The sequence below is a fragment of the Actinoplanes auranticolor genome, assembly GCF_018332655.1.
GTDB classification, from domain to species: Bacteria; Actinomycetota; Actinomycetes; order Mycobacteriales; family Micromonosporaceae; genus Actinoplanes; species Actinoplanes auranticolor.
In genome coordinates this window covers 1-57,671 of record NZ_BOQL01000053.1, presented here as the reverse complement: position 1 = coordinate 57,671, position 57,671 = coordinate 1, and the positions used below count along the sequence as shown (strand labels likewise).

44 protein-coding genes (1 of these 44 running past the window's edge) are annotated in these 57,671 nt (G+C 68.3%); 19 read left to right on the top strand and 25 right to left on the bottom strand.

The features are described 5' to 3' along the window. Positions 1-1,221: the 5' portion of an Hsp70 family protein gene (locus Aau02nite_RS31505; protein ID WP_212992233.1), read on the bottom strand. 618 nt of this gene lie to the left of the window's left edge; the window shows 1,221 of its 1,839 coding nt (coding positions 1-1,221); it begins with the start codon at positions 1,219-1,221; its stop codon lies beyond the left edge, outside the window. 303 nt (positions 1,222-1,524) lie between these two features. Here Aau02nite_RS31505 and Aau02nite_RS31500 point away from each other — a divergent pair, with 303 nt between their 5' ends. The 3 genes from Aau02nite_RS31500 to Aau02nite_RS31490 all read left to right on the top strand — a co-directional run bounded on the left by Aau02nite_RS31500 (position 1,525) and on the right by Aau02nite_RS31490 (position 8,433). Continuing rightward, positions 1,525-4,707, top strand: a complete 3,183-nt coding sequence (locus Aau02nite_RS31500; protein ID WP_246595590.1) for a BTAD domain-containing putative transcriptional regulator — start codon at positions 1,525-1,527, stop codon at positions 4,705-4,707. A gap of 648 nt (positions 4,708-5,355) precedes the next feature. Then, on the top strand, positions 5,356-7,146 hold the full coding sequence (locus Aau02nite_RS31495; RefSeq protein ID WP_212992232.1) for an RICIN domain-containing protein: 1,791 nt from the start codon (positions 5,356-5,358) through the stop codon (positions 7,144-7,146). A 57-nt stretch (positions 7,147-7,203) separates the two neighbouring features. Beyond that, on the top strand, positions 7,204-8,433 hold the full coding sequence (locus Aau02nite_RS31490) for a NucA/NucB deoxyribonuclease domain-containing protein (RefSeq protein WP_212992231.1): 1,230 nt from the start codon (positions 7,204-7,206) through the stop codon (positions 8,431-8,433). 48 nt (positions 8,434-8,481) lie between these two features. Here Aau02nite_RS31490 and Aau02nite_RS31485 read toward each other — a convergent pair whose 3' ends face one another. Continuing rightward, positions 8,482-9,000 (bottom strand): hypothetical protein, encoded by a 519-nt coding sequence (locus tag Aau02nite_RS31485; protein WP_212992230.1) that lies wholly within the window; start codon positions 8,998-9,000, stop codon positions 8,482-8,484. Between the two features lie 507 nt (positions 9,001-9,507). On the opposite strand from Aau02nite_RS31485, the gene Aau02nite_RS31480 reads away from it, so the two are divergent. Next, on the top strand, positions 9,508-9,864 hold the full coding sequence (locus Aau02nite_RS31480; RefSeq protein ID WP_212992229.1) for a hypothetical protein: 357 nt from the start codon (positions 9,508-9,510) through the stop codon (positions 9,862-9,864). A 203-nt stretch (positions 9,865-10,067) separates the two neighbouring features. On the opposite strand, the gene Aau02nite_RS31475 is transcribed toward Aau02nite_RS31480, so the two are convergent. After that, positions 10,068-11,666: a VWA domain-containing protein gene (locus Aau02nite_RS31475; RefSeq protein WP_212992228.1), complete on the bottom strand. Its 1,599-nt coding sequence runs from the start codon at positions 11,664-11,666 to the stop codon at positions 10,068-10,070. Positions 11,667-11,690: 24 nt separating this feature from the next. Further along, positions 11,691-12,812, bottom strand: a complete 1,122-nt coding sequence (locus Aau02nite_RS31470) for an AAA family ATPase (protein ID WP_246595589.1) — start codon at positions 12,810-12,812, stop codon at positions 11,691-11,693. Positions 12,813-13,682: 870 nt separating this feature from the next. Here Aau02nite_RS31470 and Aau02nite_RS31465 point away from each other — a divergent pair. After that, the gene (locus Aau02nite_RS31465) at positions 13,683-14,438 is read left to right on the top strand and encodes a hypothetical protein (protein ID WP_212992226.1); all 756 of its coding nucleotides are present in this window, start codon (positions 13,683-13,685) and stop codon (positions 14,436-14,438) included. 166 nt (positions 14,439-14,604) lie between these two features. Continuing rightward, the gene (locus Aau02nite_RS31460) at positions 14,605-14,877 is read left to right on the top strand and encodes a hypothetical protein (protein ID WP_212992225.1); all 273 of its coding nucleotides are present in this window, start codon (positions 14,605-14,607) and stop codon (positions 14,875-14,877) included. A gap of 86 nt (positions 14,878-14,963) precedes the next feature. On the opposite strand, the gene Aau02nite_RS31455 is transcribed toward Aau02nite_RS31460, so the two are convergent. Both Aau02nite_RS31455 and Aau02nite_RS31450 read right to left on the bottom strand, forming a co-directional pair. Beyond that, positions 14,964-16,043 carry a M23 family metallopeptidase gene (locus Aau02nite_RS31455; RefSeq protein ID WP_212992224.1) on the bottom strand — a complete coding sequence of 360 codons (1,080 nt, stop codon included), beginning with the start codon at positions 16,041-16,043 and terminating at the stop codon, positions 14,964-14,966. A 120-nt stretch (positions 16,044-16,163) separates the two neighbouring features. Continuing rightward, a complete protein-coding gene (locus Aau02nite_RS31450) occupies positions 16,164-17,192 on the bottom strand; it encodes a hypothetical protein (protein ID WP_212992223.1) in 1,029 nt (342 codons plus the stop codon). 1,682 nt (positions 17,193-18,874) lie between these two features. On the opposite strand from Aau02nite_RS31450, the gene Aau02nite_RS31445 reads away from it, so the two are divergent. Beyond that, complete coding sequence (locus Aau02nite_RS31445; RefSeq protein WP_212992222.1) at positions 18,875-19,510, top strand: hypothetical protein; 636 nt, start codon at positions 18,875-18,877, stop codon at positions 19,508-19,510. A 120-nt stretch (positions 19,511-19,630) separates the two neighbouring features. Here Aau02nite_RS31445 and Aau02nite_RS31440 read toward each other — a convergent pair whose 3' ends face one another. From Aau02nite_RS31440 to Aau02nite_RS31395, 10 genes are all read right to left on the bottom strand, one after another. Beyond that, positions 19,631-19,813, bottom strand: coding sequence for a hypothetical protein (locus tag Aau02nite_RS31440; protein ID WP_212992221.1), 183 nt, complete (start codon positions 19,811-19,813; stop codon positions 19,631-19,633). Between the two features lie 242 nt (positions 19,814-20,055). After that, entirely contained in the window at positions 20,056-22,200 is a 2,145-nt protein-coding gene (locus Aau02nite_RS31435) for an ATP-binding protein (RefSeq protein WP_212992220.1), read from the bottom strand. Positions 22,201-22,446: 246 nt separating this feature from the next. After that, complete coding sequence (locus Aau02nite_RS31430; protein WP_212992219.1) at positions 22,447-23,151, bottom strand: GGDEF domain-containing protein; 705 nt, start codon at positions 23,149-23,151, stop codon at positions 22,447-22,449. A gap of 99 nt (positions 23,152-23,250) precedes the next feature. Beyond that, complete coding sequence (locus Aau02nite_RS31425; protein WP_212992218.1) at positions 23,251-24,156, bottom strand: hypothetical protein; 906 nt, start codon at positions 24,154-24,156, stop codon at positions 23,251-23,253. A 156-nt stretch (positions 24,157-24,312) separates the two neighbouring features. Then, positions 24,313-24,672, bottom strand: coding sequence for a histone-like nucleoid-structuring protein Lsr2 (locus Aau02nite_RS31420; protein WP_212992217.1), 360 nt, complete (start codon positions 24,670-24,672; stop codon positions 24,313-24,315). 292 nt (positions 24,673-24,964) lie between these two features. Beyond that, a complete protein-coding gene (locus tag Aau02nite_RS31415; protein WP_212992216.1) occupies positions 24,965-25,255 on the bottom strand; it encodes a hypothetical protein in 291 nt (96 codons plus the stop codon). Positions 25,256-25,412: 157 nt separating this feature from the next. Then, the gene (locus Aau02nite_RS31410; RefSeq protein ID WP_212992215.1) at positions 25,413-26,678 is read right to left on the bottom strand and encodes a hypothetical protein; all 1,266 of its coding nucleotides are present in this window, start codon (positions 26,676-26,678) and stop codon (positions 25,413-25,415) included. Positions 26,679-27,167: 489 nt separating this feature from the next. Next, entirely contained in the window at positions 27,168-27,977 is an 810-nt protein-coding gene (locus Aau02nite_RS31405) for a hypothetical protein (RefSeq protein ID WP_246595588.1), read from the bottom strand. 469 nt (positions 27,978-28,446) lie between these two features. Further along, positions 28,447-29,337, bottom strand: a complete 891-nt coding sequence (locus tag Aau02nite_RS31400; RefSeq protein ID WP_212992252.1) for a replication-relaxation family protein — start codon at positions 29,335-29,337, stop codon at positions 28,447-28,449. Between the two features lie 490 nt (positions 29,338-29,827). After that, a complete protein-coding gene (locus tag Aau02nite_RS31395; protein WP_212992214.1) occupies positions 29,828-33,070 on the bottom strand; it encodes a tetratricopeptide repeat protein in 3,243 nt (1,080 codons plus the stop codon). Between the two features lie 204 nt (positions 33,071-33,274). Here Aau02nite_RS31395 and Aau02nite_RS31390 point away from each other — a divergent pair, with 204 nt between their 5' ends. Further along, the gene (locus Aau02nite_RS31390; RefSeq protein WP_212992213.1) at positions 33,275-34,057 is read left to right on the top strand and encodes a transposase family protein; all 783 of its coding nucleotides are present in this window, start codon (positions 33,275-33,277) and stop codon (positions 34,055-34,057) included. A 986-nt stretch (positions 34,058-35,043) separates the two neighbouring features. Here the strand turns inward: Aau02nite_RS31390 and Aau02nite_RS31385 are convergent. Next, the gene (locus Aau02nite_RS31385) at positions 35,044-35,967 is read right to left on the bottom strand and encodes a pentapeptide repeat-containing protein (RefSeq protein ID WP_212992212.1); all 924 of its coding nucleotides are present in this window, start codon (positions 35,965-35,967) and stop codon (positions 35,044-35,046) included. A gap of 134 nt (positions 35,968-36,101) precedes the next feature. On the opposite strand from Aau02nite_RS31385, the gene Aau02nite_RS31380 reads away from it, so the two are divergent. Beyond that, positions 36,102-36,818, top strand: coding sequence for a hypothetical protein (locus Aau02nite_RS31380; RefSeq protein ID WP_212992211.1), 717 nt, complete (start codon positions 36,102-36,104; stop codon positions 36,816-36,818). 208 nt (positions 36,819-37,026) lie between these two features. Here Aau02nite_RS31380 and Aau02nite_RS31375 read toward each other — a convergent pair whose 3' ends face one another. The 6 genes from Aau02nite_RS31375 to Aau02nite_RS31350 all read right to left on the bottom strand — a co-directional run bounded on the left by Aau02nite_RS31375 (position 37,027) and on the right by Aau02nite_RS31350 (position 44,191). Continuing rightward, entirely contained in the window at positions 37,027-37,299 is a 273-nt protein-coding gene (locus Aau02nite_RS31375; RefSeq protein WP_246595587.1) for a hypothetical protein, read from the bottom strand. Between the two features lie 300 nt (positions 37,300-37,599). Beyond that, positions 37,600-40,101: a type IV secretory system conjugative DNA transfer family protein gene (locus tag Aau02nite_RS31370; protein ID WP_212992251.1), complete on the bottom strand. Its 2,502-nt coding sequence runs from the start codon at positions 40,099-40,101 to the stop codon at positions 37,600-37,602. A gap of 14 nt (positions 40,102-40,115) precedes the next feature. Further along, complete coding sequence (locus Aau02nite_RS31365; RefSeq protein WP_246595591.1) at positions 40,116-41,858, bottom strand: VirB4 family type IV secretion system protein; 1,743 nt, start codon at positions 41,856-41,858, stop codon at positions 40,116-40,118. Between the two features lie 22 nt (positions 41,859-41,880). Further along, on the bottom strand, positions 41,881-42,873 hold the full coding sequence (locus tag Aau02nite_RS31360) for a PrgI family protein (RefSeq protein WP_212992210.1): 993 nt from the start codon (positions 42,871-42,873) through the stop codon (positions 41,881-41,883). Further along, positions 42,870-43,775 carry a TrbL/VirB6 family protein gene (locus tag Aau02nite_RS31355; RefSeq protein ID WP_212992209.1) on the bottom strand — a complete coding sequence of 302 codons (906 nt, stop codon included), beginning with the start codon at positions 43,773-43,775 and terminating at the stop codon, positions 42,870-42,872. The genes Aau02nite_RS31360 and Aau02nite_RS31355 overlap by 4 nt, the downstream gene beginning before the upstream one ends. Positions 43,776-43,780: 5 nt before the next feature. Beyond that, on the bottom strand, positions 43,781-44,191 hold the full coding sequence (locus Aau02nite_RS31350) for a pilin (RefSeq protein ID WP_212992208.1): 411 nt from the start codon (positions 44,189-44,191) through the stop codon (positions 43,781-43,783). 1,105 nt (positions 44,192-45,296) lie between these two features. Between Aau02nite_RS31350 and Aau02nite_RS31345 the strand changes: the two genes are divergently transcribed. Continuing rightward, positions 45,297-46,178 (top strand): hypothetical protein, encoded by an 882-nt coding sequence (locus Aau02nite_RS31345; protein ID WP_212992207.1) that lies wholly within the window; start codon positions 45,297-45,299, stop codon positions 46,176-46,178. 297 nt (positions 46,179-46,475) lie between these two features. On the opposite strand, the gene Aau02nite_RS31340 is transcribed toward Aau02nite_RS31345, so the two are convergent. Both Aau02nite_RS31340 and Aau02nite_RS47910 read right to left on the bottom strand, forming a co-directional pair. Then, entirely contained in the window at positions 46,476-49,319 is a 2,844-nt protein-coding gene (locus Aau02nite_RS31340) for an AfsR/SARP family transcriptional regulator (protein ID WP_212992206.1), read from the bottom strand. A gap of 291 nt (positions 49,320-49,610) precedes the next feature. Beyond that, positions 49,611-50,066 (bottom strand): transposase, encoded by a 456-nt coding sequence (locus Aau02nite_RS47910; RefSeq protein ID WP_212992205.1) that lies wholly within the window; start codon positions 50,064-50,066, stop codon positions 49,611-49,613. A 416-nt stretch (positions 50,067-50,482) separates the two neighbouring features. Between Aau02nite_RS47910 and Aau02nite_RS31330 the strand changes: the two genes are divergently transcribed. The 9 genes from Aau02nite_RS31330 to Aau02nite_RS31290 form a co-directional block, all read left to right on the top strand. Then, complete coding sequence (locus tag Aau02nite_RS31330; protein ID WP_212992204.1) at positions 50,483-50,980, top strand: RICIN domain-containing protein; 498 nt, start codon at positions 50,483-50,485, stop codon at positions 50,978-50,980. A gap of 689 nt (positions 50,981-51,669) precedes the next feature. After that, on the top strand, positions 51,670-52,560 hold the full coding sequence (locus Aau02nite_RS31325; RefSeq protein ID WP_212992203.1) for a hypothetical protein: 891 nt from the start codon (positions 51,670-51,672) through the stop codon (positions 52,558-52,560). Then, complete coding sequence (locus Aau02nite_RS31320; RefSeq protein ID WP_438841189.1) at positions 52,544-53,464, top strand: TRM11 family SAM-dependent methyltransferase; 921 nt, start codon at positions 52,544-52,546, stop codon at positions 53,462-53,464. The genes Aau02nite_RS31325 and Aau02nite_RS31320 overlap by 17 nt, the downstream gene beginning before the upstream one ends. 219 nt (positions 53,465-53,683) lie before the next feature. Further along, positions 53,684-53,941 (top strand): helix-turn-helix domain-containing protein, encoded by a 258-nt coding sequence (locus Aau02nite_RS31315; protein WP_246595585.1) that lies wholly within the window; start codon positions 53,684-53,686, stop codon positions 53,939-53,941. A gap of 21 nt (positions 53,942-53,962) precedes the next feature. Then, a complete protein-coding gene (locus Aau02nite_RS31310) occupies positions 53,963-55,429 on the top strand; it encodes a site-specific integrase (RefSeq protein ID WP_212992201.1) in 1,467 nt (488 codons plus the stop codon). A 202-nt stretch (positions 55,430-55,631) separates the two neighbouring features. Then, on the top strand, positions 55,632-56,033 hold the full coding sequence (locus Aau02nite_RS31305; RefSeq protein WP_212992200.1) for a hypothetical protein: 402 nt from the start codon (positions 55,632-55,634) through the stop codon (positions 56,031-56,033). Positions 56,034-56,296: 263 nt separating this feature from the next. Continuing rightward, positions 56,297-56,764, top strand: a complete 468-nt coding sequence (locus Aau02nite_RS31300; protein ID WP_212992199.1) for a hypothetical protein — start codon at positions 56,297-56,299, stop codon at positions 56,762-56,764. Next, positions 56,761-57,078: a hypothetical protein gene (locus Aau02nite_RS46785; protein ID WP_246595584.1), complete on the top strand. Its 318-nt coding sequence runs from the start codon at positions 56,761-56,763 to the stop codon at positions 57,076-57,078. Before Aau02nite_RS31300 ends, Aau02nite_RS46785 begins: the two co-directional genes overlap by 4 nt. Before the next feature lie 13 nt (positions 57,079-57,091). Further along, on the top strand, positions 57,092-57,671 hold a 580-nt coding region (locus tag Aau02nite_RS31290), incomplete at its 3' end, for a hypothetical protein (protein ID WP_212992198.1).

Below are 57,671 nucleotides of genomic sequence, written 5' to 3'. Positions count from 1 at the left end.
GCAGATCATGGCGAGGGTGGCCGCGACGGCGGGTATGCCCCAGTTCGCCAGGGGCACGGTGGTGTTGTGAAAGCCGAGGCGGTAGTCGTCGGAGAAGAAGATGTAGGACGCGAACAGCGCCAGTGACGCCACCCCGGGCAGGGCGAGGGTGATCAGCCTGCGCACCGGTGGCAGCGGCAGCGACTCCTCCACCGGCGTCGTCGCGGTGGTGTCGGCGTCGGCGGCGCCCAGCACCGCCGCGGCGTCAGCAGGCTCCACCGGCACGGGGACGGTGCCGAGTTTCGCCGCGATCATGTCGCCGGCGCCGGGAGTGATAGCGGCGGCGCCGATCAGGTGCACGCCGCTGACCTGGTCGAGGGTGAGGTCGGCGTTGTCGAGGGCCTGCGCGGCCAGTTCACCGGCGCGTTCGAACACCGGCCGTGCGACCTCGGCCACCTGAGTCGCGTTGATAACCATGGGTGGCTGGCCGTCGGGCATCGGCATGGTCACCGCAACCTGCTCCGACAAGGCATGACGGGCGGTGCGGATGTTGGTCACAATCGCCCACCGCTGCTCGGCGGGCATGTCGTGCAGGTCGGTCGCGGTGAGCGTCGTGACCAGGGCGATGTCGAGGCGGTCGCCGCCGGCGTCGGGATCGGCGAGGGTGGACACCACCTCGCCGCCGGACTCGTCGCGCTGCACCACGGTGACCTCGCAACCGGCGCCGACGTCGATCACCAACGCCGGCCCCTCAGCAGCCGGCCGGCCCTCTGCTGCGGTGCGGGTATCGAGCCGGGCGATGGCGGCGACCGGGGCCTCGACCAGGCGGGACCCGGCCAGACCGGCGCCGCGGGCGGCGTGACGCATCCAGGTGCGGCGCCGTGGTCCCCAGCCGGCCGGGACGACCAGGCGCACATCGTCGACCGGCTCGCCGGCGACGCGGTGCGCTTCGGCCGCGACCTGTCGCAGGGTCGCGGCGACCAGGTCGACGACCTCGACCTGCTGTCCACCGGCGGTGACCTGACCGGTGCCGGCGCGTAGCGGCGAGATGACGAGGCCGTCCGGGTCGGTGGCGGCCTGCCGCCACGCCGCCGCACCGGTCACGATCCCGCTGTCGGTGATGTGGGCGGCGGTGGACATCTCACCGGTTCCGTCGAGGGTCAGCGTTGTCGTACCGCCCGGCGCGACCAGGACCGCTCGCACCGTGGCAGCGCCGTAATCGATCGCCAGCCGTGAATGCACGACAGCTAGTGAAGCAGAAGATCGACGATCAGTCACTCCACATTCACTCAACGTGTCCGCCAGAGGTCGTGGCGCTGCGGGGCTCTGACCTGCGGTTGTAAGTCTGTGTGAGTGGTTGTGAGTGGTTGTGAGTGCGCGAAAGCCGCTACCGGGGTGGCCGTCTGCTTAGCCTCACCGCACCGCTTCGCTGCCGAAAACGCGGTCGGCGATCACGCCGGGCGCGGATGCCGGAGGACCGACCTTCTCGGATCCGTAGAGCCGCGGAGCGACGGCCAGAAAGAGGGGGTAGAGATGATCCGACTGATGGCAGCCATCCGCACGACGGTCACCGTCGTGACCTTGCTCGCCGTGGTCCCGCTGCTGCTGGCCGCGATCGGCGGGAGCCCGCTGCCGGATCAGGTGCCGTCCTCGCTGGAGATCCAGAACTGGCTGAAGGACCCGATGCAGCCGCAGTACGTCGCGGCGAGCGTCAAGGCCGGCGCGTGGCTGATCTGGGCGCTGCTGGCCGCCACGGTCATGGCCGTAATCTGGGCCAGGGTGCGGCGCTGGCGGTGGGCTCGCCTGGCGATCTACCTACCCGGCCCGGTGCAGGGACTGGCCGCGACGCTGCTCGGCGCCGCCACCGTCACCACCGCCGTCGGCGTCCCGCAACCACACGCCGCCATCCCCGCCGCCGCGCAAGACAGCGTCCCACCCGGCCCGCAGAACCTGGTCAACGCCGCCACCGCCACGGCCACGACGGTCACCGGGCACCGGGATGAGCACCGGCCCGAGCAGTCGTCATCGACGGTCACGGTCCAGCGCGGCGACACCCTGTGGGGCATCGCCGCGGACCGACTCGGCAGCGCCCAGCGCTGGAAGCAGATCTACCGGCTCAACACCGACCGCTACCCGCGCATGCACGGCGGCGACCACATCGAACCCGGCTGGACCCTCACCCTGCCCACCCGCGCTCGCAAACCCGCACCCGAGCCGACCTCGCCCGCCACGCCGATCCCCGGACCGACTTCGCCATCGGCGCACCCAAGTCCGGCACCGTCAACGGACGGTGAACGCGACGGCGTCGTCGAACCCTCCGCCCCCACCAGGTCACCCACATCGGCGTCCCCGGGCGAGCTGGCGGCACCGCCGCCGCAGGCCGACCAGGACCGTAGCCCGCAGGCTGGGTTGTCGCTGACCAGCGGCAGCTGGCTGGACATCGGCCTCGCCACCGCCATCGCCGCCGCCGTCACGCTGGTCTGGGCACACCGGCGCCGCCGCTACACCAGCCGCCCCCCATCACCCGAGCTGGTGCTCGACGACCCGGACCTGGCGCCAATGCCGTCAGTGGTCACCGAGATCCGACGCCGGCTGCGCGGCAGCCCGAAACCCGTCGACGCCGATGCCGTGGTGTCGGCCGCGCCGGCCGCCACCACGGCCGTCTACAGCGTCCGTCCTGCGGACAGCAGTTCGGTGGACCGGACCCACGGCACGGAGCATCCGGTCGGCGCCGACGAGCCCGCCAGCCCGACGGCGACCGACGGCGAAGAAGTCGAGGACGACAAGCCGTCACGGATGGCCGGTGCCCTCGCGCAGGACCGTCCCGTGGTACCAGCGTTGACGAACCCGGCGCCGGTCGTGTGGCCGTCGTCCGGGCTCGGCCTGACCGGCCCCGGCGCCGAACCCGCCGCCCGCGGCTTCCTGACCGCCGCCCTCGCCGACCGCGACCCGCACGCCCCGCCCGGCCAAGTCGTGCTTGCCTCCACAACGGCGGCGACGCTGCTCGGCGCGGCAGCGGTCAATCTGCCCCGCACCCCGCGTCTGATCGTTACCGATGACCTCGACAATGCCCTCACCCTGCTCGAGCAGGAGGTCCTGCACCGCAGTCGGTTGGTCTACACCCACGAGGTCGACACCGTCGCCGCGATGCGCGCCGCCGACCCGCACGAAGAGCAGGCCCCACCGATCCTGCTCCTCGCGGACGCCGACAGCAGCCACGAACGCACCCGCATCGCCGCACTGCTCGCCCAAGGCCACCGCCTCGACATCCACGGCGTGCTGCTCGGCGCCTGGTCCGCCGGCGACACCGTCATCGTGGACACCGACGGCTCCACCACACCCGGCGACGACAGCCGCCACGGCCGGCATCCCGCCGACATCGACCGCCTCGCCGTCCTCAACCCCGCCGAGACCACCGCGATCATCACCACCCTGGCCGAAGCCCACACCGGGCAACCGCAAACCCCACCCCTGCTCGAACCCCCGCCTCACCAGCCCATCGAAGCAGCCGCGACCGCATCGCAGGACACCGCCGATGCCATCGCGAGCCGGGTCCTGACCGCGCTGGCAGATCTGGGCGAAGCCACCGCCGCCAAGATCGGCGCCCACCTCGACCTGCCCTTCCCGACCGCCACCGCGCACCTCGTGCAAGCGGAACACTCCGGCCACGCCGAGATCTTCCGCACCGACACCGGCCAAACCCAGTGGCGACTCACCGCCACCGGCCGCGCCGCCGCACACACCGGCGAGGCCACGCCACCCCCCGCAGACGCCGACACACCAGAGTCCGAATCCAGCCAGCCCCGAACATCGAACCCGACGAACGAGCCCGCCATGCCCGACGATCACCGCTACGCCGAGGTAGACGCGGCCCTTCAGTGGCCCGATCCCGACACCGCCTTTACCAGCGAGCCCCCGCCCCTGGCGCCGCAGAACCCGGACGGCACCGACGAGACGGGCCGTGTCGCGGTCAACGTGCTCGGCGAAGCCGGCATCGTCGCCACCAACCCCGACCGCCTACCCCGCAAAAAGGCCATCGAACTGCTCGTCTACCTCGCCGTCCACGACGGCAGCGCCACCACCGAAGCCATCCTCGACGACCTGCTACCCGACGCCCCGGCCAGCAAAGCCCCCGAACGGCTCTACACCTACGTCTCCGACCTGCGTACGGTCATGCGCCGCATCGGCGGGTCCGCCACCTACCTGACCCACCCCCACCGCCGCTACGCCCTCAACCCCGACACCATCGACATCGACCTGTGGCGCATGCGCGCCGCGATTCGCGAAGCCCATCACGCCACCGACCCCCAGCACCGCATCGACGCGCTCCGCCGCGCCGTCGACGCCTACCGCGGCCCCCTCGCCGACGGCACCGACTACGAATGGGCAGAGCCCTACCGCGAAGCCATCCGCCAACAAGCCCTCGACGCCCACCTCGCCCTGGCCGACGCCCTCACCGACAACCCCACAGCCCAGATCCGAGTACTCGAAGCCGCCATCAGCTACAGCCCCTACAACGAACAGCTGTACCAGCAAGCCATGCGCGCCCGGGCCGCCCTCGGACACATCGACGCGATCCGCACCCTGCACCGCAGGTTGAACCGGGCACTGGCCGACATCGACGCCGAGGCAACCGACGACACGATCAGCCTCGCAAACCAGCTCACCGCCGAACTGCAATCGTCCGACCGACCCGGCAACGTCATCACCGGTGGCACGGATCGCTGACCCTCTGACCTAACGATGCGGGTCACCGCCGCGCGGGTCACCGACGACACGTGCGCCAGGCACGTGTAACACGCGCCTCCGAGATCATCCCAACTGTGCAGTGCCAACCTCTCGGCATACGCCCACGATCCTTACATCGCGGGGTAGCCGTACACGGTCTGCCGGGGCTGGGAAGTCCACCGGCACCTATCGCCAGGAGCGTCCCGACCGGCCGGCCGATTTCAAGATCGCGTCCACGATGCCACGAATGTTTTGAACCGGCCGATTCTTGATCAGCGGACGCGTTGACTCGATGCTTCTTGCTGCTCATCGGTCATATAACTACGGGGGCTGGCGGATCGACCGCCCGAACGCCGTCCGAAATGGGAAAACGATACCTCGTCGAAGTATGGCGATCGGATTTGAAGGCGTCAGCTGCGGCGTGACCCACCTGAAGGCAACGTGGGAGTCATCGGAACATCAACCATTGGTCGACGCCTGTCTATGCCGAGGAGCCGCTCTAATATAGACTCACGTCAGCAGAAAGGTCGTCGAGCGCCAGGCGCCTACTACGTCGCGGGTACCGCACTGACGTCGGACGCCAGTACCAGCAGGCGGCAGCTCGGGCCGAGGTCAGGGCTGAGTTTTCTACGGGGAGGGTCACATCTCATGAAGCATCGGCATGCCCGGTGGTGGATGACCTTGACGTCGGCAATGGTATTGCTGGGATCGGGCCTGATCGTGTATGCGCAACCGGCCATGGCCGCCACGTCGGCTCCCGTTGCGATCGGCGCCGGAAGTCTTACCGATAATCGAGTAATCACGGCTGTCGGCACCACGGCCGGCTCTTTGATGCGAATGCGCGCATATACCACGGGGGTTTCCAGTTCGGTGGGCACCCAACGTTGGCGGTTGGAGCTGATGTCATCGAGCGCCACGCTGGGATTGACATACCGACTCCGCAATGGGGCGAGTGGCCTTTGCCTCGACAAGAATGCTACCAACGGTGTCTTGCTGTCGACTTGTGGCACGGCGACGACGCAGCGATGGCGGGCGCCCCTCAATGACCCATACGGCGGATGGGCGCTGATCAACGCCGCCAATTCTCAGTGTCTGCAATCAATCGACAGCAGTGCTGGCTCGTTGCTCCAAACTGGGGCATGTGCTGCTGGGCGCGCAACGCAACTGTTCCGTGTCCGTCGTACGCCGCAGGACTGTACCGTGCGAAGCGGCGACTGGACGATGACCGATGTCTGTGCGTCACAGTCAGCTGAACGCATGTCTGGCGTGACGGCGAACTGGCTGCTCAACCCTCTGACCATTGCGTGGCGGGATCCGGAAGATTACATTCTCAGTAATACGGTTAACACCTACCTGCAGGTGCAGCCGCTTAAGCCGGATCTGAGCCAAGGGACTACCGGAGTCGAGCTCGGTAATAGGGCTGATCGGAGTTCTCAGTCGACCGGTCCCGTGACCTACTCCGCCTACTGGCTCGAATGGAACGTCGGTTCGGAACGATTTCACGCCATCCCTGCCGCGCAAGCACCGTACTCCAATACACCAGACGGCCGTAACCATGTTGTGATGATGTTGGGTCGCGGTGACGCGGGGCAATGGGATTTGCTGTACGACTACAACACCGTGGCAACAACCGCGTTGCAGGCCGGCGGCAGCACTCGGTTTACGCGTGCTGGTATGGCGGTGCGTTATCCCGACGCTGTCACCACGGCTAAGCCCTATCAGATGCGTATGCAACTGATGACTCTCAACCAGGTGTGGCGCCGTCCCTACCTGGGAGAAACGGGTACGGGAGAGCCGAAGACCTGTGAAATGCCGCCTCGATATGAGGACTGGCAATACGACGCGGTCAACGTGCCCCCACGTTGCTTCTCAGTCGACGTGGCGACCGTCAATGGTGCCACGGAAACCGACCCGGTGCAGTCGGATGTTTTCACCGTCGGCAAGCCTGCCGTGGGTCAAACCGTGCTCGCGCCGCCAGTGTCCACGCCCGAGGTCACTGGTAGGTCAGCTCGGCACAACGGCGTGGACCAGGAAGCCCTGTCGGCATGCCTCGCTAAAGGTACGGAAAACTGCATGTCAGTCGTGCCCGGTCTAGCAGAATGCGTGACGAAGCGACTGGTGTGCCGCGTGCTGCCCCCACGCTCGGCTGGTCAGGCCATTCGCCCGTCGGTCATGTCCAGCGAACAGGCGATCCGAGCGGCACAGCGGGCGTTGCAACCGGTCGGCAGCGGGAAGACCCGGGTCCAGACCGTGGACTCGTCGAAAATCGCCCCGCTTGACGGCGCTTCCAGTGCGCGCCGAGTCCATGTTGTCACCTCGACCGACCGGGTGAGATCACTGTCGGCATCGGTCGAGCAGACATACGACGGATACACCGCCGTCTACGACGAGGCCACCTCTCAACTGGTCTATGCCTGCCTCGGCGCATGCCGTGACTGATGTCGATGACACGGCGTCGGCGCCCAGTCCGTTCCAATGCGCCTCTAAGGAGCTCCGTTGAAGAGTGCCGGCCTTCTGTCCATCGCCATCGTGACGGCGCTGGTTCTGCCGCTCAGCGCCCAGCGGGCGAACGCCGATGCCACTGCGGTTCCGCCGCCCGGCGCCTTCGTGCAGAGCGGAGTGCGTCTGGCTAGCGACACGCCGCCGCCAGCCTCGACTGGCCGCTCGCAACCTAAAGTCGCTCCAACTGCTCCGCGTCTCGCCCCACCCCCGGACGCCCCCACCGTCGACGAGTGTCTCGCGGAGCCTGACGCGCACGTAACACCGGGAGACACCGGCGGCTGGTACAAGAACCGGCTGGGTTGGTGTGCCTGGGGTGACTTCTTCGCCATCGGTCGTGACGCCGGCACCGGGGAAATCATCGCCACCGTGAGCTTCCAGTTCGTGGTAATTGGATACGGCAATAACGGCGCACGACAGTTTGACTACATCGTTCAACTTGATCACATCGTCACTGACGGGCGACTGCCGTGGGAGACTACCTTCCTCGAGACCGAGTTCGAAGAGTGTAAGGATCCTCAGCCCAGCAACGTCTGCACCAGGTATACGCGTCAAGCCAGCCCACCTGACTGGCGCTTGACGAACAACTACGCTGTCACCTTCATGTCCGCAGAGACGGCCGGAGGCGGCTACCAGATCGAGGGACACGTCTCCGTCCTGACCCTGTCGTTCAGCACACCGGCCAACCCTGAATGGCAGTGGCAAGATAACGTTAGCGTCGCCGCAACACCGGAACGATACGACTCTGCGGCTTACTCCGGCCGTGCTCGCGGCGCCGTCTTTCCTACCGCTCCGTTGGTCTTCCACGTCGACGGGAACGATCCTCAACAAGACGAGAGTGCGCGGCATATTTGGGACGCCATCCACCGGCCGTATCTGACCTTCCCGAGTTGGCCCGCCAAATCCGTCCCGTCGCGACTGACACGGATGTACAACGCGGCCGACGACGACGCGAACCGTGAGAAGTCCCGGGCTCAATGCAGGATTTTCTACGGCACCTATGACGGCAACCTGCAAAACTGCGACGAGTATCCGTTCGCATCCACCTACGAGGGATCAGTCACTGGTCCACGCAGCAACGGAAACCTGGAACGGTACTCGGTGCGAGTCATCGACGCGAAGGATAACCAGTACGTCGGTCAAGCCAGGCTGCAAATCGCCTTCTACCATACATGGCGCATCCTTGACAAGGAGAAGTTCGACGTCGTCGTTGACGGTATCAGTTAGCGACTGACTAGGGCATCGCATTGACGAGGGGTAGGCAGAAACGATGGCCTACTCCTCGTCATCTTCCCACCGCGGTTCATCTGACAGATGCCACAACTGCATGCGATACGATTCGAATGTACCGGGAAACGGCCGCTCCGATGTCGCGCCGCTGTCAGAGGAACGGACGGAGTCGTACCGAGCCACCACGCCCCTGTTATACGCCGCCATTCGCACGCCGTAGGTCCCCGGCCCTGCCGGAAGGCTCAATCCAATCTGAACGTCGTCCTCGAGGGCCTGCAGGCAACCTAGTCTCCCGCCCGGCAATGCCAGCGACGACTCCGCGACCGCAGACGGTGCTCCTTCAACCGATGCCGGCTCACTCCATACCTCAACCATGACCGTCGCCACGCCCGGATCAATCAAGGTGTTCACCACAATCGCATTCGGCCCCCAGCCGAACAAGCCAGACCCCAAATCTGAGAACGCCGTTTCGAAGTTGCTCAACTCGTCACATGTCGGATCAGATACCGTGAAAATTCGATACGCTGGATGCGCGGTGAATGAGCGTCGCATGACTAACGGCATGACATCAGCATACTGTGCACGATGACTCCTAGCGTGAGATACTGTGGACGGAGGAACACCCTGGTGGTCGAGAGGCTGAGGGCGAGACGACTGATCAAGTTTATGGCTGCCACATTGGCGGCCGCCACCGTCGCAGCGTGCTCTGTCAACACTCCCGACACCACCTCGCCGACGCCCTCTGCAGACGACTTCGTCGCCCGCGGTTATCTGACAACGGCCGCCGCGACGACTCCATCACCGCCGCCCGACGCCTTCGTGCAGGAAGGTCGTCGGACGGGCTCGGCGGTCACACCCACCACGTCCATCGCTACGTCGCCGTCGGGAACGACAGGCCGCCGCGGCGCCCTGACCAAGGCGGAGTGCGAGACCACGACGCCGGCGAGAACCTCCCCTGGACATCTGAACGGGTGGGTACGGGACTCTCGATCCTGGTGTGCCCGAGGACGATACGTTGTCGACGGACAGGACACGACCGGTCGCACTGTCTCCGCCCTAAGCGCGGAGTTCATGGCGATTGCCACCGTCAACGATTCCCGGGACAGCGTCACTATCGACGTCTACATCGATGACGTCACCACCAACGGGATGAGCGTGGACTGGAACCAGGCCGACCTGACCGTGGCGTTTACAGGTTGCCCTGCGGCACTGAGGTGTCCGCCGGCCACCCGGGCCTCCACGCCCGCCGACTGGCAGAAGTACAACCAGTACCGCGCCACACTGGATTCAGAGTTTATCGCGCCAGCTGGCGTGCAACTGATTCCTTTCGAACTCAGCCTGCAGTTGCGGTTCGCTACGCCGAAGCAACCGGAATGGCAATGGAAGTCAGACGTTGAAGTCGCGGCCTATAAGCTTGAATTGCAGTGATCCGACGGCAGTGCGGTGCTGGCCAGGCACAGTGGCCGAGCCGGGCCGGACGCAACGCGGCACTGCCGCACAGGTGTCGCAGCAACGACCAATTGGGCGGGGTGCGCGGTTCCGGCGATGCGGCGAGGGTAATAAATCGAGCCAGCGCGCAGTTGGCAGTGAACGCCCGTGGGCGATGCCTCCGACGAGGGTTGAAGGGTCGGTCAGGCAATCTCAAGGGCGGTGATCGCCGTATTGGCAATCTGTGCGACTGCGTCGACAGGGTCGGCGACCGTCAAGGTCGTGGCGTCGGTGAAGGTGTAGCCGGGCAGACCGAACGGCTGTAACCAAAGCACGGCGCAGCCGGCTCGGTGCAGGGCGGTGATCAGTTTCTGGCCGGCGGCGATGTTGGCGAGTTTGCCGTCGGAGACCACGGCGAGCATGCGCAGGGTGCGGCCGTGGCGCAGGTCGAGCAGCTGGTCGGCGACTTTGACGGCTTCAGGGAAGGTCGTGGTTCCGCCCCCGGTGGGCATGTGCAGTACCTGCCGCGGGCGGGCGCCGGGCGCTACCAGCACGCTGGTGTGACTGCCGAAGCCGATTGTCGCGGTGACGGCCTCGGAGCGGCGTGCGGCGTGGGCGAAGATCCACGCCGCGGATGACAGTTCGTCGGCGTACGTGGTCATGGAGCCGGACAAGTCGACCAGGATCGCCAGGTGCAGGGTGGGTTTCGGCGGTGGGAGTTGGGTGCGCTGCTGCCACGGCGCGGCGGTGGGTAGCTGCCCGTGGGCTGTCTGCGCGTCGGCGGTGATCGCGTGGCGGGTGCGCAGCCGTCCGGGTGGGATCAGTGACGGTTTGACGCCGGGTTCGGGGTTGCGGGTTCTCGCCCGGGCGAGGCGGGCCGCCAGTTCGCGGGCGGCGCTGCGCTGCTGTTCGGTGGGGTCGCTGCGCTGCCAGTCTTCGGGTGGGCTGTGCCGGTGCTGCAGGACCCGGGCGGCGTACTGGCCGGGGGTGAGCCCGTACGCCGCGGCCAGGTAGTCGGCGATGGCCTGGGACAGCCGGCCCGGGAACTCGCCGGGATCCGCGGCTGGGACGCTGCGCTGCTGGTCGGCATCAATGTCCAGGATTTGGCACCAGCGGCGGGCGAGTTCGATCATCGTGTCGGCGTCGGTGTCGTCGACGGTGTGGGCGTGCTGCCAGATCTCGCGCAGTGCTTTGAGCCGTTGGCGGCCGAGCACGCCGGTGACGGCGGCGCGGACGGCGCGTACGTCTTTGTTGGTGATGATGCGGGCGTCGACGCGAGCCAGCATCAGCGCGGCGAGGGTGCCGGCGTGCCAGGCGTCGTCGACCGGGGCGGTACCGGGGTCGAGCAGGGCGGTGACGGTGTGCCGCAGCCATCGGCGGTCAGCGCGGCGGCGTTGCCGCTGGCGGCCTTCCGCGCGGGATTCCTCGAGCAGTTCGGCGACGTGGGCGAGGATCGGCGGTGTGCCCGGCGGCGTGCTCCAGCGGCTGTGGGCGGCATGGGCGGCGCCGTGCACGAGCAGCCCGTACCCGGTGGGCACCTGCTGTTTGTGTGCGGCCCGTCTCGGGTCGGCGATGTCGGGGGTGTCGGCGATGTAGTTGGCGTTCACCTCGATACGGCGCAGCTGGGGGTAGAAGCATTCGGGTGCGCCGCCGCCGGCGCCGGGCGCGACGAGCACGTGCAGGTCGTTGCGGCCGGTCAGGGTCTTGATGTGTTTGGTCCAGGCTTGCGACCACGGCTTCCAGGCGTCATCGACGGTGGCGGCCGGCTGGCCGGTGGAGCGGTGGGTACTGGGGTCAGACATCAGAGTGTTCTCCTGTCGTTGGGGTCAGCGGGTGCCGATGGCGAGGGCGGTGACGGTGGCGCCGGTGTGCCGGGCCAGGGCGGCGATGACGTCGTCGCGGGCGTCTTCGGGGGCGATGCCGGCGAGGTTGGCCAGGGCGGTGGCCGGGCCGAGTTGCTGGCGGACCTTGAGGAAGCCGAGCAGCTCGCGTAGCTGCGGCGCCCATACGACGCGTCCGGCGGTCAGGTCTTTGTTGAGGTCTTGGGCGGCTTCGATGACCGCTTTGGGGACGCCGAGCTGGCGGGCGAGGTCCCAGTCGGTGCTGACGTGCAGGTGCATCGTGAATCGGGAGGCGAGTGCTTCGGTGAGCACGGCGCCGTGCACGCCGGGGTTGTGTCCGGCGCATACGTAGAAACCGTCGACGGCTTGCACGTGTTCGTTGCCGTGGGCGGGGATGGTGATGACGCCGCGTCCGTCCATCGCCGGATACAGCACGGCCAGCACGCGGGGTGGGATGAGGGTGGCGTCGTCGACCAGCAGCGGCCGCCCTTCGCGCATGGCGGTAACCAGCGGGCCGTGGACGAACTCGTAGCCGCCGCCGGGGATCGGGTTGTAGGAGCCGAGGAAGTCATCCACGACGGTGTCGCCGGTGCCGGCGACCGTGAGCAGGTCGGGGAAGGCGGCCTCGAGCATGGCGGTCTTCCCGGTGCCGGGCGGCCCGTACAGCAGGACCGGGATCTTCTGCGTCCGTAGGCTGTTCAGGACTTCGACGTCCCAGCCTGTGCCGAGCCGGCGTGGGTAGTACAGGCTGCCGTTGGGTCGGGCGATCGGCGCGGGCCGCGGCTTGCGGCTGCCGGTCCGGCCGCCGGAGCGGACTTGGCTGGCGGGCATGGTGCCGGCGGCGTCGATGCCGGCTCGGGTGATCTGGAACCGGTGGTGCGGGTCGCGCACATGGGTGGCGTGCCCGGCCGCTGCCATCTTCTTCAGGACCTCGAACACCGCTCCGGAGGAGGGGGCGCCGATGGCTCGGGTGATCTCGCCGACCTTCAGCACGGCATCGGGCTGACCGGCCAGATAGAGCGCGACGCGGGGATAGAGCGAGCCTCGACGGCCTACGGCCGCGGTGGCATCCGTGCCGCCGGTCGGTGGTGGGGTGGGTGTGGACATGGGCTGGTCCTTTCGCAGGTCAGGCCCGCGCATCCGTCTCCGGATGCGCGGGCGGTGAAGAAGCCGCGCACAGCGGAGACGGGCTGCTGTCCACCCGGCGATTCGCCTGACCCAGTTAAAGAAGGGGTTGGGCGCGGCGGAGAGGCTGCACACCACAGGTGGTGCCATCGGTGGGGTCACGGCGCGTCAATGCGCCGCGGAATTTGGGTGGATCCGGCCGGGGCGGTTCGCCGTCGCTGACGATGAACGCACCGGCGCGCCGATCGATCAAGTCACGCCGAGGCCAGGACTTGGTCAGTACTGGGGCCTCGCTCCGGGTCGGCCGCGGTGGAGTTCGGCGGTTCGGTCTAGCCGAAGCCGAACAGCCAGCCCCTGATCTGCGGCGCTTGGGGTGTCGTAACGGTCGGCGAAGCCGCGGCAGACGGCCGGCTTGATCCCTTCGAGGTGAAGACGACCGGCAAACCCGCTCGGTTCGGCTACGACATGCGGCAATCGCTGCCGCCGAGCGCTGCCGGCGTACGGCGGATCGTTCCACCTCATCAACGGGGCCGACGAGAAGCGGGATCTAGCCGCCAAACTCGTCCGCGCCAGCCTGGTCGGATCAACGACGGTTGAGGAGCTGGAGGATAGCTAGAAGAGCACACTGGCCTCACACAACGATCAACGTTAAAGGTGTCGATCGATGAGTAGCCCAGGAATGTGCGTTTGAGTCGACTTGTCTCGAATCGACGCGCCAGTTACTCGGCGGCAGATCTCATGATCGCAGGTCGCGAAGTATGGGTCTTTGCAGAACGATTATTGCATTCAGAAGAAGATTGACGCAGTGGCGTCGCTAAGGAAGTTGAAATAAGGGCCGAGTTAGGAGGGCATGTGGGCAAATACTTTACCCTGTGGTCTTCATGGTTTGCTGGCCATGACATGGAGGACATGAAACTGCTAGGCATGTCGTTGATGTGGTGGGGGCGACTCGGCAAGGTTGCACAATTCGCAGGCGGCCTGGCCGTTATAATTGACATTCTTGGGCCAGAGCGCGTAACGCGAGCGGGGCACAGGCTTTCTACTTATAATGCAGCTAAGAAGTTTCGATTATGGGCACGTCAACTTGTTGGATGCGAGTCGTCCAACCAAGCCGAAGCCACAGCAGTAGCGCACGAAACGACCGCTCGGAACGAGGAATCAAGCGGCGGAAGCGCCCGCAGAAGAGCTTGGCCCGAAGCCGTTCGAGAGAATAGCCAGGCGGACCGAATTGGGACTGCCCTGTATACCCTCATGCAACTGTTGCTGTTCTTCGCTATTGCGATTACACCGTTCTACATCGCCGACGCACGTGACGGAGATGCACCGTTTCAGTCTAGTGGTTACCTCACTGGACTTGCATTGTGCATCATTCTCGCATCAGGGGCGACCGCCGCATTCTTCTCCTCTGCCATTCGACTGTTTTTTCTTGTGGTGCTATTTCTGCTTCCGTTGTGGGTAGCTCTTTCCTTCCTGCAACTTTTCACACTTGCCCTCGATTTTCTTGCCTTTCGCCCTACGGCGGCGGTTCTAGTGCGAACGTCAATGATGAAATGGGTGGGGGTTCTGCTGTTCGTAATGGGGTTCCATTTCGACCTATTGGCTTCCTGAAGAGTGGGTGTGAGTGCCTAGGTGATCCGATGAAACCTGGTCAGAATGCCGGGGCAGTGCGGATATATAAACGACCTGAATAGGTCGGGCCGGGTGGCCGATCCCTTCTCGGTCGGACTCGCGGTGGCCGTACAAGCGCACCCGTCCGATGCCTAGCTTCATCAGCGTGACGTTGCCGCGGCCGGACGATGTCGGTGCCGGCTCGGACGGAGCCTTGGACGTCGCGGAGGAGCGCTACTCGTGGCTGCAGGGCATCGGCGCCCGTCAGATCAACGGCTCGTTCTGGACCCTGGGTGACGCGATCACGGTGTCGTCTGTCGACGCGTCACCGGTGACCTTCGTGACGGCTCTGCATCCGGCGCGTCCTGGCACGCCGCACCCGAGCAGGCCCTCGCCAGCGCTCCCGCTGCAGTCAGCGACTTGCTGGTGGCTCTGGTAAACGTCGGGCCTGATGGCCGGGTGTATTGGGCGCAGCGCCTGCTGAATTGACAGAGCCGTTCGTGCCAGGTCGTTGCATCAACTGGATCACCGCTCGCTTTGCCCCAGCGGGGCGCCGACGGATGCCATGAAAGGCACTGGATCGATGGCTGTCGCCGCGCTGTGATCGCCGCGGTGGACTTCGAAGTGCAGGTGGGGCCCTGATGAGTGGCCGCTGCTGCCGGAGATGCCGATGACCTCGCCAGCGCCGACGTGCTGACCGACGTGGACGTACGGCTGTACGAGCAGGTGGCAGTAGCGGGTGACGATGCCGCCGGCGTGGTCGATGTCGACGTACCAGCCGCAGCCGGCGGTCAGGTCCGGGTCGCCGTCGCGGTCGCAGCCCCAGTCCCGGCCGGTGCGGGTGTCGACGGCGTTGCACCGCACCCGGCTGACCGTTCCCGCGGAGGCGGCATAGATCGCAGCGCCTTTGCCGACGATCAGGTCGACGCCGTCGTGGCCGGGCCGGTCGGTGGTGCGGAACCCGGAGCCGACCGTGGCGTCCACCGGCTGGGTCCAGCCCTGTCCGCTGACCGTGACCGTGCAGGCGCCGAGGCCGCTGGTGGTGCCCGACAGTGTGCCGACGAGGTGGGTGGCGTCGGGTTCCCACTTGGCGTAGGCGTTCGGGTAGGCGCTGACCTGGACTTTCTGGGCGGCTTCGGTGAGCGGCATCGCTTGCCAGCCGTCGATGGTTTTCAGCTTCTGGTAGAACTTCGTGGCTGCGTACTGCGGGTCGTGCAGTTGGGCCGGGCTGCCCCAGCCCTGTGAGGGGCGCTGCTGAAACAACCCGATCGAGTCGTCGGCGCCGCCGCGCAGGTTGGCCAGCTGGGATTCCTGCATCGCCGTGGCGACGGCGATCACCCAGCCGCGCGCCGGTACCTGCAGTGCCTGTCCGACGGCGATGATGGTGGCGGCGTTGGCGACCTGCTCGCCGTTCCACCGCCCGATCGGACCCACACCCCCTGGCCCCGGCGGGCCGGGCGGTGACGCGCCCGCAGACGTGCTGGCCAAGGTGCAGTGGGCGTTCGCGGGGCCACCGCCGAAGGTCAGGGTGGTGGCCAGCCCGGAGCACAGCACGACGATCGCGAGGACTGCGGCGGCAAGTGCGGTGATTGCGCGGGTCGTCATGGCTGGCCTCGTTTCCTCGGGTGGTGGTGACAGGGGTTGGGCAGCGGGCATGGCGAAGGCCGCGCGGACGGCCGGGGTGAGGCGCGTCCGCGCGGTCTTCGGTCGGTAAGTGGTGCAGTGTCAGCGGGCGAGGACGGCGACCTTTTCGCCCAGCATCAGCGGCGCGCCGTCGGGGCCTTTGATGTGGGCGTTGATCCAGATGCGGTACGGGATGCCGTCGCGGTCGATCAGCCGCCGCCAGTGCCCGCGTACGAAGAACCGGACGCGGTAGTGCCACTTCGGGTCGCCGTCACCGGGCTCGGCGAGGGGTTTGGTGCGGCGCAGCATCACCACGCGGGTGTCGTGGCGGATCGAGGCGCGCACCGCGCGGCGCCGGGTGGCACGGTCGGCCGGTGCGGTAGCCACGGTGGCCAGGGGCTGGGCTTGGATGCGCCAGAACGCGTACACCAGCGCGGCGCTCACCTTGGTGCGCATGGCGGCCTCGTCGAGCACGTAGCGGCCGTCGGGCGCGTTCTGCCAGTCGATGTCGGCGTCGTCGATGACCGGCTGGTCGGGGGGTGGATCGACGGGCCGGCCGATCGGCAGCTGGTCGAGGGTGATCAGGACGTAGGGGCCGAACTGGCGGGTCAGGTCCGGTCGGGCGGCCACTTGTTCGCGGCGGCGGGCGGCGGCGGGGTCGAGCGGGTCGTGGTGGTCGGCCCAGCCGCAGATGAACCAGCTGCTGGCACCGGTGGTGACGGTGGTGGTTTTGGCCCAGGTGATCGCCCCGATGGAGGTGATGGTGCCGGTGAGGGTGCGCTGGTAGACCGGTTCGGGCAGCAGCAGGACGCCGGAGTCGTCGGGGGCGATGTCGTTGGGCAGGACTTCTCCGGTGAGGTCGAGTGCCTGCGCGGCGGCGGCGATGACCGCGGTCATCGCGGGTGCCACGACGTAGGGCTGGCCGCCCTGCCATGGCAGTGAAGTGATCTGGCGGACGGCGTCGAGGACCTTCGGTGCCGTCGGCTGCGTGGTGTCGGCGCTGCGGGCGGTCATGAAGGCGTTCAGCCAGTCATGGGACAGCGGGCTGCGGTGGTAGTCGGCCATGCGGCTGCGCAGGTCGACGGCGGTACGGGCGTATCCGGCGAGTGTGTCGTGGGCAGGGAAGTTCATGAACACCTCCGACGATGGGAGGCACCCCGCGGTCGCTTTTGCCGGCGGCCGGAAGGTGAGGTGCCGTGGCGGTAAAAAGGGGGTGGTGTTAGGCAGCGGGTGGACGGCGGAACACCGCGAATGGCCGTGCCATCTGCCCAGGCCCGGCTATGGCCGGGGCGTGCGGTGCCGGACCGGCTGTGGGCTCGGCGATCAGCTCGCGGAACCCGTTCACCGGCAGGGAGGCCGGCACGCGGGCGTGTCCGCGTGCCGGATGCTGCGGGGCCGGCCGGGGAGGGCCCGGAGGGCGGCGGGCGAGGTCGGCGGCGCGGTAGGCGTTGAGTAGCGGCACGCAGGGCCCTGCCCGGCCGTGGCATTGCAGGTTCGGGCAGGTGCCGTCCGGGCGGGGCTGGTGTGCGGTGGCGACATCGACGGCCAGGGCGTAGAGCAGTCGGTCCGTGACGTCGTCGGGCATCGGGTAGGTGTCGCTGGGCCGCGCAGGCGGTGGTGCGGGCATGGCGTCGGGCCTTCCGGCGAACGGTTCGCGGGCATGCTGCGACCGTCACCGGCGCCGGGATGGCGGGGCTTGTTTTGCCTGATAGGGGCGTCGGCGTCGGTCTGGCACCGATCGACGCTCACCTTCGGCCGAAGGACAAGTCGTCGGGCTGCGGCTCCTAACGGCCCGGGGCGTAGTGAGTGTTGGAGAAGTCAAGTCCTGATGCGTTGACCAGCGTCGGTGAGTGCTCCTCGGCGAGGATCGGCACATGGACAGCGCGGACGCCCGGTCGTGAGTTGGGGCCGGCAGCAGTGACGGTGGTTGTACGGGCCCCCGACGATCTACCAGCTATGGGGCGATCTTCGAGCCCGAGGGCAGTCGCGGGACACAGCTCCGGGTGATCATCTAACGATCGTGATGACCGGTAGCGCGGCGAAGACGATCGACGTATACCTTTCGACGGCGGCCTGGTGTTCTGGCCGCCGCTGGAGATTCCCTTTAATGACAATGTCGTCACCGATTCGGTTGGTCGCCGCGTCGAGAACATTCACTAAGCACGCGGCCGGACCACGGGTGTGAAACGTGGCGTGGTTATCTCCGTGACTGTCGACACCGGTTCAACGGCGTTCCGACACCGCTTGCTCGTCGGCATATTTCGTGTCCGCGAGTTTGACACCACACCGCTGTGCGGGAGGGCGGGTCGGCGGCTGCAGGGCGGCGCTGGTCCGCCGGGGCGGCGATGAAACTTGGTAGTGGCGCCGCGTGCGAGCCGATAACCTCCGGTATCGGGCTCGACAAGGAGGTCTTGATGATGTGCATGGTTCCCAGCGAGGTGGCTATCACCGCTACGACCTGCGAGTTCGCCGCGATCTGAACGTTGCCGCCCTCGTCGGCGGCATTTCGCCGGTGAGGCCGGCGAGATTCGCGAACTCCTCGCCTCGTAGCGGTCCAGCTGGCCGCGGTTCATCCGCGCCCGGCAGCTCCTTGGCGCCGTCATTCCGGCGCTAATTTACCGCTTACCGCGCTGACACGAGGAGAATTCGTGGTTTCCGCATCGTCCTTCGAGCCGCTCACCGCGGCTGAAGGCGGACCCAGCCATGTCATCCGTTCCGGCGAGACGATCAAGCGTCCCGCCCAGCCCTGGACCGGCACCGTTCACGCACTGCTACGCCACCTCGAGGACGTCGGGTTCACCGGCTCCCCACGGGTGGTCGGCGACGGTATCGACGCCGACGGCAACGAGGTGTTGACCTACGTCGACGGCAGCATCGTTCACCCACATGCGTGGTCGGACGAAGGTGTCGGGCAGGTCGGCAAACTGCTCCGCGACCTGCATACCGCCACGACCAGCTTCCGGCCCCCGTCAAACGCGGTGTGGCAGCGCTGGTGGATGCACCAGCAAGGGCCGAATTCAGTAATCGGTCACTGCGACGCCGGACCGTGGCACACCGTTGCCCGGGATGGGAAACCCGTGGCGTTCATCGACTGGACCCTCGCGGGACCGGTCGACCGTCTCGACGAGATCGTTGCCACCGCGTGGTGGAACGCTCAACTCCACGACGACGACGTCGCCGAACGACACGGCCTGCCCGACGCAACCACCCGCGCCCGGCAACTGCGGCTGTTCCTCGACGGATACGAGTTGCCCAGAGCTGATCGGCAAGAAGTGGTCAGCAGAATGATCGAGTTCGCGATCCGGGACTGCTCCGCCGAGGCGGTTCAAGCCGGGATCACTCCGGACTCGACCGACCCGGCGCCGTTGTGGGCGCTGACCTGGCGAGCCCGTGCCGCCGGGTGGATGATCCGCCACCGCACCCTGCTTGAGCAGGCCATCACGGCCTAGCAAGAGCACGGCCGGGGCCGTCGATACGTCGGCGGCTCCGGCCTCCTTCGGTCACCACTTCCTGGAACAGGACGTTGACAACGGTGGCCGTGAGCACGCGAGCATGCCTTGCGTCCCTCGCTACCGCCAATAGGCGCTGACCGGACAGAACTCGGAAGAGCACGAGATAATGAACGAGCTTGGTGACATGGAGCGGACGTTGCCGAGGCTTCTGACATGGGGTTTCTCCGTCAGTTTCGACACCACTTCGGCAGCGCCGGCCCGGCTGTCCACCGCGAACTGGATGCAGTTCTGCGCGTCCACGGTGTCACCGGTGGCCCTGGCTGGCTGATCGACATGCTCGCGCTTACCCGACTACGCCTGCAAACCTCCGCCGACCCCGACCAACCCGCGACAGCCGACGGAACTGCGGTCGAAACTCGCGGAGATTGATCAACGGCCGAACCGATCAATGGAGTCAAAACTCACGGGCCGCTGGTGTCACAACTCGCTTGCAGAGCCAGTGGCGAGCGGCGAAGCGCCGCCTCGGGCCACCGGGCGCGGTTTCAAGGGCCCACAGTGCTGAACAGCGTAGACAGCGGCGCCACCCAGCACTGCCGGCACGGATGGCCGTGCCGCGACCGCGGGGCAATGAGCACTCGGCCGGGAGCGGGGTCGAGGTTCAGCCGTTGGCGTTCCAGAGCCAGCAGTACCCGAGCGGGGGCCTGCCAGGTGTCGTCGCCGATCGGGGCGGCGGTGGTGCCGGCGGCGAGGGCGCGCAGCGCGGGGATCTGTTGGGCGTACGCGCCGCCGAGTATCTCCAGATCCGTGCAGGCGCGTTCCACGGCGTCGCGCATGCCTTTGCCCCAACGGCCGGGCTTGCCCCAATACCTGCGCTGGCGGCCGTGTATGGCGCCTTCGCACAGGTGGTAGCCGAGCCAGACGACCGGTGGGTGCACGCCGACGGCTTCGGCGAGCACGGCGACCTTGTCGTAGTCCCAGGCTCCGCCGCCGCCTTGGCGGGGCCGCCAGCCGGCGGCCCGCGGGTGGGTCAGCGTGTGCCAGTAGCCGGGGAAGACCGCGGTCGAGGCCACCAGTTCCTTCTCGTTGGTGAAAGCGCCAGCCGCCAGGGCGTGGGGCAGCTGGTCGGTGAGCAGGTGCGCCAGTTCGCGGCGGCTGGCCGGCACCGCCGGATCGTCGGCCGCCGCCCGACGCACCGCGGTGCCGGAAGCGGTGGTGTCGGTGGGCTCGGCCGGCGGTAGGGGGTGGTCGTCGGCGAGGTAGCCGAGCAGGAGCGCGGCGAAGTCGCTGAGTACGGCTTCGAAGCCGCGGCTGCGGTCGCCGTAGTCCGGGATCGGCAGCCACCGGCCGCCGCCGCGGTGCCCGACGCGGTGCGCGGCCTCATGGACGAGCGTGTGCAGGGTCTGTTGCCGGTCGGTCAGGACGTCGCGGTGGATGGCGACGTCGCCGGAGATCGGGCTGTAGAAGCCGTTGGCGCACGGCTCCTGCTCGCTGTCGGCGTACACCCGCACCCGGTCCAGCGCGAACGCCCCGATCGCACGCAGGACCAGCTGCCGCGTCGAGGTGAGCATCGCGCGTTCGCCGGTGGTCAGTGCCCGGTCGGCGACCCAGGTGGTCTTGTTGCGGGTTTTGTCGTAGTGGGTGCGCTGGCGGGTGCGGGCGACCTCGACTCCGAGCAGCTCCATCAGGGCTTGTTTGTCGTGTTCGGACAGGCCGCGGGTGGTGAGTTCGGTGTAGCCGCGGTCGGCCAGATCCAGCGCGGCCTCCCGGTCGCGGATGGCCGTGTAGTAGGTGTCGGCGGGCAGGTGGGTACGGGCCCAGCTGCGCCAGGCGGCGCGGACCCGTGGGTGGGTGACGGTGGTGAAGAACTGCTCGGGTTCGCGCAGGCTGCCACCGGCCAGGACATGGGTGGCGAACCGGTCGATGACCTGCGGGTTGGTGCTGTCGGCGAGGATGGCGCGGACCGCGGTGCGTAGCGCGCCGGCCTCGATGACGGTGCGGTCGCGGTTCTGCAGCGCCTTGTCGTTCAGGGGCAGGTCGTAGGAGGCGAGCAGGCCGGGCACGGTGGACACGAGCACACCGCCGATCCACACCCGGCCGGGCTCACCGTCGAGGACACACGACCCGGGTGCCGTTGGTGGGGTGTAGCCGGGTTCGGTCAGGGCGCGGAACCGTCCGATCGCCTCGACGGCGAGCTCGTGCGGGCACTCGAGGGTGAAGACGGTGCCGCCGGCGCGGTCGGTGCGGTACAGGTGGTAGACCAGCACCTCAGCGCCCTGGGCGGACCGGGACGGCATCATGCCGCCGAGCAGCCGCCGGGCCTCGACGCTGGGGGTGAAGCCGTAGCCGACGGTTTCGCAGCGCACCGCCCCGATGTGTGGGCTGCGGGCCAGGACGAGCGCGGCGAGTTTCTTGCCCTCGCCGAACTGGCCGATCTGCTGGGTGGTCTTGGTGGAGTAGCCGAGGATGAGGCCTTCCTCGGGGATGCCGGGCCCGTTGTCGCTGATGGTCAGGACACCGTTGGCCCAGCTGACCTGGGCGGTGGGGTCTTCGTCGAGGGCGTTGGCGATGAGTTCGCAGACCGCGCGCACGGGGGTCCACGACTTCACGTAGTCCGGTGAGATCGGGTAGGCGAGGGTGTCGGCGTCGGTGAGGGAGGCGGATGGCATCGCCGGGTCGCTGGTGTTCACTGCTTGCTCCTTCGTCGCAGGTATGGCTGAAAAGGCCGGCGTGCACGCTGTGTGGGCACGCCGATGGGCCAGGTCCGGCGCGGCAGGCGCTTGGAGCCGGGTGGCGGGGTGTGCCGGGGGCGGACGACGTCGTCATGCCGCCTGGTGTGGGCGGTCGAGGACGGCTCACCGGCCGCTGGCGCGTGCCGCGCCGGAAGTGGTCGGCGGGGCCTCAGGAGGCGGGCGGGCCAGCGGCCGGGTGCTTCGTCATGGGTTGTCGGTTGTGGATCTGTGGGTTTGGTGGCGGGCGTCGCGGCACCGCGCGCGCGGCGGCGGATGCGACGGGGTGTCGGTGACGCCGCTGCCGCGGCGTTTGGCCTCGTACATGGCCAGGTCCGCGGCGTGCAGCAGCTGCCGGGTGGTGCTGAGGTCGGTGGTGTGGGCGTAGCCGACGCTGGCGTGTATCGCGAGGTCGTGGGTGCCGGCGATCGGGATCGGCTGGCCGCTGATCGCCGTGGCGGCGGCGTGCGCGCTCGCGCGGGTCTGGGCGTGGTCGCCGGTGATCAGCAGGGCGAACTCGTCGCCGGACAGCCGTGCTACCAGCTGTACGGGTGGGCCCAGGTCGGTCAGGCGTAGCCCGACGGTGGTCAGGACGTCGTTGCCGTGCTCGTGGCTGTAGGTGTCGTTGACGTTCTTGAAGTTGTCCAGGTCGAGCAGGACCACCCCGGTCGGATCGCCGGTGGCCAGTGCCCGGTTGCAGGCGGCCAGGAAGGCCCGCCGGTTGGGAATGCCGGTGGTGTCGTCATGCAGGGCCAGGAACTCGGCGTGATCCGCGCGCCGGTTCGCCGCGGCGGTTTGCCGGCGGGCGTCTGCGAGCCGCTCGTACTGCCAGTGCAGGGCCACAGCGCCGCAGCCGAGGCCGGCCAGCAGGCCGCCGAGCGCGGTTAGTGACGCGGTGAGGATGGGAGACACTGGGGTTGCTCCTTTCGGTGGAAGGAGCACCGGGGCGGGCGTCTCGCGCCAACGAGTTGACGCCCGTCCCGGGCTACCTGAAGCCAGGTGGGGGTGGGGTCAGTCGGTGGCGGGCGCGGCCTGGAAGGTGGCGGGTTTCTCCTGCACCGTGTCGACCTGGCCTTTGCCGGTCAGCTTGGTGAGCGCGTTGGCGAGGGCGCCCGCGCTCGCGGCTGGGTAGCCGGTCCCTTGGTCGGCCTTGTCGACCAGCTTGCGTAGGTCGTTGACCGTGAACCTCTCGCCCGGGCGGCTGTGCAGGATGGCCAGTACGCTGGCCTCGAGCGCACCGGCGGGCCGCTTGCGCTTGGCGGGTTGCGGCGTCGCCGCAGCCCCGTTGCCTTCCGATGCAGCGGCCTTGTCGGCGGAACCCTCCGACCCGGCGGCGGCCGCGCCGCCGGCGTCATCCGGCACGGCGGTCTCGTCACCGCGGTCGTCCGGCAGGGCGGCGTCGTCGCTGCTGTGGTCGGGGACCGACTCGGCGGTTTGCGGTTCGGTGTCCGCGGCGGCGTCGGGCGGGGTGGGTACGGGTTGTGCTGCGGGCGGGACTGGCTCGTCGTCGCGGTAGGTGCCGGTGTGCGGCGGGTTCGCGTCACGCTCCGTGGTCGGCACATCGGACGGTGCCGGCTCAGCCAGCGGCGCGGTGGTAGCACGGTCGGCGTCGTCAGCGTTCTCCGGCGCTTCGATGTCCGGAGGCGGCACGGGAACCTCGCCTTGCGCGCCGGTGGCGGCTCGCCCAGCCGGCGTCAGCCGCCACAAGGTCTGGTTGGTGGCGGCATGGCGGTACTTCTGGGCGTGTCCGCTGGTTTCCCAGGCGCGTAGTTTCGGCGTGACAGTGGAGTAGGCGAGCCCTGCGTGCTGGGCGATGGCAGCGGCAGTCGCTTCGCGCAGGTCGGCAAGCGCGGCCAGGACGCGGAACGCGCTGTGCGCCGGTTCCGGTCCAGGAGTGCCGGGGGTGGCGTCGGTCATGGTGGCGGTCCCTTCCGGTATGGCGGCGGCCCGCCCGTTGCAGGCCGCCGCGCTGGGGTGTGCAGGGTTGGCGTGCACTGATGCACGCTTCGATCAGCCAGGTGAGGCAAGTCGTGCGCCCGGCGTGCGGGAAGCGACGCCGGGCGCACGACCCGGTCAGTTCGGCTGCGGGGTGGTGGCCTGCTGGTAGGCGTCGATGACCTGCTGCGGAAGGCGTCCGCTGGCGCGGTATTCGGGAACGTTGTCGTGGTGCTGGTTGTCGGCCCACCAGCGCCGCATCCGCTTGACCGACTCCGAGGCCGCCGGGTTGGGGCGGGCGGCGCCGCGCACGGTCGGGTTCTTGGGCAGGCGACGGCCGGCGGCGATGAACGGGGCGAGCGCATCGCGTAGCCGGGCCAGGTTGGCCTCGGACAGGTCGATCTCGAAGGCGGTGTCTTCGAGGGCGAAGCGGTAGGTGCCGGCGGCGTCGGTGCCGTCGACGTCGTCGATGACGGTTCTGGTGATGCGGGTAGCCACGATCGGGCTCCTCTCCAAAGGGGGTTGTGGTGCCGGACAGCAAGAAGCCCCGCAAGCCGGGGCGGCGGCGGGGCGGCGAACCGGAGCGCGGGGACGTGATGGAGGGGTCGCTCGGTGACGCCGTAGACGGGCCTGGTGCGGGCGGAGCCGCGTCACCGGCAGTGATGCGGTGCAAGAGGGAAAGAGTGGCCGTTTCGCCGGCCGGGCTTGTGGAAGGCGCCCCGTCCCTGGGCGCCGGGGTGTTGTCTGGCGGCTGCCACCGCCTATCGGTGGATGGGCGTCAGCGGCCGGGTCAGGCGGTTGTGTCGGGGTGGCGGTGGAAGGCGATGCGGCCGTCAATGAGGCGGCAGGCGATGATGCGGCCCTGTCGCAGCAGCGCGATGAGGGCGGCGTCGATGGCGAGGTTGCCCTGACGGCTCTGCGGGTGGTCGCCGGACACCAGGGCGTCGACGGCTTGCTGCGTGGACAGCAGTCGGGCGCCTGGCGGCAACGCCGCGGGACCGGCAGGGTCGTGCTGTTCAGACATGGTGGTTCTCCGTTCGCAGATGGCTGTGTCGAGATGGGTGCTGGCCGGCCGGTCCATCGCGGATCCCGGGGACGGCGGGGTGCGCGGGTGCTGTCCGGCTAATGGGGCGACAGCACCCAGGCGCCGGCCGACGAAAGCGGTCGGTACGTCACCGATCGGGTCTCGCCGGCCGGACGCGTGACCAGGTAGCAGCGCTTAGACGAGCGGCTGGGTCTCAGTCGCCGGTTGGCGCGTTGAGCGTTGCGGCCAGGGCGGCGGTCTTGCCGGCGGTCCGGAACATCGAGACGGCGTTGGCGGCGATGTTGGCGATGCCGTCCTCGCGTTCCTGGCGGGTGAACGGCAGCCTGGCGTGGGGGCCGACCCGGAACACCGGCAGGGTGTAATCCCTGCTGGCGACCGCGTCCGCACCCCCGATGGCGTAGTCCTCGAAGGAATCGGCGGTGATCCCGGGGATGGGCGTCTCCTGGTTTCCGGTGCAGACCACGACCAGGTCGTAAGTGCGGCCGTCGATCAGCGCCGCGCCAGGCAGCGCGACGGGCTGAACGCGGCGGTTCTGCACCAGAAGTCGGCGCACGCCGAGCCGGTCGGGGCGCAGGTAGCGGCCGATGCCCTGGTATCGGCCGCGCATGTTCTGCCGCCAGGTCTCGCAGGTGTCGGGCAGGTCGTCGGCGTACCAGTCGATGCGGTCCACGCGGTCGAGGGCCGCGGCGGCCATGAGTGGTGGCGGTGCGAGGCCCAGCAGCGACTCGACGGTGCACTTAGCGGAGTCACCACCACCGATCACCGCGACCCGGCGCAGATCCCGCAGCGGCCACATGCCGGCCATGCGGTTCATGAACTGCGCGAAGGTGACGATGGTGGTGCCGTTGGTCAGGCTCTGCAGACGGGGATCACCGAGTCCTCGGGCGTCGATGAGCCGTCCGGCAGGAACGGGGGCGCGGTCGGCGATGTCGATCTGCAGGCCGGTGGTGTCACCGGACACGGACACGACGTTCGCGTCGGTGACCACGTCGGCGAACTGTGCCAGGGTCAGCCGGATGATGAAGGCCATGTCGGTGTTGCTCTGGTACTCCGCCATGGACAGGTTCGCCGCCTGGATCGGCGCGCCGGGCAGGTAATTCAGGCTGGCTCCCAGGTCTCCGGCCTGACCTGCACCGCCGGGACGATTGCGGGAGTTGAGGTAGAACGTCGCTCGTGTCGTCATCGCGAAGGTGCCACCGGCACGCGAGCTGCGTTCGAGCACCAGAGGCTTCGGGAAGCCGGTGAGGACACGCACGGCGGCGTACACCGCGGCGTGGAATCCACTGCCGATGATGACTTCCCGGTCGGTGCCGCTGGAGCGCAGCGTGTCCTGGCGGGCCGCCTCGTTCGACCAGAACACGTCCAATGACTGCTCGGCGGCTTCCCGGGCGGCGGGGTCGAGGGCAATGCCGGTGAGCTGGGCCTGCAGGGAACTCGGGAACTCGGATGAGCGTTGCATGATCGCCCGCATCGCCTCCGAGTCGGGCTGCCTAAGGGCAACGGCTCGCAGAACGGACGTGATCAGTGCAGACGGCTCGACGGGTGTGAACATCGGTGGTTCCTCTCGGGAGAATGCACCGGGATCACCGCGGCGGAGCGCATACCTGTCCCCGGCGGTTCCCGGGGTTGCGGCACGCGGCCAGGCACGGTCCCCGGAAGGGATGGGAAGTGGGATTTGCTCGGGTGTGGCGGTTACGCGCCCAGGCGGGCTGATGTGCGTCCGCCGATCGGCGCTCGCCCAGCGGCTGGTGGTGCTAAGGCGCCTGCGCAGGCTGCGTCGCGGGCACCACACGCCGGTGTTCCCGGCGGACCTGCGGCTGCGCGGATCCGCGGGTAATCCGGGTAGCTGGGGGAGCAGCCGTAATCGTGATGGTGGAGCCGGCCGGGCCGCCGCCGATCGCCTGAGGTGCCGGGGGATGGAGAGGGTGCCCGACCGGTTCCGGTTCGGTTAGAAAGCGACGGCGAGCAGCCGCTGGCCGGCCTCGACGGTGTCGAGATAGCGGCTGGCCTGCTCGAGGTAGGTCACCCGGTGGGCCAGGGCATCGCCGGCGGGTGCGAGCTTGTGCCCGTCGGCGGTCAGTAGCGCGTCGGCGCAGACGGCGGTGGCGGCGCTGTAGTGCTGGTAGGCCAGCGGGCCGGCCTGAAACATCTCCAACTCCTCCACCAGGAGGTGCGCGGCGCCGTAGCTGACGGCGTTGTGCAGCCGCATCGCGTTGACCCGCGGCTGACCGAAGAAGTCCGCCTCCACCCGCTGCAGCGGGTAGGTGGCGGGCTCGGCCAGATGCCGGGCCTGGTACACGTGCCAGGGCCGGGCCGGCGGGGTGCCATGGACGACGTGCTGCCACAGCTGGTGGCGGATACCGGCCCCCATGCCGGCGGCGTGGCGCAACCCGGCGAGCTCGAGGAGCTTGACCGGTCCGCCCGCGCAATAGGTGGGCTTGCCCTTGCGCGGCGCGATGAGGTGCCTGGTCTGCCAGAGCCATCTGGCCTCGACAGCCCAGAAGCGGGGCTGCAGGTTGCCGGACACACCGAAGTGCCGGTCGAGCTGGTGCGCGGTCAGCGCCTGCGACGGTAGTCCGTCGGGCAGGCAGACGATCATCGACCGAATCGTCGCGATCGGCGTCTGCACGGCAGCTGCTGGTACCGCCGGGCCGGTGTTCGTGGTCGCCGAAGTGGTGTTCTTGGCAGTCGTGCTGGTCGGGACGCGGCGGCCGAAACGGCTCAGGGGCGTTGCCGCACCGTTGTGCGTAGCGGTCATAGCGAGGGTCCTCCTGGGATACGGGCGCGTCTTCTGGGCGCGCAGAGGTGACCGGCCCACCGGGTACATGGGTCGGTTGCGGGTGATGAAGCGGAAGGGATCCGAGACGGTGCGGGGTGGTGCCGGTTGGTGCGGTGCGGCCTGGGAAGGTCACCGCGCGGCGCGGTCGCCGACCGGCCCTCAAAGGGGCGGGTGGACGAGGCGCACCGAAACGGTGCGGCGAGGCAATCCCGAAGGCGGGACCGAACCGGGTGGAGCGAAATGTGGGATGAGGTAGTGCCGAAGAAGGTAGCGGCCGGGTCTGTCAGTCTCGGCGGCTGTTGGGATCGTCAGAACGGCGTCTGACCTGCAGTGTCAGAAGCAAGCGTCGGATGGTGTAAGGCGGTGGCGGGAAAGTGTGAGACCCGGGGAGGTCTGACAAACGACCTTGCGACCGACAGGCTCGCCGTTGACCTGCCACAGGGACCGGTCAGAGTTCCGGGTCGAAATCGGCGGGTCCGTCGTCGGGGTAGCGGTGCGGGTTGGTCGCCGGATTGTCCGGGCCATGATCAGAAGGCAGCTCGTGCAGCCACCGTCGCGGGCCCGGATCGGACGTGAGGGTCCAAGACTCGCCGGCGGGATGCTCGCCGTGGATACCGGTCGCGACCGGCATGGCGGTCGGCACCCCACATAGGGCGTCGAGTAGGTGCCGTTCCCGACGGCGGCCGGGAACCCGCAGCAGGACCGGGTACCGAGGGCCGTAGGCGGCGAGCTGTCCGTAGCCGCGCAGCTTCTTCAGCACGATGCCCAACGGTTCGGTGCCGTTGTCATGTTCGAGGAAGAACCCGACCTCGCGCCCGCCGGCGACCCAGACGCCGTGCCCGTCGGGCTGCACACCGGCGCGGGCGAACACGGCGGTGGCGTGCTGCTCGGACCACCACCGCGCCAACCGCACACCGGTGTGGGCGCGGGCGTGGGCGGCCAAGTCGATGAACAGCTGGTTGGTGCCCAGCAGATGGCGCAGCCTTCGGCTACCGATGATCCGCTCGGTGCGTTCGATCGCGGTACGCGGCGCTCGGGCGCCCGCCCGGTTGGGGTCGTTGAACTGCGTCGGGTACACCACAGCACCGAGCGGACCCAGGGTGTAGAGGTACTGCCGGTTACCGGTGGTGGTGTCGACGAACCGGGTGACCGCCTCCAGCTGCTGCAACACGGCCAGACGCAGCCGCGCCGACCGCCGGGACGGGAACAGGGCCGCGGCGATCTGATCGGTCGACAAGATGTAGTGCTCGGCGAGCCAGCCCAGCAGCTGGTGATCGCGAGGGGTGAGGCGACGTAGTTGCTCGAGCCGGGCCAGACGCGACGGCGAGCGACGCGGCAGGGAGTTGGAGGCCCGACGGGAGCCGGACGAGGAGGAGTTGGCGTTGCTGGTCGGCACTGTGGATGCTCCAAGCGGAAGAGACTGCCCTCCGAGGGAGGGTGTCTGGGATCGGCGAGGCGGCAGGCAGGCCGAAGCACGGCCTGTGTGCAGCAGGAATCACCCCGCTGGCACTATTCGTCAGCCCGGGCGGGGCGATCGGTGGTGAAGGGATGGTGAAGAGCCAGCGGAAAGATCCACGGAAGACCGCACCATGCGCGCTGACAGACCAGTCGATCTCAGTGTGACTGTGACTGTGACGGTCTTCGGTGGCCTCGGCGCGAACTCTAAGTCGCGTCCGAGAGGTCTGCGTGGGGCAGGCGCACGGTTGGCGAACGGGCCATATGTGCTGATGGACGTCCGTATCCTGGCCGGCCGGGTGCCGCCGGCACGCGGCCCGGCCCGTCACTTGGCCAAGGGCGCGCCAATGACCTCCGAGGGGGCCGCGTCCCGGCTACGCCGATCCGGTGTCCCGCTTCCGGCCCAACCTCGCCAGAGATCCGGCCGCTTGGGCGTCACCGGAATCGAGGCGAGCTCGGAGGATGTCGACGGCCTCGTCGATACGGCCGTACTCGGCCAGCAGTTCGGCTGCCCATATCGCGGTGTGCGAGTCGGCGGCCGTGGCGGCATACGGTCGCACGATCTCGACTGCCTCATCGAGGCGGCCCTCCCGGGCACGTATGTCGGCCAAGTGGTGGGCCGCGTGCCAGTTGCCGTCGCCGGCGAGGGCCCGCAGATCGTCGACGCGGCCGTACTTCGCCAGAAGGGCTGGTAGTTCTCCGCTGTTGTATCTGTCGTCGGCGAACTCGGCAGCGAAGGGGCGCAATACGTCGATGGCCTCATCGACGCGGCCCTGCCGAGCCAGCATGTCGGCCAGCTGGCGCGCAGCGGGCAAGTCGCCGTCGGCCGCGGGCGCTCGAAGGACGTTCATCGCGTCATCCAAGCGGTCGTTCTCGGTGAGCATGTCGACCGACCGGTGAAGGACATAAACCTCGTCGGTATCGATGCCGATGCGCGTTCTCAGGACGTTGATCGCCTCGTCCACGCGACCTCGTTGGACCATGGTCTTGAGCAGTTGCCGAGCGGCGTAGGTATCGTCGGCTTCAGCACCGATACGGGCTTGCAAGACATTGATCGCCTCATCGACGCGCCCCTGCCCGGCGAGAAGATCAGCAAAGCGGCGGGCGGCATATCCGTTGCCCGCCTCGGCCCAGACTGCGAGCTCGTCGAGTGACCCCTGATCGGCCAGGAGACCGACCAGGTGCCATGCGGCGGACCAGCCACCGGCGTCGGCGCGGGATTTCAGGTCCCCGATCCGGCCTTGTGCGGCCAGCAGGCCGTCCAGATGCCAGGTCGCCGACCACTTCTGAGCGGCGTCGCGGGCCTCGAGCGCGGTGATGCGACCTGTCTCGGCCAGCAGGTGGTCCAGATGCCAAGCGGTGGACCAGCCGGCCGTGGTCTGGGCCATCAAGATGTCGAAGTTCTCCAAGTCGATCAGGTCGTTGAAGCCCTGCCAGGCGGCCGACCAACCGTCTGCGTCAGCGCGCGCCTGCAGAATGTTCCGCGCCTCCGCCCCACGGCCGGTGTTGTTGAGCGTCCACGCCACGCGGTCAATGTCGTCAGGGCTGTCGGTGCCGGCCTCGGCGCGCAGCCGCAGCACCTCGATCGCCTCATCGACGCGGTCCTGCTCGACTAACAGGCGGACCGATCGGCGGGCCGCGTATCCGTCGACATCGCTATCAGAGACGGCGAGCGCTCGTACATCGTCGAGGCGTCCCTCGTTCACCAGGAGATCCACCAGCCGATGAGCTGCGTACCGGTCGTCCGCGTCGGCCTCGGCGGCGAGTGATCGCAGCATGTCGATCGCCTCGTCGACGCGGCCTCGCTCGGCTAGCCGGTCGGCCAACGACGTCCTGGACTGCCGGTCACCGGTGACAGCCTGCTGCCGCAGGACTTCGATCGCCTCGTCAACGCGATCCTGTTGCTCGAGAAATCTGACGAGTTCGGAGGGCGCCGACCAATCCCACCAATTTCCGGTCTGCGCGCGAGCCCGGAGACTATCGATCACCTCGTCGATGCGGCCTTCCTCGCTCAGCGCAGTGACCAAGCGGGAATGCGACATGGTGTCGCTGGGATGGGTGTCGACGTAGGCGCGCAGCACCTCGATGGCTTCGCCGTTACGTCCTTGTTCGCTGAGAAGCTCAGCCAGCCTCCAGGTCGCGTCTCTGTCGCCTGTGGCGGCACGGGCTCGGAGATTGTGGAGGCGGGGTCGAAGCGCCAAGTGGTCCTGGAGTACGGCGTGCCGGTACTGGTAGGTGAGTCCGGCCTGACGAAGGAGGCCGTGCTGGTGGGCGTGGGCGAGAAACGGTTGCAGTCGCCAGGGCAGGCGATTTCCCAGCGCGAGCCGGGCGTGGGTGAGCCGGTATCGGGTCCAGGCCCAGCCCCGCACGGTGAGGCCAACCATGGCCCCGTAGATCAGGGCTGCGGTGACGCCTGCCTCGACGGGCGCAACATCGGTCAAGGTGGCGAAGAGAGCGAACGCCGAGCCACCGATCAGCGCTTGTTGGGTCGCCGTGAGAGCGGCGACCCGGACGGCGCCGGGCGCCCGATGTGGCGGCGTGACCCGGTGCCAAACCGGCACGAGAGCGATGAGAGCCGCATAGCCCGACCCACCGATGAGGACGAGAGCAGCTTCGCCGAGGATCAGCGCGGCCAGTGCGGCACCGCCGAATGCATGGCTTATCTGGAGACCCAGCTTTGCGAGGCGGATGCGACGGGACGTCCGAAACACCGCCCGGGTGACCCGCGGGCTCCCCGGCGACCAAAGCGGCTCTAGCCAGCCGGCTGCGGCAACGGCCATCACGGCGGCTCCCGACGCCGCAGCCCAGGCCGTGTTTCCCCTTACCAGCAGACCGATCAGGCCCGCTATGAGCCCCGACAGAGTCACCGCGGCCATCACGGTCGATGCCCGGGTCAGCCCGGGACGGGCGGCGAACAGGTCGGTCCGAAGCTGCCACCAGCGCCAATCACGAGCACCGCTGATGAAGAGATGGTATGCCAGGCTTTCCAGCCATCGACGTGCCCGCGCCGGCTCATACGCCCGTCGCCGCCAGGAAGTTCCCCGGCCGGACGTCCTCGTGCCGGGTTGGCGCCATTCGGCGCCTCGGTCATTGTCGGCGGCGGTCCGGTCTGTGTAGACGACCGTGACGAAGGTGTCCAGCAGCCGATCGGTCACCGCCTGCTTCGAGCCGAGCTGGATCAAGTCGGCCGGCTGGGTGGAGGGTTGCCGGTACGTGGTGCGGGCCAGAGACACCATCAGCGGTGTGGACAACGCGGCCGCCAGCGGATCGGGGCTCGTTGTGGACCCGGCCTGCGGAGGATCGGTTATCAACGCCCTGAGGTGAGCGAAGACCGGTTCCCAACGGGGCTGGGCGGTCTCCGGATAAGACAGATACTCGAGCGCAGCGCCGATCTCGACCGGCTCCAACTCGACCGCCGCCGCGGTGGTCAGAAACGTTCCGGTCCGGGTAACAACGTCGTCGTACTCGTTGCTGCGGCAGGTCGCCACCAGCGGACCGCCTTCGGCCGCGTACGCCTCCAGGGCACGCATTGCCTGTCCGAACTGCTCCCGGGCCAGTTCGTCCAAACCGTCCAGCAGCGGTAGCACCCGGCGCCGCTCGACCAGCCGTTCGGCCACTCGGAGAGGGTCGCCAAACGGCTGCAGCACGGCCGCGTACTCCTCAGCCAGCCGCCGGGCGACGAACGTGTCGACACTGAGCCTTTTCCAACCTGATCTTGCAGGTCAGCGCGGGTAGGCGAGGGCCGCGGATCGATGAGGGCGAGGCTCCAGGTAAGACAGCAAATCGACCAAAACCCGATGCCCTGACCGGGAGCCTCGCTCGTGCTGTGTTACCCGTCCACGATCTCGTTGTCCAGCCGGACCCTGAACCATCTCGCCGACCGCATCCGCGGCCACCGCAACCAGCGTCGGTCCAGGTGGCGGCGTCTTGACGCGGGACGCCAAGCACTGCTCGCCCTTGCCCACCTGCGTCATGGCGATACATATACCCGGCTGGCTGCCGGGTTCGAGGTTGGGGTGAGCACCGCCTGGCGCTACGTGCAGGAAGCGATCGCCCTGCTGGCGCAAGCTGCCGACGACCTGGCCACCGCAATGCAGCGGATCCGCCGACTGGCGTACGCGATCCTCGACGGCACGCTGATCCCGATCGACCGGGTCGCCGACCAGAAGCCCTACTACTCGGGAAAGCACAAACGCCATGGCGTGAACGTGCAGGTCATCTCCGATGCCGCCGGCCGCCTCATCTGGGCGTCGCCGGCGTTGCCGGGTTCGGTCCACGACCTGACCGCAGCCCGCACTCACCGCATCATCGAGGCGCTGACCAGCGCAGAGGTGATGACCTTCGCCGACAAGGGCTATCAGGGTGCCCGCGGCAGCGTGCGCACCCCGTTCAAACGGCGCCGATTCCGGCCGAAATTGTCACGCCGACAGAAGGCCGTCAACCGGGCCCACACGAAGATCCGAGCCTGCGGCGAACGTGCGATCGCCACCCTCAAGACCTGGAAAATCCTGGTCAAGCTCCGCTGCTGCCCACGCCGAGCGACCGCAATCATGCAGGCCATCCTCGTCCTGCACCACGTCGAAGCCGACCGCTACCCAGATTGAAAATGGCTCACTCTCCCGCGGATCCCACGTCGTGATGGCCAGCAGCACCGGCACGGGTTCATCCGGCTGTCGCGTCCGGATCAAACCCAAGGTGAGCAACAGTGCGAAACCGCTCTTGCCCTTACCCGGGTCGCCGAGCACCGTGAGTTGCCGATGCCGCAGACTCCGGAACGCCGTGACGATCTGCTGGTTGATCGAGTCTCCGGAACCTCCGGCAAGCGGCACGTCGGTGTGTCCGCGCAGCGGGAACTGCTGCCAATCACCACCCAGCGGGTCGTGCACCACCGCGGCCCGGCTCGCCGCCGGCCGGCCTGTCGTGGACCATTTCACCCGCAACGGCGCCGGCCGGGTCATTTCCAGCCGTACTGCCTCGGCCGACCACTGTCTCTCCAACCGGGTCGCCAAGTCTGTCTCGACCTGAAGATCCATGTCTGGTTGAGCCGCCTGCTGGGTGAGCAGCACATGGCTTACCCGCAATGAAGCGAGTACCAGCAGCCCAACCAGCACCCACACCGCCGGCGCCCACCACTTCCAGGAGTCAGGAGGGTCGACGGTGTTCGTGGCCAGGTTCGCAACCAGGGCAAACAGCAGGCTCACCATCAGGGCCAGCGATGGCAGGCCCGGCCCTGAACCGCGTCTCATCGCACCCCCACAGAACCGGCACGTCTGCATCCAACCTAACGTGACCGGCCCGCAGCCTCACCCCAACTACGACCACGAGTTCCGGCCGCGCGCAGCTGCCGCAACCTGCGATCGGCGGCCCCGTGCGTGGGTCAAGCATCGGAGGGTCGATAACGCGTCGGTCACGCCGAGGGCCGGATGGCCACTCGTCTGACGACGTAAGTCCTCGCGACCGACGGTCGATAACCTCCTATTGTCAGGGCATTCAACTGCCGATGAGAGCACGCCCCCATAGGCTACTCGAACAGGAGTGTGTGCATGCAGGCTGAAGCCGGAATCGAATTCAGCTTACGCGAGCCGCGATCTCACTGCTGAGGTGCACTCTTTGCCTCCTCGAACAAGGCCGCGGGTGATCCGGCCACCAATTCGCCGCCCTGGTGATCGAAGCCCTTAAGTACAACCTCGCCGCTGGTCACGGAAGCGCCTGTGAAATCCAACAGTCCACCCGTCATTTTGGCATTGGCGAAACTGACGCGACCGCCTTCGACGGTTGCTTCCGTGAACCAGATGCGGGCACCACTGAAAACCGCGTCACTGAGGTAGAAGTTGCCCTCCCGGAAGCGGGCGCGATGAAAAGACACCTTGCCGCTGACGAAGTGAGCTCCGGTGAGGTCGCCGCCGTAAAAAATCGCGTCCTCGAAGCGGAAGTTCATGCCCTGCCAAGAAACGCGCGAGAATCCAGGGCGCAGATGATCACGGATCAATCGTACGATCGTCCGCCGGACAATCATTTCGCCGTGCAGATAGTCACGCTTGTCGGGATCCGCTTCGTACGGGACCTGGAGATAGACGGTTAGTACGTCGATGCACAACTGACGCTGCTGGACCCAGTCATCTGCCAACGAGCTCATGGCGTGGACGCCGGCCAGCCGAACCGCCGGACTTTCGTGACCGAGCTGTTCGGATGCCTTTCCGAAACGGCTGAGGAGCTGCTCGGCGTCGGCGCGCTTGGCGTCGCCTTCAGTGAGTTTCTGCTTGCGATAGGCGTACACGCCGGCGAGCACCGCACCTGCGAAGGTCGCCAGGGCCACTGCCGACTTGAAAACGTTCAGCGTGCGGTCGGCGCTCGAGGTGCCCGCCGCGGCCGGCGGTATGAGGCTGTGGTCGAGCCAGAAGAATGCGGTGGCAAGAACAAGAGCGGACGCCAAGACCGCCACCGAGGAAGCCATCCAGAACGGCCACATTCGAGGGGCATGCCCGGGTTCCCAGCGCTGCTCGTCATCAGCCATGCGGCCATCATGTCAGCCCCGACAGGATGACGGCAGAGCGGACGTAGGTGTTAGCGGCTGCCGCGCTTATCTACTCACCGAACGAGAAGCGTGTCGTGGACGGTTACCGTATCCGATCGTGATACTGGTTTCTCATGGATGCGATCCTGGATGCCTCACCGGACACCTGGACTGACGAGGATGCAGATTTACTGGGGGCGCTACAGCTTCGTGCCAGCCTGATAGCGGGATCTCGACCAGAGACATCCGCAACGCCGCGCAGTGAGCCCGGGATGCCGCTGCCGGTCTACTTTGAATCTACGGCACAACGGGCTGGATGGTCGGCGGGCTATACCATTCCCGGTCATATGCCTGAAATCTATTATCCAAGGGTGCGGGTCAAATGGGCGAAAGATCCAATTGGAGCCCTGGCATTCTTTCCGTTCGTGCTGGCCCTGAATGCCATCTCCTGGAGCGTTGCCGTCTGCCTCCACCTTATCCGATACGGAACCTCAAGAATGTCATCGGGAACCGCGGTCAAGTCTGGCAGTTATATTGGCCCGGCGGAACGTGTCGTCTTCGCCGGGGATGGCATCTATTTTTACCGGCTGAATGAGGCGAGTTGTAGCGCCCGAAAGCTCTACAACTCAATTTCCTCAATTCAATACGACCGCCAGGCCAGAGCTCTCAAAGTCCACCAAGTCTTCTCCGCTGAGCTCTCTCAGACGGAAGATTTAATCTTCGAAAGATCATATGCAACCATCGCCTTCGTTCTTCTGCAGTTCCTCTGCTACGGAGTACGCAATGCGCCATTGAGTGTCCCGGACTGGTTCCCGCGGAAGGCCGCAAGGTTCGGCAGGCCGATATATTGATTGGACGCTGTTCCGTTTAGGGCACCGGAAACGTACGTGACGGAATCGGCGAATACTCAACCACGGGAGCATGCTTTAGTAAATCAGCACGGGTGGCTCCATCGGCATCCGTGGCTCGCACCAACACACCATTCGGTGCATTAATCTGCCGCCGATAGTTGCGCGGCAGCGGACTCCCAGTCACGCGAGCCTGACGACAGACCCGGGATCAAGGGCTGGGCAGGTAGCGCGTCCGACTACCGTACGTTCGGTCCTCGAGTTCCACGAAGGCCAGACTGGGGACCTCGGGCACGAGTTCGCCGTACAGGTGGCGGGCGACCAGCTCGAAGGTCGGGCGGAAGGGGAACCGGTCGGTCCACGGGCCGTCGCCGAGCAGGTCCGCCCACGCCGCCAGCCGCGCCGATAGCGCGTCCGTGTCAAAGAACCAGCCGCGTTTGGTGAGGTCGCCGTCCTCGAAGCCGACACCCGCTCGCAGGGCCACCTCGACAGTCTCGCCGGGAGCGAGTCGCTGCTGCCCAGCAGTGCCCTGATCGGCGAAGGCAGGCCTTGGCGGGCGCGGAAGACGACGCAGACATCGACGACGAACGGCATTGGGCGATCATTGCATCTACGGACCGGCCAGGCTCTCGCCGAGCGCCATCAAGGTCATGTGCACGGATCTGCCGCCGATAACGCGCGGCCCGGTCGCGTACGACAAGTCGGTGCCAGCCCACTGACCGTGGCCTGTCTAGGCCACCTCAATGTAGCCACTGAGCACCGTCGCATCATGATTGCCTGTGGCTCAGGTTTTCGAACTCGCGCCGCTGCCGCGGGCCCGGCGGTTGTTGTCCGGCCGCGTCGAGAACCGTTCGACGAGGTCGTCGATCGCGCTGGTGTCCTGGGCGGGCACTTTGGCGGCGGCGGCCTGCCGGATCGCGGTCGCCTCGCCGACCAGCGGTTTGGGTGGGCGGGTTTTCATGGTGAATGCCGGGGTCTGCCGGCCGGCGATCACGAGGCGGCTGGCGGCGGTGTAGGCGTGGAGGTGGGTCAGGTCGTGCTCGTCCAGCTCCGGCAACGTGTGCCGGGCCAGAACCCGTGCGTCTTCGGGCGCCACGGAGAAGTAGATCTTGTTGCGGGCGTTCGCGGACGCAGCGGCGAGCAGGTCTTTCGGGAACTGCGCCAGGTCCTGATGCGCCAACACCATGGACAGCCGGTACTTGCGGGCCTCGGCGAGCATCGAGTCGAGGGAGTTGGCGAGGGTCAGGAAGTTCTGCGCCTCGTCGATGATCAGGGTGGCGTCGCGACGCCGGTCGGCTGGGATGTTGGCGCGGGCGGTGGCGGCCTGCCACACCTGCGCCAGTACCAGCGATCCCAGCAGTTTGCTGGTGTCCTCTCCCAGCTGACCTTTCGGTATGCGGACGAGCAGGGCGCCGCCGTCGAGGACTGCACCCATGTCGAAGCTCGACGTGGGGTAGCGCATGGTCCGTTTGACGAAGTCGCGCAGCAGGAACGCGCGCAGGCGGGCGAGGACCGGACCGATGACCTGCGAGCGCAGGGCGGGGTTGAGTTCGTCGTACCACTGCCAGAACCCGGCCAGCCCGGCTGGGTCGTCGAGTCCGACGGTCATCGCCGACCGGAACTGCGCGGAGTTCAGCAGCGGCGGGATGTGTTGCAGGGTCACGTTGGCGTGCCGTAGGAGGGTGAGGCAGGCGACGCGCATGACGTCGTCCATCCGCGGTCCCCAGGCTTTGGCGAAGATGGTGCCGAAGATTGACACGAGGTTGTCGACGACCAGGTCCGGGTCGTCACCGGACAGCGGGTTGAGGGTGGGCGGGTTGGGCTGGTCTGGGTCGAACAGCACCACCCGGCCGGCGACTGAAGCGGGGAGTCGGTCGAGGATGTCCAGGACCATGTCGCCGTGCGGGTCGATGACCACGGTGCCGCGGCCGGCTGTGATGTCGTCGACGGCGAGGTTGACGAGCATGGTGGTTTTGCCGGAGCCGGTCGCGCCGACCACGTGCAGGTGGTAGCGGGCGTCGGTCACCGGTAGGGCGACGGCGTGGCCGCCGATCTCGGCGTCGCCGAGAACCTTCGTGCCGCGCCCGCCGGTGGGTACCGCCACCGGTGTCGGCATCGACTTCGCCCGGGCCCGGTCCAAGCCCGGGACGGCCAGATCCCGCGGCAGCGCGCCCAGGACCGCGAGCTCCGGGGTCGAGGCCAGGAACCCTGCCCCGAGCCGCCGTGTCGCGAGCACGGCCACCGGTGCGCTCATCCGAGCCCGGTGGGCCAGGGTGTTGCGGGCGGCGTAGACGGCGAATGACGAGGCGACCGCGTCCGCGATCCCGCGGAGCCGGGCCTGCGCCGGGGATCCTGCGCGTTGGTTGTTCTTGGCGATGGCGTAGCGGATGGCGATGGTCCACAGCGGGTGGGCGGTCTTGTCGAGGATCGCCCGCACGTCGCGTTCCACACCCGGGTCCCGGCGTCCCGGACCGGCCGCCGCGCCGGGACGGCGCGTGGAGGGTCCCGTCTGGAAGACCTCGAGGATCCAGAGCAGCGGTGCGGCGGGGTTGATCGCTGGGACGGCGGTCTTGCCGTCGCGGAGCCGTCCTGCCGCTCGGCGGGCCCGTGCGGCGCGGCGGGGGCTGGCCGGGCGGGCGAGGACTTGTACGCAGGCGTGTTCGCCGGGTTTGAGCTGCGATCCGGCCGACATCAGCGCGCGTAGCGGGTCGTTGTCGTGATCGGTTTCGAAGGGCAGCCATTCTGCGGCGGTGGGCAGCAGATGCCCACCCACGGCAGCGGCGGTGTCGAGGGGGATGGGTGGGGGTGCCGGCTCGTCGATGGTGCAGGCGGCGCCGGGCCACGCGGCGCGCACGGCCGCTTCCACCGCCCCTCGGGGGACGGTGCCGGGTACCCACACCGAGATCAGCAGATGGCGGCCGGTCCAGGTGTACTGCCACACCAGGTGGGGGCTGCCGTAGAGGAGCCGCTTTGGCCGGGATGGGGTGAGGGTGCCGTGCAGGTTCGCCCACAGCGCGGACGCGCTGTGCGGATCGACTTCGGGTGGCGGGGCGATGGTGATGAGGCGGGCGGTGGCAGCGTGGCGGCGCTGCCGCCACCCATCGACCACGTTACGGACTACCACGAACGACACCAGCAGCCCGGCGGCCGCGGCGGCCAGCCATGGCCGGGCCGCCGCCCAGCCGGCGGCGTCCACCAACCACTGCGCCGGCGCACCGGGCGGGGATACAAGATCGGCGCCCGACCCGGAAGGGTCAGGCGCCGGCGGGGGCGCCAGCAGACACATCAGCGGCGGTGGTTTCACGGTTCCTCCTCGCCGTCGTCGAACCCGACCAGGTCGGACGGTGTCGTGGTGGCCAGGCGGTGTTCGGCCGGTGAGCTGATCGACTCGAACGCGGTCCGCTGGGTTCCGCAGATGAGCAGGCCGTGCCCGATGCGGGCGGACAGCAGCATCCGGCGTTCCCCGGCGGTGAGCCCGAAGGCGTCGGCGAGGTTGTCGATGGCCTGGGGTGCCTGCTTGAGCAGGATCTGCGTGGCCGCGTTGCTGACGACGGCCTGTCCCAGGTCGGTGCCGAGCACGTCGGCGACGTCTTGGGTGATCATTGACAGGCCTGCGTTGCGTTTGCGGGCGGCCTTACTCATGGTGAACAGGAACTTCGCGCCTTGCCCGTCGCGTAGGAGCAGCCATGCCTCGTCCACTACGACCAGGCGGCGGGTCGCCAGTCGGGCCCGGCCCGGGGTGTCGACCGATCGCCAGATCGCGTCCAGGGCCAGTAGGGTGCCGACGGTGCGGAGCTCGTCGGGTAGATGCCGCAACGACCAGACGACCAGGTGTCCGTCCGGTCGGGTGGTCGTCGGGGCGTCGAACAGCGCGGAGAACGAGCCCGCGGCCCACGGCGCGAGCCGGGCGGCCAGCTGCCGGCCCGCCTCCTCCCCATCGGCGTGGAGGATCGCGGTGAGGTCTTTGAGCAGGGGTGCCGGCCGGTGGTGGGTGGCCGGGTCGGCGGTGATCCCGGCCCGGCGGTAGACGGCGAGGATGGCGCGGTCCAGGGCGGCGCGTTCGGCCGGTGGCGGCTCGTGGCCGAGTAGCACGCTGATCAGGGTGTGTAGGAACAGTCCGCGTCGGGTGAGCACGTCAGGTCGGTTGTCGCCGGCGGGTAGGTCGAGGGGGTTGATCTTCACGCCGGGTCGGCCGAGGCGCACGATGCTGCCGCCCACGGCGTCGGCCAGGCGCGTGTATTCGTCTTCCGGGTCGATGACGACGACCTGCATGCCTTGGTAGAGGTTGCGCAGCACGTCGAGCTTGACGAAGTAGCTCTTGCCGGCGCCAGAGCGGGCCAGGACAACACTGTTGTGGTTCTCCTGCGCCCAGCGGTCCCACCAGACGATGCCTTGCGAGTCCGGGTTGACCCCGTACAGGACCCCACCTGTGGTGGGTGGGTCGCCCGGCAGCGGCGCGGGCAGGTCCGCTGAGGCGAGGGGGAAGGCTGCGGCCAGGGCTTGGGTGTCCATGGTGCGGCGCATCTGCAGGTTGTCCGAGGCAAGGGGCAGGGTGGTGGTCCAGCCGGGCAGGTGCCGCCAGGTGGCCGGCTGCACCTCGATCAGTGTGGAGGCGGCAGCGGCCTTGACCTGCGCGCATGCGGCGAGCAGTTCGGGCTCGGTGCGGGCGTGGACGGTCAGGTACAGCCCGACCCTGAACAGTTTCGCCACGCCGCGGGCCAGGCGCTGGGCCAGCTCGGCGGCGTCGTCGGCGGCGGCCTCCACGAACGGGTCGGCCAGTCTGCCGTGTCGTTCGTCGGCGCGGCGGCTCGATTCGAACCGGGCCCGTTGGTTACGCAGCCTCGATGCGGCGACCGGCGCGGGCAGCGGGTCTATGTGCAAGCTCAGGTCGAGGCGGCCCGGCCAGGACAGCAGCGGTTCCAGCCAGGCCGGGCCGACCTCGGCCGGATAGCCGGTGACCACCAGGGTCGCGGCGTAACCGTCACCGACCCGCAGGAAGCGGGGGGTGACCTCCACGGAGGCGGGGGCGACGGTGGCCGCCAGCGATGAACGCCGGCGGCCACCGTCAACCTGATGATGGTCGGCGGTGGTGCGGTTTCGGGTGAGCAGTTTCACGACGTCGCTTTCTGGGCGGGGCCTGGTGCGGGCCGGTGATGACGGTGTCGGGAGCGGCGAGCCCGCCGGGGTGCGGCGGGCGGTAGGGGTCGGCAGCGGCGGCGAGCGCCTCGGTGGCGGCGTGCCCATCGAGGGCGCGGGTGGTGACGCCGAGCCCGGCCAGGGAGCGGGCGGTGTCGTCGGCGCGCCGACGGGCGGCGTGCTCACCGCCTTCGCTGGTGCGGGTGACGATCAGGACTTGTCGGCGCAGCGGGTCGCGGCGTTCTGCCAGCTCGTGCAGGAACGCGGCGTGGTCGGCGGCGGCGTCGGCGAGCGCCGGATGCGGTAGGTCGGCCGGGGCGTCGGTCAGGGTGCGGGCGGCTGAGTGTAGGTCGACCGGCTGGGCCGAGACGACGATCTGCGTCGGCGTGGACAGGCTGTTGAGCCAGCGGCCGAACGTGTCGATCAGCGCCGTCTGCTCGTCGGCGGTGCGCAGTGCGAGGTTGACGCTGGTCGCGGCGACTATCGCCGCCCGGCTGCCGGACAGGTGGATCTCTCCGCGTTCGTCGATGGCGTCGGCGGGCAGTTTCAGCGGGGCCGGCAGCATTACCGTTGACGCCGGCGCCTGTACCCACTCCGGAACCTTGGCGGTGGTGTCGGTGGTGGACAGTGCCCGCGGCTGGCGGGAATGGCGGATCGCGGCCAGCAGCCACACGTCCATCGCCAAGCCGTCACGGCGGCCGAGCGCCAGCCCGAAAACGAGCCCGCCCAGCACGACCGCGGTACCGACAAGCATCGCCGCCGGCAGCACGTCGTGCAGGCTCTGCCAGCCGGCGTAGCCGATGACGGCGGCGACGGCGAGGATCGCCAGCTGCCGAAACGTCAGCCCGTAGAGCACCTTGTCGGGCGCGTCCACGTCGGCAGGCATGCGGGCCCGGACATTGTTGTCACGCTCGGCGATCATGGGACTGTCCTGATGCCGGGAACGCGCAGCCCGCGGGTCAGCTGCTGTACCACGACGACCCGCACGACCGCGCCCAGCATGGTGCCGCCACGACCGCCGCCGTTGGTGACATAGCGGCGCATCAGGCCGGGAATCCGGACCGTGGTCCACAGCATCACCATCACGACGAACAGGTTCAGCACGCCACCACCGTCCGAGGGCAGGCCGAGGGTGGGGAGCATGGCGTTGGGGTCGAGCAGCATCCACTGTCCGGCGAACAGGACGAACGCCTGCACGAGCGGGACGGCGAGTATGCCGGCATACGAGCGCCACCACAGCCGGGCGACCGGGTCGGTCATCGGCAACGCATGACAGGCCAGGGCGAGAGGTGCTGCGGCGGTCAGGACGATCGCGACCGCGAACCGCGCGATCATGGAGCAGGCTGTGGCGGCGAGCAGGAACACGATGATCGCCAGGCAGACCAGGAACAGTAGGCCGCCGGCCTGATCCTGGGCGGTCAGATTGTTCTTGATCGCCTGCAGGGCGCCGTTGTTGTCGACGTCGGTGTCGGTCAGCGCGATGGTGAGCGCGTTCGCCAGTTCGATCATGCGTCCGGCGATCAGCTGGGAGAAGTGCGCAGTAACGAACCCGACGATGCACCGCGGGAGTAGGTCCTTGACGGTGTAGCGGGTGTGTTCGTTGCCACCGGCGACCATGGTCAGGACACCGGCGGCGACGAACACCAGCACGAAAACGGTGTCGACGATCCAGATGGAACGGCCGGTCAGCGCTTGGACCTGCGGTAGTGCGGTGACGTCCGGGGTGAGCAGCAGCACGTGGGTGATCGCGCCGATCAGCGCGGTCAGGCTGTCGAGCAGCAGCTGGGCGAACCAGTCGAGGATCTGATCGAGCATGAAGCCCATGACCATCAGCCCCCGACGATGCCTTGAACGACCTGCAACAGGATCGGGGCCAGCACGGCCAGGCCGTAGCCGATCAGGGCGTTCTTCAGCGCGCCTTTGGCCTTGTCGACCTGGGCCGGGTCACCGCCGGCGGTCGCCCAGTACACCCCGGCCAAGACCAGGAACAGGGTGGCGACCGCGGCCAAGATCCCCATGAGGAACGTCCGCATGTTCGCGATTACCTGCGGCAACGTGTTCGCGGCCAGGACGACAGTGCCGCCGGTGTCGGCGTATGCGGTGGCCGGGACCGACAGGATCAGCAGCACCGTGGCGGTGTGTGCGACGACCCGGCCGGTGCGGCGGCCGGCGGTTGTGGACAAGGTTGTGGACAACACGTGGATCTGGGCACGCAGGCGTGCCCGCAGACAGCGGGACATGACGGGGTTCACCTCCCGCCCCGCCCCTCCGCGCAGCCCACAGAGGCAGGCGCATTGGGCGGGGCGTATCGCTCGAACGGCGGTCAGGGACCGCCACCAAGCCGCAGAGGCAGGTCCGGCAAAGAGGCGTGGGCGTCCTCGGGAGGAGCTCGTCCTCCCGTTCGGGTTCGCAAGTGATGAGGTGTCAGCGCATCAGAAGGCGCGGCACCCGAGGTCCCAGCTCACTTCGCCGGCCTGGATCTCTCGGCCCGGCGGCGGACGGAACCGACCGTCCGACTCGCGTCCGACAGCAGTTCCGCACCCTCAAACCGCCGGTTGTGAGCCGTGGCGAACACCTGCCGATCTCACAGCCTCTGACACGACCTCACAGACTTCTGACCGAGCACGCCCACGTCCTTGCGGTCCTTTGTGCCCGCTTCCATGGCCTCTGCCGCTGCGCCCTGCGGGCAAGCTGATCAGCGTTGTCAGACCTGCGCAGATCCAACGGTTGCTCCGCTGACAAACAGGCAGCGCGACCGACACCGCCTCCGTGACGGTGATCCAGGTCGCTGGCAAGGGATTGTCACGCTGCGGTGTCCGACCGCCATGGCGTCAAGTCGCTGTGTTAACAGACGGACGCGAGACGGTGAAATCTCGTTCTTCGATCTCGGCGTTGTCCGGCCGGATGCCGTGGCCGCGCCTGTCGCACATTGGGCGATCGCGCCGGGCTCCGACACCCGCGTTACACGCCGGTCGAATCTGACACGCCGGCGCCGCGAGACGTTGTCAGCCGTAGCGAGGTCGTGGCAGACGCTATGGACCTCTGACAACCGCCCTGACGGGCGCCGGTGCCACCCCGCCGGGCCGTCGCCGCCGGTTACCGACGAGATGGGCGACTCGATGTTGTAGTGCACCTCAGAGACGGCTCGTCAGACAGGCGTCGGTCACGTGCGCCGGTGAGCTTGGGCGTACGCACTACAGCCCGTGAGGCGGACTGTAGTGCGTGACCCCGTCACTGACCTGGACTGTCAGAGCTGCGTGAGATCACCGTGGCGCAATGACCGTCCAGCGCGTCGCGTGACCGTCCCGGCGCGCCATCGAGATCCTCCGACAAGGGAGCTGTGACATGACCGCGTCCGCCACCGAATGGCCCGACTCGATTCTCGACGCCGTCGACGCGGCGTTCGCCGCCCTGACCGGCGAGTTCTCCCCTCTGTCACTTGATCTCGACGAACTCGGGCTGGCACCCGGCGATGACACCGACCTACCCGCCGGTGTCATCACGTTGCCGGCGCTGCGGACGTGGCTGCTCACGCACCCGCGCGCCTACGCCGCGCGGGACGCCGTCTGGGCCGAGCTGATTCGCCGCGCCCGTCTGGACGGCCCGGCGTGGGTGGTCGCGGCGACCGCGATGGCGATGCCGGCGTTGCGCCGCTACGCCGGACAGCTACGCACCGGCTGGTCCGGCGACACCCACGACTTGGACGCCGAAATTATCACCGGCTTCCTCACCGCCCTACGCGACCGGGTGGACCTCGTGCGACCCGCGCCGTACGCGGCGTTGTGCAAAGCTGCCTGGCGCGCCGGCTACGAGCTGCGCCGTCGCAACGGCGCGGAAGCCATCCCCGTGGAGAACGTCGAGCGCCTCACCGGTCCGCGTACCCCTAAGTTCCCGTACGGCCACCCGGACCTGCTCGTGCGCCGCGCCGTCGAACTGGGCATCATCGACCCAGCCGACGAACAGGCCTACATCGACCTCCGGCTGGGCCGCCGCGCGGTCGAACCCATCGCCGCCCGCCTTGGTCTAGAAGTCGACACCTTGCGTCGCCGGGTCGATCGCATCGACACCCGCATCGCCGAGGCCCTGGACTCTGGCCTGCTCAGCGCCGCAGCGTCTCCACGCACCCGCAACAAGCTGCACCGCGAGGCACAGCGACGCCGCAAGATTCGCGCCAGCCGCGCCGGCGCCTCGCCAGCAACCGGACGAGGGTCTTCGGCCGCTGCCTGAACCCCGTCGTACCCGCCCTCAACCGCGGGAGCGGGAGTCAACCTGACCGGACAGGGCTCCGAGAGGCCGACGCCGCCCACCCCAACAGCGTCACCAGGTTCTGCCATCCACACAGCGTGAACATCGACACGCCGCCCGGGCGACAAGCCGAACAGCGTGTCCACCAAACACCGTGAACGTTCACCGTTAGGGCACTTGCTAGCTGGGATCAAGATGTCGACGGCGAGAGCGGTACGGCGGCGGAGTCGCACTCGGTCAGCAGAAGTGTGAGCAGCGCGTCTCGCTTGGGCAGCTCCGTCAGTCGCCGTGGTGTGGCGAGCGCTGGGTGCCGTCTCGGCCGACGGCATGAACCGGCGTCAAGCGCTCCCCCGCGGTCGTGCAGCCGTCCGCTTCGCTGCTGGTGGCCACCGCCTTCAGGCCGGCGTGGCTACGGGCCTGTTCGTACCCGGCCTGCGCGGCAGCGGCGTGCGCCGCTGCCAGCCGGAATTGTTTCCCTGCGGCGTTCGGGCGGCCAGCGGCGAGCAGGGTCTCGCCGAACTCCAGGTGTACCTGCGCGGCCAATCGGCGGTCGCCCAGGCCGTGGATCACCTCGAGGGCCTTGTGATGCCGGGCAACGGCGTCGGCGTATCGACCCTGCCGGCGGTACAGGGCTCCCAGCGCACCGGCCGCTTCCGCCGCGGCTGATTTGTAACCGATCCGCAGGTTGAGGCTCAGCGCCAGGCGCAGCATGCGCTCGGCCGGCCGGTGGCCCATCCGCATCCGGGTGATGGCCACGTTGCCGAAGGTGTTGTATCGCTCGGCATCGGCCCCGGTGGCGACGGCGAGGAACAGCGCGCGGCGAAACCAGCTGAGGCCTTCCGCGAGATCGCCTCGGCGGGCCGCGGCCAGGCCGAGCGTGTTCAGCGGGTTTATCATCTGTCCCGGCTCGGCGAGGGTGCGGGCGTGGTGGAGCGCTTGCCGGGCCGCCCGGTCGTCGCCTTCGACATCGCCGAGCAGGTACCGCAGGGCGGCCAGATTGGCGAGGGCGGTGTTGGCGGCACTTACCTCACCGAGCTGGCTGAAGCCGTCGTAGGCGGTTTGCACCAGTTCCATCGCCTTCCGCGCCTCGCCGGTGCGGAGCAGGCCGGACGCGAGGTAGTTCGCCATGATGGCGGTCGTGCGGACGTCGCCGTCCCGGCGCGCGATCGCCAGGCCGTACCGGTGCGCTTGGATCAGGTCGTCGTACTCGGCGGCCAGGTACCACATCCGCCACGCAGCGCGGGCCAGCTTCCATACGTGCTCCGTGGCGCCGGTGGAGTTCGCCAGTCGCACGATCGACATGTGATCGCGCCGGTTCTGCTCGAGCCAGCGGTTCTGGTCCATCTCCGCGCGCGGCAGCAGATCCGGCCGCAGCGGACGACCCAACTCCAGCGTCCGTGAGCTGTATGGGGACTCCAGCGGCCGCGCCACCGCCGCAGCGGTATGTGCGGCATGGTCGAACAGGCGGTGCAGGGCGGCGTGTCGTTCCGGCGGGTCCGATGCGGCCAGCGTGGCGGCGTACTGCCGGATCAGGTCGTGCAGCCGGTACGTTCCGGAGTCCTGCTCCTCGACCAGGTTTACGTCCGCGAGTTCACCCAGTAAGTCCTCGGCGTCGTTCAGCGGCAGGTCCGCGAGGGCGGCCGCGGCCGGCGCGTCGAACCGTTCGCCCGGATACAGGCCGAGCAGTCGGAACAGCCGCTGAAGCGGCGGCGCCAGATGGGTGTAGGAAAGTGCGAATGCCGCCGCCACGGTCCGGCTCTCGGCCGCCAGTTCGGGTAGTGCGGTGTCACCGAGGCGGTGGAGCAGGTCGGTGACCCGCCAGCGGCGGCGGGACAGGCGGGCCGCGGCCAGCCGTACCGCGAGCGGCAGCAGCCCACATCGCCGTACCACCTCGGCCACCGCAGAGGGCTCAGCGAGGGCGCGCTCGCCGACGATCCGGGTGAACAGATCGACAGCCTCCGGCTCGGTCAGTACCGGCAACGGATGTGGTCGGACGCCGTCCAGGCCGGTGAGCCGGTGCCGGCTGGTCACCACCGTCAGGTTGTCGCCACAGCCTGGTAGCAACGGCACGACTTGCTCGCTGTTCGATGCGTTGTCCAGGATCAACACGGTGCGCCGGCGGGCCAGCTCGCTGCGCCACTGCGCGATTCGCTGCTCGATCGGCCCGGCGATCCGGTCGACCGGCACGTCGAGCTGACGCAGCAAGGTGTTGAGGGCGGCGCTGGGTTCCACCGCTTCCCGTTCGCTGTGTCCGTGCAGGTCGATGAACAGCTGCGCGTCCGGATAGCGGTCCGCCGCAAGTCCGGCCAGCCGGATCGCCAGTGTGGTCTTGCCGATCCCGGCCATGCCGTCGAAGACGTGCACCGACGGGCCGGGCGGCGCGGTGCCGACCTGGCCGCGGAACCGGTTCAGAACGGCCGTACGGCCGGTGAAGTCGCCGACCGCCCGCGGCAGGCACCGGATCGGCGCCGGCGACATGAGCCCCGGGCCGGTGGGCAGGTCGCCGACCAGCATCCGGCGATGCAGCTCCTGCAGTTCCGGGCCCGGTTCGATGCCCAGCTCATCGATCAGCGCTGCGCGGGCACGCTGGTACTCGGCCAGGGCGTCGCCCTGTCGTCCGCTTGCATACAGTGCGCGGATGAACTGCCCGCGTAGGTGTTCGCGCATCGGGAACCGCTCGACCAGGCCGTGCAGTTCGGCCGACAGGTTCCGCTCGCTGCCGGCGTTGAGTTCCCTCTCTACCCAGTCCTCCACCGCGACTGCGTAGTGCTCGTCCAGGGTCGCGGCCAATCGGCGGACCGCAGGGCTGCCGATATCGCTGAGTGCCGGACCCCGCCACAGGTCCAGACCCTGGCGCAGCAGCGCACCGGCGCGGCCCTGATCGGTTTCTGTCCGGGCGCCGGCGACCAGCCGTTCGAACGCGCGGGCGTCCAGGTCGTCGTCCGTGACGGTGATGCCGTACCCGGCCGGGGTGGTTCGGATGCTGTCGGCGGGTAGTGCCCGGCGCAGCCGAGACACACACGTGTACAGCTGCGCGCGGGCAGTGGCCGGGGGCTGGTCGTTCCACACCGCATCGATGAGGGCGTCGACGCCGACGATGCGGCAGGGATGCAGCAACAGCATGGCTAGCACCACGCGGTCGCGACCGGCGGTGACCTCCGCATCCCGAATGGCAAGGGCACCGAGGATCCGGTACTTCATAAAGGACAATCTATCCGTCGTGGCTGAGGAAGTGCTGGGTAACCGGCGGGGTTACCCCTGGCTGGGTTCGTCGTTGAGGCGTCGGGCTGCTTCAGTCTTGATGGGGCCTCGTCGGCGTTACGCGCCACGATCTGTAGTTCGACGCGGCATGTTCGCGCGCCCAGCTCCGCAGTTCTTGGTCGATGCGGTTGACGTAGCCGGCATCCGTCCAGTTCAGTCCCAGCAGCGTGAATGTAGCGTGATGCTGGCCGGCACGGGTTTGGCGCCGGCTCGCTTCTGCACAGACGCGGCGTGCACGACCGCCTTGAGGATGAGCCCGCCGATGACGTCGGTAATGTGCCGTTGCGGGCCGCGGGTGCGTTCGCCCGCGTCCCCGCCGAGGGCGTCACTGCCTTCATGGCTGGCGCGGTCTGCGAGTCCAGATCCGCAGCTGACGACTACGGGTCTCGGCCTTCGGCGACGCGTACCAGGTCCCCCACCCGAGCCCCGGGTGCCGTCCGTGCTCCCGCAACGAAACCACCGATAGGCCACGTTCCACAGCGTCAGGTCATGCGGGACGTGTCGCCACGCGGTGCCGTTATGCAGCACATACAGGTCGTGCAGATGACCAGCCAGCGCGTCGGATACGCAATGGCCGCCCACCCGACCCGGCAACAGTGGCTCGATCATCGCCCACTGCGGTCCGTTAACGAGGACTCATACACCGGTTTGCAGACACATCGAGGCATCACCTCGCTCTCTGAGGCGGCGCGGGGCATCGGCGCCACACCGACGGATCGATGCTCCGGTGGTGCTGGCTGTATGGACCTCCTCTCGTCGGACGAGAGGAGATCGAGAGCTCGGCAGTAGAGACAAAGGCTAATTTCGTCACTCGCACGGTTCGGCGGCGCAGTGCATGTCGGCCATCGGGCCGCCCGTCGCAACGAAGGAGGACGTTAGTTGTGAGAAACAATCACTGCTATCCCGCCGAGCGCAACCGCCGATGGTTGGCAGCGATGCTCATCGTGGCTGTCGCAGCGGTCCTCGGGACAGGGGTTCCCGCACGCGCCGGCTCTGCGCCCGTACCGGGACCCGGAGGGGATCTGGTGAGCGTGGCCGAACTGAAGGCCCAGGTGTTCGGCGAGACCTCGGCTGAAGCCGTCACGTGGTCCTACATCCAGAACGTGAGGACCGGTCTTTACCTGGCCGTCAGCGGATCAAGCGACGCCAACGGCGCCCCGATCCTGCAGTGGGAGAAGCGGACGGGTAACCAGGAACAGGCGTGGACGTTCACCGAGACGTCCTATCCCGCCGGCTACATGGCGATTCGGAACGCGGGCACCAGCTCCTGGAAGGCCATGGGCATCAGCCGGTCGGGCCTGCACGATGGCGCCCCTGCGATCCAGTGGGACTACCGGCCGGGCCTCGAGGACCAGATCTGGGGCTTCTATGGGGGAACCCTCGGTGTGTACAGGCTCCAGAACCTCAACAGCGGGAAGTGCCTGGCGATCCCCGGCAGCAACCCCGCGCGCGGGGTGCATGCGGTTCAGTGGGAGTGCAGCTCCAATCTGGATCAGGCTTGGGCGGTGACCTCCTGGCCGTGACCGGCGAAAGGCGCTTGCCGGGTAGCGCGTCGCTTCCGGCAAGTAGCGGGCTCCGCGGTCAGGTTCGGCTGCGGAGCCCCTATCGTGTCGGGCGTCATCCGACGATGAAGCCGTTCTCCAGTTAGACGGTACTGCCGTCGGCACGGGCCCGAATGCGGCGGGCACCCGGGCCAGCAGCTCCGACAGCCGCTCGGAGGTTTCGGACTCGGTGCACTACACCCAGCCGCGCATCTACTCGGCGGAAGTCGGCTCTGCGCCGCCTGTTCGTGGCGGGCGAAGGCGCCCTTGAACTCACCGCTCTACAGGAATGCGTCCGCCTGCCGGCCGCCGTCCCGGGCGGGTGGCAGGCGGACCGGCTGCGCGGCCACGTCGACTGTGATCCTCGCCGTGCTCAACGTGCCCACCGTGGGCGTGCCAACTACGAACAGACCCTCACACCGACGACGTTGCATCAGGTCGCGGCATTAACCGGTGTCCACAGGCCCGGGAAGCTCAGCCTTCGGCGGCCCACACCCCGGCTCGGGCGTCGCAGGCCGCTTCAAGATTGTCAGGATCCGCCTTGACGTGCGCGGTCAGACGTCTGTGAGGTCATGTCAGACGTTGTGAGATCGGCATGTGTTCGCCACGGCTCACAGATTGCGGTTTGAGGGCGTCAGCGCTTCACGGCGCGGCGCGGAGCCGACATCCACATGAGCGAGCACACGCCGCAGCACCACCACAGCAAGGACCACCCAGCTCCGGACGACGCCAAACAGCTAGATCTGATCACCGGCGAGCCGCCGGTTCCGATCACCGTTTGGCGTACTGCCCGCAGCAGCGACGACACGGGCAGCAGCGTGGGCGCCAGGCTCGCAACGCGGCTGATCGCCGCCTATAGCCGCCTGGGCGAGGCCGTCGTCGACCTCACTCCCGATCACGCCTTAACGGCCGCCTGCACCACGGGCGGCCGTCGGCATCACCCGGCCTGGTTCACCGACGCCGCCAGCCTGATCATTGGCCCGGCCACCCCCACGACCCCGCCTCCTGGCATCGGCCGCGGCGACGCGGACCTCGAGGAGGACGTTCCCGAGTTGGCCACCTGGTTCGGCGACGACCTCACCGACCCTGGCCTGTCTATCGGCACATCCGTCACCGACCCCCGGCTCGACTCCTCCGTGCAGCAGGCGACGAGTCTCGTGGTCGCCTGCTGGCCCCTGGACTGGCACAACGACGCCGCCAACCGGGTCCGGCTGGCGTGGCTGCTGACCGCGTGCGCAAGACTGTTGCGTGCCGACGGCTGCCTGATCCTGGTCGTCACCGTTCCTGCTAATACCACAATGCCGCAGGACTTCAGCCCGGTGGTACAGGCCGCCGCCGGGGTGGGTTTGGGCTACCTGCAGCACATCGTCGCCGTGGCCGCCGACGTCGACGGCGATGCCTTCATTTATCACGTCACTGACGAAGAGCTGCTGTCTCTGGCCGGCGGTGACGGTCAGCGGTGGAGCGTGGCGCACCTGCGTGTGCACGCGGACCTCATGGTGTTCAGCCAGCTCGACAAGCCGCGCCCTACTGGACGCCGGGGTGGTGGTCAGCGTGGCTGAGCACCGCGCCTACGACACCGGACACCGCGCCGACAGGAGATCCGAGGGGTTGTCGGTGTGGGCGACCGCCCAGTCCACTGGGCCGGTGCAGCGTAAGGGTCGCTACGTGCCCGAGTCGGTCAGACACCCCGCTCGGATGTTGCCGGCGATCGCCGCGCACGCCGTCGAGCACTACACCCGGCCCGGCGAGCTCGTCCTGGACCCGATGTGCGGCATTGGCACCACCCTGGTCGAGGCTATTCATGCCGGCCGGGACGCGGTCGGCGTGGAGTACGAATCCAGGTGGTCGGACATCGCCGACGCCAACATCAAGCACGCCCACGCCCAGGGCGCGACCGGCCGAGGCGCGGTCGTCCGCGGCGACTCCACCGGCATCGGGTCGCTCGTACCCGCTGCGCTGGCTGGGCGGGTGGCGTTGGTGGTGACGTCGCCGCCGTACGGGCCGACCGTGCACGGCCTCGTGCGCCCCGGCACAGGCGGGGTGGCGAAGTCGGACAACGCCTACAACGACGGCACCGACAAAGGAAACCTCGCCTACCGCGACCTCACCGGACTCGCCGACGGCTTCGCTCAGATCCTCGCCGGCTGCGCCACCTTGCTCAAACCGGGCGGGGTCGTGGTGGTCACCGCCCGGCCGTGGCGCAAGGCAGGGCAGCTCGTCGACCTACCCTCGGCCGTGATCGGCGCCGGGCTACGCGCCGGCCTCACCCCGGTGGACCGGTGCGTGGCGCTGCTCGCGGCGGTCCGCGACGGCGCCTTGGTCGCCCGGCCGTCCTTCTTCCAGCTCCAGGCCGTCCGCAAGGCCCGCGCGACCGGCACGCCGATGCACCTGATCGCGCACGAGGACGTCCTCGTGTTCACCAACGGCCGACCCGCCATCAGCGCCAGCGAGATGGCCGCGTGACCGCTACCGCCCTCCGGCACTCACCGGCTTGGACTAGATCAATGAACTCCGAACCTGCTGGCCTGTTCGGCCTCTGCGCACCACTGCTCTGAAGGGATCACGATGACCAGCCCACTCCATCCTCACTCCGCTGTAACGCCGCCGGCGCACACCGATGAACCGGCCGGCGGCCCGGCATGGACGCCTGAACGCATCCGTGCGCTGGGCACGGTCACGACCGTGCCGGTCGCCGCATCGATCTTCGGCCTGTCTCGGTCGGTGGCCTACGACCTCATCCGCACCGAGAAGTTCCCCGTACCGGTCCTGCGGTTCGGCACCCGCTACCGGATCCCCGTCCAGGCCATCCTCGCTGCCCTGCACATGCCCGCCGGCCCACCCGCCCGCGAGGCCGCCGGCGACTTGATCGACGGGGTAGATCCACGCGTTGATCGACGACACGAAATCCCCAGCAGCCACCGCCCCGCACCCCGGCTTTGATCGGTAAGGAGTCGTCCACACATGGCGCAAGGAACCCTGAGCAAACACTGCTCCTGCCGCGACGAGCACGGCAAACGACTCGGCCCGCGCTGCCCACGACTGCGCCGACCCGGCGGCGAGGCCTGGAGCGCCCACCACGGCCGATGGGCCTACCAACTCGAGCTGCCCCACAAACCCACCGGCGACCGCTGGCAGCTACGCCGCGGCGGCTTCGACGACCGCGACGACGCCCTGGCCGAACTCGACCACGCCCGCTCGCTGCTCAACCTGCCCGGCACCGACACCGGCCAGCGCTTCGAGATCGCCGTCACCCTCAAGAAGGTCAAAGCCGGCCAGCCGCTGCCCTCACGGGATCAGGTCGCGCGCCGCGTGCGCGCCGGAGTGTCCGCCACCGCAGGTATGACCGTCGCGGACTACCTGCAGCAATGGCACCGCGGACGCAAGATCGAAGCGACCACGCTACGCGGCTACGAAAGCCACATCCGCGTGCACCTGATACCGCACCTCGGCAACATACCGATCGATCAGCTCCACGTTGCGCACCTGCAGGGCATGTTCGAGGCCATCACCGACCGCAACACCGAGATCGAGATCGCCCGCAGCAGCGACGACCCCGCCATCCGGGCCCAAGCCAAAGGGGCCCGGACGACGTCCCCGGCGACGATGCACCGCATCCGGGCCACCCTGCGCAAGGCCCTCAACGACGCCATCCGTACCCACCGGCTCATCGAGTTCAACCCCGCCGCGCACATCGAGCTGCCCTCCGGCAGACGCCCCAAGGCCCGAGTCTGGACTGCCGCTGCGGTCGCGGCTTGGAGGGCCACCGGGCGACGGCCCAGCGCCGTCATGGTCTGGACCCCGGCGCAGGCCGGAGAGTTCCTCGACTACGCCGAGGACCACGACATCGCCCTGTATCCGATGTTCGGGCTCATCCTGCACCGCGGGCTACGCCGCGGCGAAGCCGTCGGGCTGCGTGATGCCGACGTCGACCTCGACACCGGCATCGCCGTCATCACCCAACAGATCACCACCGACGGGTACCGGCCCATCACCAAGAAAGTCAAGAGCGACGCCGGCGACCGCAACATCACCCTCGACACCGCCACCATCAGCCTGCTGCGCACCCACTACGCCCGACGCGCCCGCTGGCAACTGGTCAACGGCCCCACGTGGCCACACACCGGCCTGGTGTTCGTCCAACCCGACGGCAACGCCTGGCATCCTGACACCGTCAGCAACCGCTTCGAACAGCTCATCGCCGGATCCGGCCTGCCACCCATCCGTCTGCACGACCTAAGGCACTGCGCCGCGACCTTCCTCAAAGCCTCCGGTGCCGATATGAAGGACATCCAGGAGACCCTCGGCCACTCCTCCATCGCCCTGACCTCCGACACCTACACCTCGATCATCCTCGAGCTCCAGGCGGAACGCGCTAAAGCCGATGCTGCTGCGGCTCTGGTTCCCCGCGCGCAGCGACGGGCCGGCTGACTACAAGACGAGCCCTTCAACAGCGGACGGACGCCCGAGGCGCTCAGGCCAGATTCGCCTGGGCGTTTGTCATGACCTGGGAGAAGCCTCACGGCCGAGGCCTCCAGCATCGAGCACCGCCGATCTGGAACACGACACCGATGTTGCGCGACCGGTCCGACTGGTACACCCTGGTGACCTTCAGTAGTCGGGGGTATTCATTGTGGTGAAGGTGGCGTCGGGCACCAGTGGTTTTGCGCTGGTCCTGCTGTGGCTCATCACGGTGATCCAGCTGGTCGGGGTGGCTGTTGCGAGTGCGGGCTTCGATGAAATCGCCGACGCCTCGCCGTTCGGACAGCCGGGCACGGCCATCGTCGCCGCGGCGATCGCCGTCGTGGCCTCCGGCGCAGCTGTCGTCGCATGGCAGGGTGCGACCCCTGCGGTTTGCACCGTTGCTGCGGTCGCGACGTTCGCCGCGGTGGGCATCGTCGCGCTGATGGCGCTCTCCTTCGTGGTCGCCGGCGGGACGGCGACCGGCTTCGCGATTCTCCTGGTGCTTGCCGCGGTCATGATCGCGATGATCGGGTGGGCGGCTCTTCAGTCGCGACGCGGTTCGGAGCGCTGAGCGCGGTGCGACAGGACCAGAACCAGTACCCGAGTCAGCTCCAGTGCCGAACCGCGGAATTGGCGCAGCTCGCACGCGATCTCGGCGGGGCGATACCGGCACACGTTGAAGGCCGCGACGCGACAGGGTGGGTGCTCGTCGTTCTCGGCGGTGACGGGCTGCCCACGCAGATCCGCGTGCGGGAGGGGTGGCGGCAGCGATTGGCACCCTAGCGGTTGGGCAGTGCGGTTCTCGACGCGAACACCGACGCGGTGCAGCGTTGCATGCGGACCTGGACCACCGCCGTGGACGATGGCGGCTGGTGGCGGCGGACAGGCCTTGAGGTCAACCCTGACGCGGAAGAAATATTCACGAGCCGGCCCCAGCCGCAACTGCCGGCCGGTCAGGTGCGGGACAGCAGTGAACTCGCCGAAGAGATCCTGGGGCTCCTCCACGATGCCCAGACCCCGCCGGTGAAACCGGCCGAGGCAGTCGAGGGCCGAGACGACAATCAACACGTCGCGGTCCAGCTCTCGTCGGCCGGCCTGGTCGCCTGCACCATCGATCCGCATTGGGCCCAGGAGCAGGACGCTGCTTCCATCGGCGCGGCCTTGGCCACGGCATTGCAAAGAGCCATCGCGAAGCGTCCGGCGTCGACGCCGGAAGGCAGCGGGACCGACGACCTTATCGGTGATGCCCTCGCGACGCTTACCTCCCTAACAAGGTCTCCTCCTCAAGGTGGCAACAGATGACGCAACCCCCGGGCAGGGGACAGGTCACCGTCGCGACCAACGCGCTGCGCCGCGAAGCCGACGAGTGGGACGAACAGAGCAGGAAGATCGGCGAGCAGGGCACCGAGGTCGCGGACATGGAGTTGGGCCGCCTGGAAGCAGGCCTCTTCCAGATCATGGTAGGCCCGTACAACGACGTGATCGACGTGGCCGCGGCGCGCTGCCGGGAGGGTGCGGCAGCCATGTCCGAGATCGCCGGCACGCTGCGCAGCGTCGCCGACACCTACGACGCCGAGGACAAAGCGTCCGAGCATCGCATCCGCAACATCTACTAACGGGGGACGCTCGATGTTCAGCCAGGCTCAGTACGAGGCCGTCATCCGCGAGATCGAGGCAGGCCTCAAGACCTTCGAGGGTCAACTCGCCCAGGTCATCCCGACGGCCAACAGCGCCACCTCCCACTGGTATGTCCCACCGCCGGTGGCGCAGGCATTCCGGTGGATCGTCGATGAGACCGTCAAGGTCGGCAAAGCCATCCTCGACTGGTTCCTCGACCTGCTGAAAGGCGCCGTCGCACCCATCTTCATGTTCGTCGACGCGTGGCGCTGGCAAGACCTCAAAGGCAAGCTCAACGGAGTCTCGGCCGACCTCACGACTCAGAACCTCGTCGTTGATGAGTCGGACTGGTCCGGCAGAGGCCGGGACAACTACCTCGCCACGGCAACCGCACAGTCCACCTCCGCCGCCCGGGTCGCCTCGATCGCCGGCACCACCTCGGCCAACCTGCTGATCTGCGCCGGCGCCGGGCTGGCGTTTTACATCGTCCTCGCCGGCGTCCTCGCCAAACTGATCGCGGCCCTGGCGGTGTCGATCGCCGGGATGGGCTCGGGAATCTTCACCGCCGCCGGGCATCGCGCTGTTCCTCGAG

Coding starts and splice junctions, on each gene's coding strand:
- Aau02nite_RS31500 (WP_246595590.1), top strand. CDS start 1,525: ATGGCAGCCATCCGCACGACGGTCACCGTCGTGACCTTGCTCGCCGTG.
- Aau02nite_RS31495 (WP_212992232.1), top strand. CDS start 5,356: ATGAAGCATCGGCATGCCCGGTGGTGGATGACCTTGACGTCGGCAATG.
- Aau02nite_RS31485 (WP_212992230.1), bottom strand. CDS start 9,000: ATGCCGTTAGTCATGCGACGCTCATTCACCGCGCATCCAGCGTATCGA.
- Aau02nite_RS31480 (WP_212992229.1), top strand. CDS start 9,508: ATGGCGATTGCCACCGTCAACGATTCCCGGGACAGCGTCACTATCGAC.
- Aau02nite_RS31475 (WP_212992228.1), bottom strand. CDS start 11,666: ATGTCTGACCCCAGTACCCACCGCTCCACCGGCCAGCCGGCCGCCACC.
- Aau02nite_RS31470 (WP_246595589.1), bottom strand. CDS start 12,812: ATGTCCACACCCACCCCACCACCGACCGGCGGCACGGATGCCACCGCG.
- Aau02nite_RS31455 (WP_212992224.1), bottom strand. CDS start 16,043: ATGACGACCCGCGCAATCACCGCACTTGCCGCCGCAGTCCTCGCGATC.
- Aau02nite_RS31450 (WP_212992223.1), bottom strand. CDS start 17,192: ATGAACTTCCCTGCCCACGACACACTCGCCGGATACGCCCGTACCGCC.
- Aau02nite_RS31425 (WP_212992218.1), bottom strand. CDS start 24,156: ATGACCGACGCCACCCCCGGCACTCCTGGACCGGAACCGGCGCACAGC.
- Aau02nite_RS31415 (WP_212992216.1), bottom strand. CDS start 25,255: ATGGACCGGCCGGCCAGCACCCATCTCGACACAGCCATCTGCGAACGG.
- Aau02nite_RS31410 (WP_212992215.1), bottom strand. CDS start 26,678: ATGCAACGCTCATCCGAGTTCCCGAGTTCCCTGCAGGCCCAGCTCACC.
- Aau02nite_RS31405 (WP_246595588.1), bottom strand. CDS start 27,977: ATGACCGCTACGCACAACGGTGCGGCAACGCCCCTGAGCCGTTTCGGC.
- Aau02nite_RS31385 (WP_212992212.1), bottom strand. CDS start 35,967: ATGGCTGATGACGAGCAGCGCTGGGAACCCGGGCATGCCCCTCGAATG.
- Aau02nite_RS31380 (WP_212992211.1), top strand. CDS start 36,102: ATGGATGCGATCCTGGATGCCTCACCGGACACCTGGACTGACGAGGAT.
- Aau02nite_RS31370 (WP_212992251.1), bottom strand. CDS start 40,101: ATGTGTCTGCTGGCGCCCCCGCCGGCGCCTGACCCTTCCGGGTCGGGC.
- Aau02nite_RS31360 (WP_212992210.1), bottom strand. CDS start 42,873: ATGATCGCCGAGCGTGACAACAATGTCCGGGCCCGCATGCCTGCCGAC.
- Aau02nite_RS31355 (WP_212992209.1), bottom strand. CDS start 43,775: ATGGGCTTCATGCTCGATCAGATCCTCGACTGGTTCGCCCAGCTGCTG.
- Aau02nite_RS31350 (WP_212992208.1), bottom strand. CDS start 44,191: ATGTCCCGCTGTCTGCGGGCACGCCTGCGTGCCCAGATCCACGTGTTG.
- Aau02nite_RS31345 (WP_212992207.1), top strand. CDS start 45,297: ATGACCGCGTCCGCCACCGAATGGCCCGACTCGATTCTCGACGCCGTC.
- Aau02nite_RS31340 (WP_212992206.1), bottom strand. CDS start 49,319: ATGCTGTTGCTGCATCCCTGCCGCATCGTCGGCGTCGACGCCCTCATC.
- Aau02nite_RS47910 (WP_212992205.1), bottom strand. CDS start 50,066: ATGATCGAGCCACTGTTGCCGGGTCGGGTGGGCGGCCATTGCGTATCC.
- Aau02nite_RS31325 (WP_212992203.1), top strand. CDS start 51,670: ATGAGCGAGCACACGCCGCAGCACCACCACAGCAAGGACCACCCAGCT.
- Aau02nite_RS31310 (WP_212992201.1), top strand. CDS start 53,963: ATGGCGCAAGGAACCCTGAGCAAACACTGCTCCTGCCGCGACGAGCAC.
- Aau02nite_RS31300 (WP_212992199.1), top strand. CDS start 56,297: ATGCGGACCTGGACCACCGCCGTGGACGATGGCGGCTGGTGGCGGCGG.
- Aau02nite_RS46785 (WP_246595584.1), top strand. CDS start 56,761: ATGACGCAACCCCCGGGCAGGGGACAGGTCACCGTCGCGACCAACGCG.